57 protein-coding genes, 1 tRNA gene and 1 pseudogene (1 of these 59 cut by a window edge) are annotated in these 56,074 nt (G+C 60.5%); 26 read left to right on the plus strand and 33 right to left on the minus strand.

Annotation, left to right across the window (positions count from 1 at the left end; genetic code table 11):
* The 9 genes and pseudogenes from purU to GGD46_RS23745 all read left to right on the plus strand — a co-directional run.
* Positions 1–138 (plus strand): annotated as a pseudogene (purU, locus tag GGD46_RS23705) (formyltetrahydrofolate deformylase); the annotation flags it as partial.
* A gap of 85 nt (positions 139–223) precedes the next feature.
* A complete protein-coding gene (locus GGD46_RS23710) occupies positions 224–775 on the plus strand; it encodes a hypothetical protein (RefSeq protein WP_184708583.1) in 552 nt (183 codons plus the stop codon).
* A 243-nt stretch (positions 776–1,018) separates the two neighbouring features.
* Positions 1,019–3,946, plus strand: coding sequence for an aminotransferase (locus GGD46_RS23715; protein ID WP_184708585.1), 2,928 nt, complete (start codon positions 1,019–1,021; stop codon positions 3,944–3,946).
* 508 nt (positions 3,947–4,454) lie between these two features.
* Positions 4,455–4,649, plus strand: a complete 195-nt coding sequence (locus GGD46_RS23720) for a hypothetical protein (protein ID WP_184708588.1) — start codon at positions 4,455–4,457, stop codon at positions 4,647–4,649.
* A gap of 276 nt (positions 4,650–4,925) precedes the next feature.
* Positions 4,926–5,927, plus strand: a complete 1,002-nt coding sequence (locus GGD46_RS23725; protein ID WP_184708590.1) for a P1 family peptidase — start codon at positions 4,926–4,928, stop codon at positions 5,925–5,927.
* A gap of 101 nt (positions 5,928–6,028) precedes the next feature.
* Positions 6,029–7,558 carry an ABC transporter substrate-binding protein gene (locus tag GGD46_RS23730; protein ID WP_184708592.1) on the plus strand — a complete coding sequence of 510 codons (1,530 nt, stop codon included), beginning with the start codon at positions 6,029–6,031 and terminating at the stop codon, positions 7,556–7,558.
* 88 nt (positions 7,559–7,646) lie between these two features.
* Complete coding sequence (locus tag GGD46_RS23735; protein ID WP_184708594.1) at positions 7,647–8,600, plus strand: ABC transporter permease; 954 nt, start codon at positions 7,647–7,649, stop codon at positions 8,598–8,600.
* Positions 8,597–9,463, plus strand: coding sequence for an ABC transporter permease (locus tag GGD46_RS23740; protein WP_184708596.1), 867 nt, complete (start codon positions 8,597–8,599; stop codon positions 9,461–9,463). The genes GGD46_RS23735 and GGD46_RS23740 overlap by 4 nt, the downstream gene beginning before the upstream one ends.
* A gap of 19 nt (positions 9,464–9,482) precedes the next feature.
* Positions 9,483–10,874: an amidase gene (locus tag GGD46_RS23745; protein WP_184708598.1), complete on the plus strand. Its 1,392-nt coding sequence runs from the start codon at positions 9,483–9,485 to the stop codon at positions 10,872–10,874.
* Between the two features lie 22 nt (positions 10,875–10,896).
* Here the strand turns inward: GGD46_RS23745 and GGD46_RS23750 are convergent, their stop codons facing one another.
* On the minus strand, positions 10,897–11,376 hold the full coding sequence (locus tag GGD46_RS23750; protein ID WP_184708600.1) for an Lrp/AsnC family transcriptional regulator: 480 nt from the start codon (positions 11,374–11,376) through the stop codon (positions 10,897–10,899).
* A 124-nt stretch (positions 11,377–11,500) separates the two neighbouring features.
* On the opposite strand from GGD46_RS23750, the gene GGD46_RS23755 reads away from it, so the two are divergent.
* Positions 11,501–12,466 carry a DMT family transporter gene (locus GGD46_RS23755; RefSeq protein ID WP_210325696.1) on the plus strand — a complete coding sequence of 322 codons (966 nt, stop codon included), beginning with the start codon at positions 11,501–11,503 and terminating at the stop codon, positions 12,464–12,466.
* A gap of 38 nt (positions 12,467–12,504) precedes the next feature.
* Here GGD46_RS23755 and GGD46_RS23760 read toward each other — a convergent pair whose 3' ends face one another.
* The 4 genes from GGD46_RS23760 to GGD46_RS23775 all read right to left on the minus strand — a co-directional run bounded on the left by GGD46_RS23760 (position 12,505) and on the right by GGD46_RS23775 (position 15,539).
* On the minus strand, positions 12,505–12,744 hold the full coding sequence (locus tag GGD46_RS23760) for a hypothetical protein (RefSeq protein ID WP_184708602.1): 240 nt from the start codon (positions 12,742–12,744) through the stop codon (positions 12,505–12,507).
* A 75-nt stretch (positions 12,745–12,819) separates the two neighbouring features.
* Complete coding sequence (locus GGD46_RS23765) at positions 12,820–13,674, minus strand: NlpC/P60 family protein (protein WP_184708604.1); 855 nt, start codon at positions 13,672–13,674, stop codon at positions 12,820–12,822.
* Between the two features lie 16 nt (positions 13,675–13,690).
* Positions 13,691–14,035 carry a MarR family transcriptional regulator gene (locus tag GGD46_RS23770; protein WP_184708606.1) on the minus strand — a complete coding sequence of 115 codons (345 nt, stop codon included), beginning with the start codon at positions 14,033–14,035 and terminating at the stop codon, positions 13,691–13,693.
* A 112-nt stretch (positions 14,036–14,147) separates the two neighbouring features.
* Positions 14,148–15,539: a leucyl aminopeptidase family protein gene (locus GGD46_RS23775; protein ID WP_184708608.1), complete on the minus strand. Its 1,392-nt coding sequence runs from the start codon at positions 15,537–15,539 to the stop codon at positions 14,148–14,150.
* Between the two features lie 149 nt (positions 15,540–15,688).
* Between GGD46_RS23775 and GGD46_RS23780 the strand changes: the two genes are divergently transcribed.
* Entirely contained in the window at positions 15,689–16,519 is an 831-nt protein-coding gene (locus GGD46_RS23780; protein ID WP_184708610.1) for a tetratricopeptide repeat protein, read from the plus strand.
* A 60-nt stretch (positions 16,520–16,579) separates the two neighbouring features.
* On the opposite strand, the gene GGD46_RS23785 is transcribed toward GGD46_RS23780, so the two are convergent.
* From GGD46_RS23785 to GGD46_RS23830, 10 genes are all read right to left on the minus strand, one after another.
* A complete protein-coding gene (locus GGD46_RS23785) occupies positions 16,580–17,224 on the minus strand; it encodes a LysE family translocator (protein WP_184708612.1) in 645 nt (214 codons plus the stop codon).
* 142 nt (positions 17,225–17,366) lie between these two features.
* Positions 17,367–18,344, minus strand: coding sequence for a type II secretion system F family protein (locus GGD46_RS23790; protein WP_184708614.1), 978 nt, complete (start codon positions 18,342–18,344; stop codon positions 17,367–17,369).
* A gap of 21 nt (positions 18,345–18,365) precedes the next feature.
* A complete protein-coding gene (locus GGD46_RS23795; protein ID WP_184708616.1) occupies positions 18,366–19,373 on the minus strand; it encodes a type II secretion system F family protein in 1,008 nt (335 codons plus the stop codon).
* An 8-nt stretch (positions 19,374–19,381) separates the two neighbouring features.
* Positions 19,382–20,860, minus strand: coding sequence for a CpaF family protein (locus tag GGD46_RS23800; protein WP_184708618.1), 1,479 nt, complete (start codon positions 20,858–20,860; stop codon positions 19,382–19,384).
* A gap of 27 nt (positions 20,861–20,887) precedes the next feature.
* Positions 20,888–22,159: a CpaE family protein gene (locus tag GGD46_RS23805; protein ID WP_184708620.1), complete on the minus strand. Its 1,272-nt coding sequence runs from the start codon at positions 22,157–22,159 to the stop codon at positions 20,888–20,890.
* Between the two features lie 37 nt (positions 22,160–22,196).
* Positions 22,197–22,943 (minus strand): CpaD family pilus assembly protein, encoded by a 747-nt coding sequence (locus GGD46_RS23810; protein WP_184708622.1) that lies wholly within the window; start codon positions 22,941–22,943, stop codon positions 22,197–22,199.
* 55 nt (positions 22,944–22,998) lie between these two features.
* Positions 22,999–24,504, minus strand: coding sequence for a type II and III secretion system protein family protein (locus GGD46_RS23815; protein ID WP_184708834.1), 1,506 nt, complete (start codon positions 24,502–24,504; stop codon positions 22,999–23,001).
* Between the two features lie 14 nt (positions 24,505–24,518).
* A complete protein-coding gene (cpaB, locus tag GGD46_RS23820; protein ID WP_184708624.1) occupies positions 24,519–25,334 on the minus strand; it encodes a Flp pilus assembly protein CpaB in 816 nt (271 codons plus the stop codon).
* Positions 25,335–25,498: 164 nt separating this feature from the next.
* Positions 25,499–26,011, minus strand: coding sequence for a prepilin peptidase (locus GGD46_RS23825; RefSeq protein ID WP_184708626.1), 513 nt, complete (start codon positions 26,009–26,011; stop codon positions 25,499–25,501).
* A 96-nt stretch (positions 26,012–26,107) separates the two neighbouring features.
* Entirely contained in the window at positions 26,108–26,293 is a 186-nt protein-coding gene (locus GGD46_RS23830) for a Flp family type IVb pilin (protein WP_184708628.1), read from the minus strand.
* 405 nt (positions 26,294–26,698) lie between these two features.
* Between GGD46_RS23830 and GGD46_RS23835 the strand changes: the two genes are divergently transcribed.
* The 7 genes from GGD46_RS23835 (at position 26,699) to GGD46_RS23865 (ending at position 32,227) form a co-directional block, all read left to right on the plus strand.
* Complete coding sequence (locus GGD46_RS23835; RefSeq protein WP_184708629.1) at positions 26,699–27,124, plus strand: pilus assembly protein N-terminal domain-containing protein; 426 nt, start codon at positions 26,699–26,701, stop codon at positions 27,122–27,124.
* 154 nt (positions 27,125–27,278) lie between these two features.
* On the plus strand, positions 27,279–27,917 hold the full coding sequence (locus tag GGD46_RS23840) for a TadE/TadG family type IV pilus assembly protein (RefSeq protein ID WP_184708631.1): 639 nt from the start codon (positions 27,279–27,281) through the stop codon (positions 27,915–27,917).
* A gap of 14 nt (positions 27,918–27,931) precedes the next feature.
* A complete protein-coding gene (locus tag GGD46_RS23845) occupies positions 27,932–28,504 on the plus strand; it encodes a TadE/TadG family type IV pilus assembly protein (RefSeq protein WP_409527709.1) in 573 nt (190 codons plus the stop codon).
* Between the two features lie 132 nt (positions 28,505–28,636).
* The gene (locus tag GGD46_RS23850) at positions 28,637–29,857 is read left to right on the plus strand and encodes a phosphopentomutase (RefSeq protein ID WP_184708635.1); all 1,221 of its coding nucleotides are present in this window, start codon (positions 28,637–28,639) and stop codon (positions 29,855–29,857) included.
* On the plus strand, positions 29,854–30,822 hold the full coding sequence (locus GGD46_RS23855; RefSeq protein ID WP_184708637.1) for an adenosine deaminase: 969 nt from the start codon (positions 29,854–29,856) through the stop codon (positions 30,820–30,822). Before GGD46_RS23850 ends, GGD46_RS23855 begins: the two co-directional genes overlap by 4 nt.
* Positions 30,823–30,943: 121 nt before the next feature.
* Positions 30,944–31,573, plus strand: coding sequence for a uracil phosphoribosyltransferase (gene upp, locus GGD46_RS23860; RefSeq protein ID WP_184708639.1), 630 nt, complete (start codon positions 30,944–30,946; stop codon positions 31,571–31,573).
* A gap of 126 nt (positions 31,574–31,699) precedes the next feature.
* On the plus strand, positions 31,700–32,227 hold the full coding sequence (locus tag GGD46_RS23865) for a TIGR02281 family clan AA aspartic protease (protein ID WP_184708641.1): 528 nt from the start codon (positions 31,700–31,702) through the stop codon (positions 32,225–32,227).
* Positions 32,228–32,236: 9 nt separating this feature from the next.
* On the opposite strand, the gene deoA is transcribed toward GGD46_RS23865, so the two are convergent.
* From deoA to GGD46_RS23910, 9 genes are all read right to left on the minus strand, one after another.
* On the minus strand, positions 32,237–33,544 hold the full coding sequence (gene deoA / locus GGD46_RS23870; protein ID WP_184708643.1) for a thymidine phosphorylase: 1,308 nt from the start codon (positions 33,542–33,544) through the stop codon (positions 32,237–32,239).
* Between the two features lie 3 nt (positions 33,545–33,547).
* Positions 33,548–34,321: a deoxyribose-phosphate aldolase gene (deoC, locus tag GGD46_RS23875; RefSeq protein ID WP_184708645.1), complete on the minus strand. Its 774-nt coding sequence runs from the start codon at positions 34,319–34,321 to the stop codon at positions 33,548–33,550.
* Positions 34,318–35,124 carry a purine-nucleoside phosphorylase gene (locus GGD46_RS23880; RefSeq protein ID WP_184708647.1) on the minus strand — a complete coding sequence of 269 codons (807 nt, stop codon included), beginning with the start codon at positions 35,122–35,124 and terminating at the stop codon, positions 34,318–34,320. Before GGD46_RS23880 ends, deoC begins: the two co-directional genes overlap by 4 nt.
* Positions 35,121–35,513: a cytidine deaminase gene (locus GGD46_RS23885; protein WP_184708649.1), complete on the minus strand. Its 393-nt coding sequence runs from the start codon at positions 35,511–35,513 to the stop codon at positions 35,121–35,123. Before GGD46_RS23885 ends, GGD46_RS23880 begins: the two co-directional genes overlap by 4 nt.
* A gap of 3 nt (positions 35,514–35,516) precedes the next feature.
* Positions 35,517–36,488 (minus strand): ABC transporter permease, encoded by a 972-nt coding sequence (locus GGD46_RS23890; protein ID WP_184708651.1) that lies wholly within the window; start codon positions 36,486–36,488, stop codon positions 35,517–35,519.
* A gap of 10 nt (positions 36,489–36,498) precedes the next feature.
* Positions 36,499–37,602 (minus strand): ABC transporter permease, encoded by a 1,104-nt coding sequence (locus tag GGD46_RS23895; RefSeq protein ID WP_184708653.1) that lies wholly within the window; start codon positions 37,600–37,602, stop codon positions 36,499–36,501.
* Between the two features lie 7 nt (positions 37,603–37,609).
* Positions 37,610–39,121, minus strand: a complete 1,512-nt coding sequence (locus GGD46_RS23900; protein ID WP_184708655.1) for an ABC transporter ATP-binding protein — start codon at positions 39,119–39,121, stop codon at positions 37,610–37,612.
* Between the two features lie 80 nt (positions 39,122–39,201).
* Positions 39,202–40,197, minus strand: a complete 996-nt coding sequence (locus tag GGD46_RS23905; RefSeq protein ID WP_184708657.1) for a BMP family protein — start codon at positions 40,195–40,197, stop codon at positions 39,202–39,204.
* Positions 40,198–40,567: 370 nt separating this feature from the next.
* Positions 40,568–40,885: a hypothetical protein gene (locus tag GGD46_RS23910; protein WP_184708659.1), complete on the minus strand. Its 318-nt coding sequence runs from the start codon at positions 40,883–40,885 to the stop codon at positions 40,568–40,570.
* A gap of 236 nt (positions 40,886–41,121) precedes the next feature.
* On the opposite strand from GGD46_RS23910, the gene GGD46_RS23915 reads away from it, so the two are divergent.
* Positions 41,122–41,211, plus strand: a tRNA-Ser gene (locus GGD46_RS23915).
* A 307-nt stretch (positions 41,212–41,518) separates the two neighbouring features.
* On the opposite strand, the gene GGD46_RS23920 is transcribed toward GGD46_RS23915, so the two are convergent.
* Positions 41,519–42,508, minus strand: coding sequence for a nitrilase family protein (locus GGD46_RS23920; RefSeq protein WP_184708835.1), 990 nt, complete (start codon positions 42,506–42,508; stop codon positions 41,519–41,521).
* Positions 42,509–42,605: 97 nt separating this feature from the next.
* On the opposite strand from GGD46_RS23920, the gene GGD46_RS23925 reads away from it, so the two are divergent.
* Entirely contained in the window at positions 42,606–43,502 is an 897-nt protein-coding gene (locus GGD46_RS23925; protein WP_184708661.1) for a LysR family transcriptional regulator, read from the plus strand.
* A 101-nt stretch (positions 43,503–43,603) separates the two neighbouring features.
* Here the strand turns inward: GGD46_RS23925 and GGD46_RS23930 are convergent, their stop codons facing one another.
* The gene (locus GGD46_RS23930; RefSeq protein WP_184708663.1) at positions 43,604–44,500 is read right to left on the minus strand and encodes an SDR family oxidoreductase; all 897 of its coding nucleotides are present in this window, start codon (positions 44,498–44,500) and stop codon (positions 43,604–43,606) included.
* 91 nt (positions 44,501–44,591) lie between these two features.
* Here GGD46_RS23930 and GGD46_RS23935 point away from each other — a divergent pair, with 91 nt between their 5' ends.
* The 3 genes from GGD46_RS23935 (at position 44,592) to GGD46_RS23945 (ending at position 47,482) form a co-directional block, all read left to right on the plus strand.
* Positions 44,592–45,473, plus strand: a complete 882-nt coding sequence (locus GGD46_RS23935) for a helix-turn-helix transcriptional regulator (RefSeq protein ID WP_184708665.1) — start codon at positions 44,592–44,594, stop codon at positions 45,471–45,473.
* A gap of 65 nt (positions 45,474–45,538) precedes the next feature.
* Complete coding sequence (locus GGD46_RS23940; RefSeq protein WP_184708667.1) at positions 45,539–46,177, plus strand: class I SAM-dependent methyltransferase; 639 nt, start codon at positions 45,539–45,541, stop codon at positions 46,175–46,177.
* A 342-nt stretch (positions 46,178–46,519) separates the two neighbouring features.
* Complete coding sequence (locus tag GGD46_RS23945) at positions 46,520–47,482, plus strand: SDR family oxidoreductase (RefSeq protein WP_184708669.1); 963 nt, start codon at positions 46,520–46,522, stop codon at positions 47,480–47,482.
* Between the two features lie 65 nt (positions 47,483–47,547).
* On the opposite strand, the gene attM is transcribed toward GGD46_RS23945, so the two are convergent.
* The gene (attM, locus tag GGD46_RS23950; protein WP_184708671.1) at positions 47,548–48,339 is read right to left on the minus strand and encodes an N-acyl homoserine lactonase AttM; all 792 of its coding nucleotides are present in this window, start codon (positions 48,337–48,339) and stop codon (positions 47,548–47,550) included.
* Between the two features lie 138 nt (positions 48,340–48,477).
* Between attM and GGD46_RS23955 the strand changes: the two genes are divergently transcribed.
* A complete protein-coding gene (locus GGD46_RS23955; protein ID WP_246806458.1) occupies positions 48,478–49,353 on the plus strand; it encodes a LysR family transcriptional regulator in 876 nt (291 codons plus the stop codon).
* Here GGD46_RS23955 and GGD46_RS23960 read toward each other — a convergent pair.
* Both GGD46_RS23960 and GGD46_RS23965 read right to left on the minus strand, forming a co-directional pair.
* Positions 49,350–50,255 (minus strand): phosphotransferase family protein, encoded by a 906-nt coding sequence (locus GGD46_RS23960; protein WP_184708675.1) that lies wholly within the window; start codon positions 50,253–50,255, stop codon positions 49,350–49,352. The genes GGD46_RS23955 and GGD46_RS23960 overlap by 4 nt on opposite strands.
* Positions 50,256–50,325: 70 nt before the next feature.
* Entirely contained in the window at positions 50,326–51,648 is a 1,323-nt protein-coding gene (locus tag GGD46_RS23965; RefSeq protein ID WP_184708685.1) for an MFS transporter, read from the minus strand.
* A 108-nt stretch (positions 51,649–51,756) separates the two neighbouring features.
* Between GGD46_RS23965 and GGD46_RS23970 the strand changes: the two genes are divergently transcribed.
* Entirely contained in the window at positions 51,757–52,209 is a 453-nt protein-coding gene (locus GGD46_RS23970) for a helix-turn-helix domain-containing protein (protein WP_184708688.1), read from the plus strand.
* Between the two features lie 29 nt (positions 52,210–52,238).
* Here GGD46_RS23970 and GGD46_RS23975 read toward each other — a convergent pair whose 3' ends face one another.
* The 4 genes from GGD46_RS23975 to GGD46_RS23990 all read right to left on the minus strand — a co-directional run bounded on the left by GGD46_RS23975 (position 52,239) and on the right by GGD46_RS23990 (position 55,074).
* On the minus strand, positions 52,239–53,120 hold the full coding sequence (locus tag GGD46_RS23975) for an NAD(P)/FAD-dependent oxidoreductase (protein ID WP_184708690.1): 882 nt from the start codon (positions 53,118–53,120) through the stop codon (positions 52,239–52,241).
* On the minus strand, positions 53,117–53,566 hold the full coding sequence (locus GGD46_RS23980; protein WP_184708692.1) for an Rrf2 family transcriptional regulator: 450 nt from the start codon (positions 53,564–53,566) through the stop codon (positions 53,117–53,119). Before GGD46_RS23980 ends, GGD46_RS23975 begins: the two co-directional genes overlap by 4 nt.
* 95 nt (positions 53,567–53,661) lie before the next feature.
* On the minus strand, positions 53,662–54,246 hold the full coding sequence (locus GGD46_RS23985) for an isochorismatase family protein (RefSeq protein WP_184708694.1): 585 nt from the start codon (positions 54,244–54,246) through the stop codon (positions 53,662–53,664).
* A 78-nt stretch (positions 54,247–54,324) separates the two neighbouring features.
* Positions 54,325–55,074: a sulfite exporter TauE/SafE family protein gene (locus GGD46_RS23990; protein WP_184708696.1), complete on the minus strand. Its 750-nt coding sequence runs from the start codon at positions 55,072–55,074 to the stop codon at positions 54,325–54,327.
* A gap of 97 nt (positions 55,075–55,171) precedes the next feature.
* On the opposite strand from GGD46_RS23990, the gene GGD46_RS23995 reads away from it, so the two are divergent.
* Positions 55,172–56,074: the 5' portion of a LysR family transcriptional regulator gene (locus tag GGD46_RS23995; protein ID WP_184708837.1), read on the plus strand. 18 nt of this gene lie beyond the right edge of the window; the window shows 903 of its 921 coding nt (coding positions 1–903); it begins with the start codon at positions 55,172–55,174; its stop codon lies off the right edge, out of view.

A 56,074-nucleotide genomic window follows, 5' to 3' on the forward strand; every position in this document is an offset into this window, starting at 1 on the left:
ATCGGCCGCGATGTGGAAAGCCAGGTGCTGGCCCGCGCCATTCATGCGCATATCCATTTCCGCACCTTCCTCAACGGCAACCGCACCGTCGTCTTTCCGGCAAGCCCAGGCTCCTACGCTTCCGAGCGGATGGGGTAAGGCGCAGCCGCCATCCCTTTTCTTTTCGCTTCGAAGCCCGATTTGATATTGCTGATATCGAATCGGGCCAGGGCAAGGAAAAGACATGTCATTCTATCGTGACGGAACGCTGCTGCTGACGGCGCTTCTTTTGGGTGCTCCAGCGGTGCACGCCGCGACGGCCGAGCAGGATCCCAGGAAGATCGATCTTGCCAAGCTGATCGAATGCACGACCTACGACGTGCCCAGCTACAATGAATTCGGCATGTGGCTGACCGGGCCTGAAAGCGCCGCCGCCATGAAACAATTCGGCATCACCGAGCTGCCGTCGAACAATCCTCTTCTGAGGGAATTCCAGCTGGCCGCACCGGTCCGCGTCTTCGGGCGCGAAACGAGCCGGATCGCCTTTGCCTCCTCCGGCCCGCTGGCGGTACTCGACGAAGCCGATCCACATGCGCTTGCCAAGGCGCTCGGCGTGACGGCGACGGTCGACCAACCGAACAAGTTCCTCGGTGCCAAGGAAATCCTGTCGAACCGGGAGCAGCTCGAAAACTCCGATACCGTTCTCCACACGGTCATCTCCCTCAACGTCTCCACAGACGACAGCCATCCCGGCAAGACGCTAGCCGGCTGCAGTTATGCGATCGAAGTCGAATAGCTGCAGCCGGGAGCGGGACGGCGATGCTAACCAACGTTTTCGCTGGAGGCTCGGCTTTCATCCTCTGATTTAGATGCGGATTCGTACTTCAGGTGCACCGGACGTAAAATCATAGCGACCTAGCCGCGTGCGATCTGCGGCCTATCTTCTCCCAAATTGCGCAGCGACCCTATCTGTTTTGGGTAATTTTCTTTAGAGTGGAATGGTTTAGTGTCGACGCAAGTGAACCATCCGGGGGATGCAATGGCCGACGCCACGCTCGTAAATCGTATGCAACTGCCAAGACCGGACATAACGCCGGAGGACGCGGCCGAAATTCTGCAGACGCATTACGGCCTGAGCGGAACCTTGACCGAGCTCGGCAGCCAACAGGACCGCAATTATCGCATCGACGCAGGCGACAACGCCTATGTGTTGAAGATCTGCCGCGCCGAGTATGAGCTGATCGAGCTTGAGGCACAGAACGCCGCCATCCGCCACCTGCATGCAAAGCCGGATGCGCCGCGCATACCCGAGGTCGTGCCGTCCCTGAGCGGTCGTGATATCCTCACCATCACCATCCGCGAACAGGACTATCTCATTCGGCTGCTCGGCTTTCTTCCCGGCCGGACGCTGACGCAGCGCAAGCATCTGCCGCCGGCTGCGGCCGCCGGTCTTGGCGCGCTTTCTGCCCGGCTTGCCCGAGACCTTGCCGATTTCGACCATCCTGGCCTGCATCGCAACCTGCAATGGGATCTGCGCAGAGCCGGCCCGGTCGCCGTGCAGCTGCTGTCGACCATAACAGACCATGAGGCGCGCGACCGCATCGCCAAGGCGATGGTGGCCGCCGTCAAGCGCATCCAGCCGCTCGCAAGCACCTTGCGCGTGCAGCCCGTGCACCACGACGTCACCGACGATAACGTCGTCAGCCATCCCGATGCCCACGGGCAGCAGGTGCCTGATGGTGTGATCGATTTCGGCGATATCATCCAGGGCTGGCTGGTGGGCGACCTCGCCGTCACTTGCGCCTCGCTGCTGCATCACGCGGATGGCAACCCCTTCTACATCCTTCCGGCGATCAAGGCCTATCATGCCGTCTATCCGCTGGAAGAGGCCGAAGCCAAGGCATTGTGGCCGTTGATCGTCGCGCGAGCGGTCATCCTGGCCGCGAGCAGCGAGCAGCAGCTCGCCATCGACCCCGACAACGAATATGTGCGCGGCAATCTCGATTTCGAGCGACAGATCTTCGATGTCGCGACCGGCGCGCAGCCGGATGTGATGGAAGCGGCAATCCTGCGGACGATCGGCTTCGACGTCGCCCCAATCGTAACGGACGGTTGGGCGCCGCTTCTGCCCGACATCGATCAGCAACAGGTCGCCGCCGTCGATCTTTCCACGACGGGACCCGATTTCGTCGACGGCAACTGGCAGAAGCCCGACATGGATTGGCGGCTGCTCGCACAGGCAGCCATCGCCTCCGGTGCCGCGGCAACCCGCTACGGCGAATTCCGCTTGTCTCTCGCCACGCCGCTGAGCATGGCGGCGCCGCAGAATTTCGCCTTGCACAACGATGTGTGCCTGCCGTCCGGCTCGGCCGTCACTGCTCCTTTTGCCGGGCTTCTCCAGCAGCAGGGGCAGCATCTCGTCCTGGTGGGCGAGGAGATCAGCCTACATCTCGATGGTCTGGAAAGTGGGCTCGAAGATGGCGCGGCGGTAGAACAGGGCGCCACGATCGGCACGGTGGGCAGCGAGGGATCGGCAATCGGCGGCTTGCGCATTCAGCTCTGCCGCGTGCCGGGCCTCGTGCCGCCGCTCTTTGCGACGGCGGATCAGGCGGACGGATGGTCGGCCATCTGCCCTTCACCTGCGGCCCTTCTCAACGCCAACTGCGAGGCGCGGCGGACGGATGCCTCCACGCTGCTTTCCCTGCGCCATGCGCGCTTCGCCAAGCCGCAGAAGCACTATTACGAGATGCCGCCGCAGATCGAGCGCGGATGGCGCGAATTTCTGTTCGACATGCAGGGGCGATGCTACCTCGACATGGTCAACAACGTCACCATGCTGGGCCACGCCCATCCGCGGCTGACGGCGGCCGTCGCGCATCAATGGTCGTTGCTCAACACCAATTCCCGTTTCCATTATTCTGTGGTCGCGGAGTTTTCGGAACAGCTCGCCATGCTGGCGCCTGATGGACTCGACAGCGTCTTTCTCGTCAATAGCGGCTCGGAGGCCAACGATCTCGCCATCCGCCTTGCCTGGGCGCATACGGGCAAAAGGAACATGCTCTGCCTGCTGGAGGCATATCACGGCTGGACGGTCGCGAGCGACGCGGTTTCGACCTCGATTGCCGACAACCCGCAGGCACTGACGACGCGCCCCGACTGGGTCCATCCGGTCATTTCGCCCAATACCTACCGCGGCCCATTCCGTGGTCCCGATTCGGCAGCCGATTACCTGGTTGATGTCCAGGAGAAGTTGCAGGCGATCGATGGGAAAGGCGATGGCATCGCGGGTTTCATCGCAGAGCCGGTCTACGGCAATGCCGGCGGCATCACCCTGCCCCACGGCTATCTGGCCGGCGCATTCGATGCCGTGCGCCAGCGCGGCGGCCTCTGCATCGCCGACGAGGTGCAGGTGGGCTACGGCCGGCTCGGCGAACACTTCTGGGGTTTCGAGACGCAGGGTGTTGTGCCCGACATCATCACCGTCGCCAAAGGAATGGGCAACGGCCATCCGCTCGGCGCCGTCATCACCCGCCGCGAGATCGCCGAATCGCTCGAACGGGAAGGCTATTTCTTCTCGTCGGCCGGTGGCAGCCCGGTGAGCTGTGTGGTCGGCCTCACGGTTCTCGACGTCATCAAGGACGAGAATCTGCAGGACAATGCCCGCGTGGTCGGCGATCGGTTGAAGGCCGGATTGATTGCCCTGATGGATCGCTTCCCGCTGATCGGCGCGGTGCACGGCACGGGTCTCTATCTCGGCGTGGAATTCGTCCGCGACCGCGAGGCATTGACGCCGGCCACCGAGGAAACGGCCGCAATCTGCGAGCGCCTGCTCGATCTCGGGGTCATCATGCAGCCGACTGGCGATCACTTGAACGTGTTGAAAATAAAGCCGCCGCTCTGCCTTGCGCCCGAGAGCGCCGATTTCTTCGTGGAAGCCCTGGAAAAGGTGCTTGCGGACGGATTCTGATGCGCCCGCCGCACCATTAACCATTGAGGTTATTTAGCGGCGAGCGAATTTTAGTGCCGCCCGGGCATTGCCGAATCTACTCGCAGTTCCTATCTGTCTGTCGGTGTTCGGCAAGCCGTTGCGACACGGGAAATAGCAGGGAAGTGGACGACAACCTTCCTCGTATTTAACCAGGAACGGAATTTTATTTTACCGATCGCCGACATTTTGACATCTTTAGGAATATGTTTCTGGGGATGAAATTGTTATTGTCCACTAATATAATAGACAATAACACACTATCCGCCGAGCTCCTTTCCGGAGCCCCATCAAGTGCAACGCCAACTAGGGACACGACATGCTGAATACTAAAGTCATCGCTTCGATCCTTGGGCGGTCTGTGCTTGGCAATGACCGCTCGGGCACGCTCTCCCGCCCGTGCTGTCGAATGTGACGTTCGTCCTCTTACCGGATTCAAACAGTCAATTCGCCATGTCTGCACCGATAGCGGTGCGGAGGGAGTCTATTTATGAAGAAGCAAGTTATCGAATACGCCGGCATTCCCGTCGGCATCGTCGTTCCTGATCAGGATCGGCTCAAGTTTATCGCTGTGAAGTATCACGTCCATGATCTGGACGAGCAGCGTTTCAGAAACGCGGACGAAGTGAAGCTTGCGATCCGCGATCTTCTTTCACGGCAGCAGGCACAACCGATCCATGTTTGATGGATCGGTTCACCTACGTTCTTACCCAATCCAGTCGCCAGCCTTCACCCTTTGATAGAATCAGGGTGGGGGCTTTTTCTTTGGCAAAGCCCTCACGTAAATTCGTCGGTCTTCTACGCTCACGCCATTCCATCTCGGCGCCTGGCGCCGCAGTGTCAAACTATCGCGTTCTGCCATAACGGCACTCTCCTCGAACAAACCCGTCTTGTCTTTTGAATCTCTTTGCGGTCCTATCGCCATGACGACCTCGCGTTGCAAACGGCGAAGGATTTTTCATTGGCTGCCCATCTCAACCTCCTGACCGATGTCGAAGGCGTCGCCGTCGGTCACTCCACCGATCTTGCGCTCGGCTCGGGCGTTACCGTCATCGTCTTCGATGAGCCGGCGGTTGCATCCGGCACCGTTCTCGGCGGCGCGCCCGGTGGACGGGACACAGCATTGCTGGATCCCGCAATGACGGTCGGCACGGTGGATGCTCTCGTGCTTTCGGGCGGATCGGCCTTCGGGCTCGACGCCGCGGGCGGCGTGCAGGCAGGCTTACGGGAGATCGGTCGCGGCCTCAAGGTCGGCGATGCGCTGGTACCGATCGTGCCGCAGGCTATCCTCTTCGATCTCATCAACGGCGGCAACAAGGATTGGGGGCTGCACTCGCCCTATCGCGATCTCGGCTATGCCGCCTTCAAAGCGGCGAGCAAGGGCTCCTTCGCGCTCGGCACGACCGGAGCCGGCACAGGCGCGACGACTGCGACAGTGAAAGGCGGCCTCGGCTCGGCAAGTGCGGTCAGCAGCAAGGGATATAGGATCGCTGCCATCGTCGCCGTCAATGCCCTCGGCTCCGCCACCATCGGCGACGGGCCACATTTCTGGGCGGCTCCTTTCGAGGAGAGTGGCGAGTTTGGCGGCCTCGGCATGCCGCAAGCCATCGATTCGCGCCTGCGACTGAAGGGCACGAACATCACCGCCACAACCATCGGTGCCGTCGTCACCGACGCGCAGCTGACCAAGGCCGAAGCGCATCGGCTGTCCATCTGCGCTCACGATGGCCTAGCCCGGGCGCTTTTGCCGACGCACCTGCCGCTCGACGGCGACACCGTCTTTGCCGCCTCCACTGCCAAGCACCCCCGCGAGGACATGCCGAGCTTCATAGAACTCTGCCATCTGGCGACCATCGTCATGGCGCGCGCCATCGCCCGCGGCGTCTACGAAGCAACGGCGCTGCCGATCGAGGGGGCACAAGCCGCATGGCGGGATCGATTCAGCGGATTTTCAAGGCCCTGATCGCATATGCACAAATATTCAGAATTGTGTGCGACTGCGAGATGACACTATCGTGAAAAACACCGCGTGCCGGAGGTAAGCGGCAAAGCAAGGGAACAAGGATGACGAAATTTTCACGCCCGAACCTTGGCGATATCGCACGCAGGCTTGCCTTTGGTGCCGCGCTTTCGACCGTCCTGCTCATGATGGGCCTGACACAGGCGCAAGCCGCAAAGACGACGCTCAATCTCGGCATGAGCGTCGAACCCACAGGCCTAGATCCCACGATCGCCGCGCCGGTAGCAATCGGCCAAGTGACCTGGCAGAACATCTTCGAAGGACTGGTTGCCATCGACGAAAGCGGCAAGATCGTGCCGCAGCTTGCCAAGAGCTGGGAAATTTCGCCCGATGGCCTCACCTATACGTTCAAGCTGCAAAGCGGCGTGAAATTCCACGATGGCCAGGCCTTCGATTCCGCCGCCGCCAAGTTCACGCTCGATCGCGCCCGCGGCGCCGATTCCGTCAATCCGCAGAAGCGCTTCTTTGCGGCCATCGCCTCGATCGACACGCCAGATGCCGAAACGCTTGTCCTGCATCTTTCCTCACCGACCGGCAGCCTGCTCTATTGGCTCGGCTGGCCGAGCTCCGTCATGGTCGGGCCGAAATCCTCCGCCAACGACAAGACGACTCCCGTCGGCACCGGCCCGTTCAAGTTCTCCGTCTGGGCCAAGGGCGACCATGTCGACCTGTTGAAGAACCCGGATTATTGGAACAAGTCGGTCGACGTGAAGCTTGAGAAGGTAACCTTCCGCTTCATTTCCGATCCGCAGGCAGAGGCAGCGGCGCTCAAGGCCGGCGATGTCGACGCTTTTCCGGAGTTCGCGGCGCCTGAACTCATGAATTCCTTCGAGGGCGATGCAAGGCTCACGACCAAGATCGGCAATACCGAGCTCAAGGTCGTGGCCGGCATGAACAACACCCGCAAACCCTTCGACGACAAGCGCGTGCGTCAGGCCCTGATGATGGCGCTCGATCGCAAGACGATCATCGAGGGCGCGTGGTCCGGCCTCGGGACTGCCATCGGCAGCCACTACACGCCGAACGATCCCGGCTACAAAGATCTGACCGGCACGCTACCCTACGATGCCGCCAAGGCGAAGGCACTGCTTGCCGAAGCCGGCTATCCAAATGGTTTCACCTTCACCATCAAGACGCCGCAGATGGCATATGCGCCGCGCAGCGCCCAGGTGATGCAGGCGATGTTTGCCGATATCGGCGTGACGATGAATATCGAGCCGACGGAATTCCCGGCCAAGTGGGTGCAGGACGTGTTTACCGGCCGCAACTACGACATGACCATCGTCGCCCATGCCGAGCCGATGGATATAGATATCTATTCGCGCGACCCCTATTACTTCAACTACAAGAATTCTGCCTTCAACGAGCTGATCAAGAAGATCCAGCTCACCGCCGACGTATCCGAGCAGAACAAGCTCTATGGTGAGGCGCAGAGCATTCTTGCCGAGGATGTGCCCGCTCTCTTCCTCTTCGTCATGCCGAAGCTCGGTGTCTGGGACAAGAAGCTCAGGGGTCTTTGGGAGAACGAGCCTATCCCCTCGAACGTGCTGACCAACGTATCCTGGGAGGATTGATCGCTTCTGCGCGATAATGCCGGCGGGCGGCCCCAAGCCGCCCGCCGTCGAGGTTCACGAAGCCGGCACGACCGGCCATGGACATGCTATGATCGTATTGCTCACCCGCCGGATTTTCGGACTGATCCTGACGTTGCTCGCGGTCTCGCTGCTGGTCTTTGCCGTTATGGCGCTGCTACCGGGCGATCCGGCTGCGATCACGCTCGGCACCTCCGCGACACCGGAAACGCTGGCAGCCCTTCGGCATGATATGGGCCTCGATCAGCCGCTGATCATCCGCTACGGCCAGTGGCTTGCCGGCGCGCTGACAGGTGATCTCGGCAAATCCTATACTTACGGCGTGCCGGTTGCGGATCTCATCGTCGAGCGGCTTGCCGTCACCCTGCCGCTTGCCGCCCTTGCCATTCTGCTGTCTGTTCTTATCGCCGTGCCCCTCGGTGTCTCGGCGGCCGCCAGGCGCGGCGGCGTCTTCGATATCGCAGCGGCGCTGTTCTCGCAGATGGGCATTGCCGTGCCGGGCTTCTGGATCGGCCTCTTGCTGGTCCTTCTGTTTGCTACTTCCCTTGGCTGGATGCCGGCCGGCGGCTTTCCCGGTTGGGGCAATGGTGTGGGGCCGGCATTGAAATCGCTGGTGCTGCCCGCCGTCGCGCTTGCGCTGCCGCAGGCCGCAGTCCTGACCCGGGTCACACGCTCTGCGGTGCTCGACACGCTGCATGAAGATTTTACCCGTACGGCGACTGCCAAGGGCCTGTCGCGCAGCCGCGTGCTCTGGGGACATGTAGTGCCGAATGCGCTGGTACCCGTGCTCACCATCCTCGGGTTGCAATTCACCTTTCTGGTCGCCGGCGCGGTGTTGATCGAGAACGTCTTCACCCTGCCTGGCCTTGGCCGCCTCGCCTATCAGGCGCTCAGCCAGCGCGATGTCATCGTACTTCAGGATGTCGTGCTGTTCTTCGCCGGTCTTGTGATCATCGTGAACTTCCTGGTGGACCTTTCCTACTTCGCCGTTGATCCCCGATTGCGGGCGGGAGGCGCAAAATGAGCCTCGCCGAGAGCAAGATCGCCGCACGCCCTTATCGCTCGCGTTTTCGCTCAATGCGGCGCGCGAACCTTATGGTCGGCGCGCTGATCATCCTCGCTCTTGTCTGCATTGCCATTGTCTCGTTGTTCTGGACGCCGGTGCCACCGGCAAAAATGCAGATCACCCACAAGCTGCTGCCGCCCTTCAGCTTCGGGCTTCTCGGCACTGATCAGCTCGGCCATGACGTTCTGTCGATGCTGATGGCGGGCTGCTGGAATTCGCTGTCGATTTCCGTTTCGGCCGTCGCGATCGGCGGGACCATCGGGACGATCATCGGCGTTGCTGCAGCTGCAGAGCGCGGCCTGTTCGAAGCGCTGGTCATGCGGGCCTGCGACGTGATCTTCGCGCTGCCTCCGATCCTCTCCGCGATGATCCTCGGCGCGTTTCTCGGCACCGGGCGCATGACGGCGATTATCGCCATCGCCGTCTTCATGGTGCCGGTCTTTGCCCGCGTGGCACTCGGCTCGGCGCTGCAGGCCTGGAGCCGGGATTATGTGCTGGCGGCGCGCGCCATCGGCAACACACAGCTTGCCATCACAATGCGCCATGTCCTGCCGAACATCATGGGCAGCGTCATCGTTCAGGCAACCATCCAGCTCGGTCTCGCCATCCTGACCGAGGCCGGGCTTGCCTTCCTGGGTCTCAGCGTGCCGCCGCCGGCGCCGACCTGGGGCCGGATGCTGGCCGATGCGCAGACCTATTTCCACGTCGCGCCTTGGCTCGCTCTTCTGCCGGGCCTTGCCATTGCGCTTTCCGTGCTCGGCTTCAACCTGCTCGGCGACGGGCTGCGCGATCTCCTCGACCCCCGCGAGGCGACGCGCTAATACACTAAAGAGATAGATCATGAGCGAACCGACCGATCTTTCCATCCTAGACCTCAGGCGCAAGTTTGCCGACAAGAGCCTGTCTCCCAGCGAATATTGGCTGGCGCTGGAACGGCATATCGCGACGTGGGAGCCGACAATATCGGCGCTCTATGCCTATGACCCGGAGGATGCCCGCAGGCAGGCGGCTGCCTCCACCGCGCGCTGGGCAAAGGGCGCACCGCTTGGGGCGCTGGATGGCATTCCGGTGACGCTGAAGGAGCTGATCGCAACCAAGGGCCAGCCGGTGCCGCTCGGCACGGCGGCCGTCGAACTCATCCCCGCCGCAGAAGACGCACCGATCGCCGCCCGCCTGCGCGAGGATGGCGCGGTGATTTTCGCCAAGACCACCTGCCCCGATTACGGCATGCTGTCCTCCGGTCTCTCCAGTTTTCACAAGCTCAGCCGCAATCCCTGGGACCCGAGCCAGAATCCGGGCGGCTCCAGCGCCGGTGCATCGGCTGCGGCTGCCGCCGGCTATGGGCCGCTGCATATCGGCACCGACATCGGTGGTTCAGTACGGCTGCCGGCGGGCTGGACCGGCATTTTCGGCTTCAAGCCAAGCCATGGCCGCATCCCGGTCGATCCCTATTATGTCGGGCGATGCGCCGGACCCATGACCCGCACGGTCGAGGATGCCGCCTTCTCGATGGCGACGCTGTCGCGTCCCGACTGGCGTGATGGCACCAGCCTGCCGCCGAACGAGATCGACTGGATGGATCTCGACATCAATATTCGGGGCATGACGATCGGGTTGATGCTCGATGCCGGCTGTGGCCTGCCCGTCGACGACGAGGTGCGCGACGCGGTTCTTGCCGCTGCCAAGTGCTTCGAAGAGGCAGGCGCGACCGTCGTCGATGTCGCACCGGTGCTGACGCGGCAGATGCTAGACGGCCTCGATGCCTTCTGGCGCGCGCGCTTCTGGGGTGACATCATGGGTTTGAGCGAGGAACGCCGCAACGCGATCCTGCCCTATATCCATAGCTGGGCGAAGGGTGGCGCAGATGTCAGCGGCGTCGATGCCGTGCGCGGCTTCAACCAGACGATCGAGATGCGCAAGAGCTGCAGCAAGCTTTTCACCGAGGTCGACGCCGTGCTCTCGCCAACCAATCCGATCGTCTCCTACCCCGCCGAGTGGGCGTCTCCCACCAACGATCCTGACCGGCCTTTCGAACACATCTGCTTCACCGTTCCGTGGAACATGTCGGAGCAACCGGCAGCCTCGGTCAATTGCGGCTTCTCCCGCTCCGGCATGCCGATCGGCCTGCAGATCGTCGGCCCGCGCTTTGGAGACATGCTGGTGCTGCGTCTTTCCAAGGCTTTCGAGGACTGGAGCAGCGGCGTGACGAACTGGCCAAAGCCGCCGGTATGAGCGATGCCTTCCCCGGCGTAAGCTAGTCTCGGGTAAGAGGCAGGGAGAGACCGACCTTCACACGGTCCATGGCGACGAGCGACTTGAACTTCGTCACATTTGGATTGTCGTGGAAGAGGCGGCGGCTGAGTGCCTGATACTCCGTCATGCTCGCCACCACCACGACAAGGACGAAATCCGCCTCACCGGTCACCTGGTAGCATTGCTGAACCTCCGGTGCCTGGAGGAAACTGCGCTTTATCGCATTGATAAGCTCGTAGCGTTCGTCGGCGATCTGGACTTCGACGATGATGGTGATCGGCAAAGCAACGGCTGTCGGATCGATAACGGCAATATTCGCCTCGATGACGCCATTTTCCTGCATGCGCTTGATACGTCTCTGCACGGCCGGCGCCGAGAGATGGATCCGTTCGCCGATCTGGCGCTGCGGAACAGTGCTGTCCTTTTGGAGGATCTCGAGAATAGCCACATCGAATTCGTCGAGATCGGCCGATTTGCGCATTTCAAAATATCCTTACCGCAAAGAGGAAACAAAATTGCACGGAAGCCTGCAAAATGGAGCCAAATACTCGTTTCCCATGTATTAGGTTTGCGCCACAAACTACCTGACTTGCAAAGGCAAAAGAATGTCACGCCCCGGCATCGATTACGATACGCACTCTCATGACTTTCGCGAAGAAGCGGAGGCAAGCCTTCCAGCCGCAGGCAAGGCCGCATCCGACGACTCGAAGGGATTTGTCTTAGGGTTGGTCGCGATGGTGCTGGCGGCACTTGCGATGAGCATCTCGCCCAGCCTTGTGCGCCTCGCCGACGTCGGTCCTTTCGCCAGCGCCTTCTGGCGCGTCTTCCTGGCGCTGCCGATCCTTTGGGTCTGGATGCGCTATGCCGAGGCGGCGGAGCCCGCTGCACCTCGCGCCAGCTTCACCTTGGCGACGGTCCTTGCCGGGATGGCCTTCACCGGAGACCTGTTCTTCTGGCACATCTCCATCCTGCGGACCACGATTGCCAATGCGACCTTCTTCGCGACCATGGCGCCGCTATGGGTCGTCATCTTCGGCTGGCTGCTGCTGCGGCAGAGGGTGAGCCGTGCGACGCTCATCGGGCTTTTGGTGTGCCTCGCAGGCGGCACGGCACTCGTGGTGCAGAGCCTCGCATTCAACCCGAGCCGCGCGGTCGGGGATGGCCTCGCAGTTGTCACAGGCGCCTTCTTCGGCCTCTATTTCCTGGCCGTCGGCGCAGCGCGCGGCAGAACGAACGCCGCCCGTGTCACCTTCGAACTCAGCGTCATTACCTCGGCGCTGCTGTTCCTGGTCGCGATTTTCTTCGAGCCGCGAATCTTGCCGCAGTCGATCTCCGGATGGGGGGTGCTGCTGGCGCTTGGCCTTATCAGCCATGCGGGCGGTCAGGGGCTGGTCTCGGTGGCGCTCGGAAGGCTGCCAACGGTTTTCTCGTCCCTGGTCATTTTCCTGGAAACGATCGCGGCAGCACTGTTTGCCTGGATCCTGTTCGGCGAAAACGTCACGCTGATCCAGGCACTGGGCGGCGTCGTCATCATCGCCGGCATCTGGATTTCCCGGCCGCGCAGCGAGTGAAGGCGATTTCGCCGAAGAGGTATCGGCGCCAAGCCGCTTTATAGCGTGGCGGCGCCCTTCTGCTCGATATCGGCATGCAGGTCGTGCAGCGCCTTTTCGATAACGCGCAGATCGTCCTGAAGGCCATCATCGGCACTCATCGAGCTCTCGCTGCCGGCGCGTTGAACACCCCGCGCTTCGCTCTGCAGCTCCAGCAGCTTGTCGATCTTGCCGCGCCTGCGCAAATGACCGTCACGCAGAATGTCTCGAACCGTCTTTTCCATAGCGGTGATGGGCATGTGTCTTCCTCCTCTCGACAGGACATATCGATCAAGGGGATAACGGCTCAGACAGGGGACGGTTCCGAGCGATGATCAGCCGGCAAGACGACGGTAGCCGGTGGGATATTCGTAGAGCCAGCCGATACGCTCCACGGCGGCGGCGAAATTTTCACGAGCGACGGTCATCGTATGGCCGTTGGCATGAACCATGGTCTCCGGGTCTTCCATGATCGCGACATGGCCCTTCCAGAAGACGAAATCGCCGCGCTTCAGCTCTTCGCGGTCAATGGGCTCACCCAGGCCGGCCGCCTGCATGTCGGTATCGCGGGGAGCGGCACGCCCCGTCATCAATAGCGCCAGCTGCACCAGCCCGGAGCAATCGATGCCGAGGCCGGAACGACCACCCCAGAGATAGGGTGTCCCGAGAAAACGCAGGGCGACATCGACATAGTCACCACCGGCGCTCTCACCGATCGGCTGGACATGTTTGGCGAAGATGGCGGTGCCGTCGTCGAGGACGGCGTAGTGATTGCCCCGCGCCTCGGCGGTGCCGGCAATCCGCACGCGGCTCCCCATCGACAGCACGGCAGCATGCGGCTTGCGCAACTCCGGCTCGGGATAGATGAAGGTGCGCTGCGGCACGACGATATGGGTCGCAGCGGCAGCCCCTTCCATGAGTGCCGTTTCGGGCAGATAGCCGACATAACCGTCCGCGATCGCCTTGACCCAGCACCAGCCGCCGCTGCGCTCGAAAACCAGCACTTCCTCGCCCATCAGCAGCTCTGTATCGATACCTGTGGCGAGATTCGGCTTCGGACGAAGTGCGACGACGGGAATCGAGACCGCTGCCATGCTGCCTTCGACGAAACGTTCGGCTTCAACCTTCCCTCTCAGAGAGGCTTCGGCAAGATCAGGTCTGAAAGCGTTTAGGCGACGGTCGAGCATCATGAAGCTATTCCCGAATTCACAGTTTGCGGCCATGCTCGATGACGAGATCGCCGAGTTTTTCCAGATAGAGCGCACCGGTGACCGTGCGCTTGATGATGACATTGCGGCGATCACGCTCGTCGCGGACGCGGTCGACCAATCCCATCTCACCCATGGTGTCAAGCGCCCGGGTGATGACCGGCTTGGTGACGCCGAGCGTCGCGGCCAGTCCGCGCACGGTATGCGGCGGCGGCACGAGATAGATCTGCAGCAGGATCGCCGTCTGCCGCAGCGTCAAATCATGATCCTCGCGGCGCACCTGAGCGAGCGTCACGCCATGCCAGAGGCCAAGGGCCTGTGAGGCGGAGAGATCTAGCGGCACGGACAACCCCGAAAATCGTTACGCTGCCGTTCCAGTTTCGGCCAAGATCATGGCGGATTCAAGGGGAATTCACCCCCTCTCCTGCAATGCGGGTGGAGGGGGTGGCTGTGTTTTAACGCACGCTCTGTCTGATGTGGTGATACAGCGCACGGATCGCCTGTGCCTCGCCGCCGCCTGGCGAATGCGGACGCTCGCTCGGAGCCCATCCGAAAATATCGAAGTGCACCCAGCTCGGCGTTTTGGTGACGAAGCGCTTGAGGAACAGGGCTGCCGTGATAGACCCTGCCATGCCGCCGGCAGGCGCATTGGTGATATCGGCGAATTTCGTGCGGATATCCTTGTCGTAGCCCATGTGGAGCGGCATGCGCCACAGCGGGTCGTCCGTTTCAAGGCTCGCTTCGGTCAGATCGCTGGCGAGTTCGCTGTCGTCGGTGAAGAAAGGCGGCAGGTCGGGGCCGAGCGCGACGCGGGCCGCGCCCGTCAGCGTCGCCATGTCGATCATCAGATCCGGCGCATCCTCATCGGCATAGGCAAGCGCATCGGCGAGGATCAGCCGACCCTCTGCATCGGTATTGTCGATCTGAACCGTCAGGCCCTTGCGGCTCTTGTAGATGTCGCCGGGGCGGAAAGCGTTGGCCGAAATCGAGTTCTCGACGACGGGAATGATGACGCGCAGATCGACCTTGAGCTTGGCGTCCATGATCATCAGAGCCAGACCCATGACGTTCGCAGCACCACCCATGTCCTTCTTCATCAGCAGCATCGAGGATGCGGGCTTGATGTCGAGACCGCCGGTGTCGAAGCACACGCCCTTGCCGACCAGCGTGATGCGGCGATGGCCCTTCTTGCCCCAGCGCATTTCCAGCAGGCGCGGCGCATCGGCGCTGGCGCGCCCCACCGTATGCACGAGCGGGAAGTTTTCTTTCAGCAGGTCATCGCCGATGATGACGGACATTTCCGCCTTGTAATGTTGGGCGAGCGCCCGGAAGGCAGCCTCCAGCTGCTCCGGCCCCATGTCGTTGGTAGGGGTGTTGATGAGGTCGCGCGCAAGAAAGACGCCGGCAAGCTGGCGCTTGATATCGGCAGCATCGGCATCGCGCGGTATCATCAAGGTCGGCGCTGGCGCCTTTTCCGACTTGTAGCGATCAAACCGATAGCTGCCGAGACCGAAGCCGAGCGAAAGGCGGTTCGCTGTCAGCGGCGCAGTCTCGATGTGCCAGTCACCGGCAGGCAGGCTGCGCGCGAGCTTGCCCGTGAGGAACGGCTGTTCGGAGGGATTGGAACCAAGGCCAAACAACGCGCCGCCGAGATGGCCTTCCGCCGTCGGGATCAGCAGCAGCGAGCCGCTGTCGGCCTTATATCCGGCCTTGTGGGCCCAATCGAGCGCGATGGGATCGATGGTGCCGGTTTCTATATGCGCCGGCGTGACGGCAAAGATCGGCAATGTTGCGCCACCCTTCGAATTGAAGGGCGTCGCGCGCTCGATGAATTGATAGGGGGCCATAACCATCCTTTGACAATGACTTCGGGGAATCGAGAGTTAACCGTCTGTTAGGGTTAACAGATTATTGCTGGAGCGAACATTGCGTCGAACCTTTCCCTGTTTCGATTCTAGGCCGGACGCAAGACTTTTGGATTCAGGGAAATAGCGTTATGTCCGCCGGTTCAACCTCGTCTTTGCTTAGAACCCTCCTTTTTCGAGGCGCTTCGGCCGCGCTTTTGACACTCGCCCTGGCAAGCTGCTCGACGACGGCGAGCAAGGACAACATCACCACCGGCTCGATCCCGAAGTCTTCGAGGCCGATGGACACGATGAATAGCACCGACCTGGCGCAGACGACCGCGACGTTCGGCAAGGCGTACGATGCCAACCCCAAGGATCGCGACGCGGGCGTCAACTATGCCAATGCGCTGCGCATGAGCGGCCGCAACGATCAGGCGCTTGCCGTCATGCAGCAGGTTGCAATCAACAATCCGAGCGATCGCGGCGTGCTGGCGGCCTATGGCAAGGCACAGGCGGCGGCGGGTCAGCTGGAACAGGCGCTCTCCACCATCGACCGCGCTCAGACCCCCGACCGTCCCGACTGGCGTTTGGTTTCCGCAGAAGGTGCCATTCTCGATCAGCTTGGCCGCTCCACCGATGCACGCGGCAAATATCGGGACGCGCTGGTGCTTGCACCAAACGAGCCGACGATCCTTTCGAACCTCGGCATGTCCTATGTGCTGACCGGCGATCTCAAGAATGCCGAGAGCTACCTTCGCTCGGCGATTGCGCAACCCGGCACAGACAGCCGCGTTCGCCAGAACCTGGCGCTCGTTGTCGGTTTGCAGGGTCGCTTCGCTGAAGCCGAGAAGATCGCCCGGGAGGAGTTGACGCCGCAGCAGGCGAACGCCAATGTCACCTATCTGCGCTCCATGCTGGCACAGCGCAACTCCTGGCAGAAGCTTGCTGCAAGCGGTGACGGCAAGAAGGCCATCCAGTAAACAATATCAGGCGAAAGCCAGCGGCGCCTTCTTTCGCAGCAGCGCCGCTGCGTCAGGTCGTCAGCGCCATATATGCCGCGGCAGGCCATCCATCACGAGCCTTGCTCCCAGCGCACCGATAATCGCGCCGGCCACCCTGTCGATCCACAGTTTCGATCCGACATAGAAGGCGCGCGGACGATTGGACGAGAAAGCCAGGGTGACCACGGTGTACCAGCCGACCTCGACCAGAAAAACTGCCGGCGGAACCGTCATCAGCAGCCACGGAGCTGGCGAGGACGGAAGAAGTGCCGCGAAGATACTGCCATAGAAGATGGCGGTCTTCGGATTGCTGAGCTGCGTTCCAAGCGCAAAGCCGAAGTTGCGCAGTATCCCTCCGGCCGCGGGGGTGGCTGGCGCATCGAGGGGAAGATCATGCGCGGCGTTGCGCCAGATGCGGATGCCGACATAGATCAGATAGAGGCCGCCGGCGACCTTCAGCGCCAGATAGAGCCATTCGACCTTCATCAGCAGCGCGCTCAAGCCGAACAGAGCGAGCGTCGCGAAGATGACGCTCCCTGTTCCCATGCCGAAAGCCGCCGCCAGACCCGCCTTGCGGGAACGGGAGACGGCAATGCGCGAAACCAGTACAAAACTCGGCCCCGGGCTGACGGCACCGATGAAAACTGCAGCAATGACACTGAAAAATACTGCTATGGATGACATGCGACCCCTCCCGATATGGCTGGATATCCGCTCGGTCGTCGGCGCTGCATTCTTTGCGCATTCCTGAAGAGACTCGATAGCGCCGCCGGCGACATCGGTGGTAGCTTAATCATTCTCCCGCGCTGCGGGCAAGCCGGAACGTTCAGAACTTGTCCAGAGCACGGATGATCGCCGGTCCGAGAATGACCGCCATCAGCACGGGCAGGAAGAAGACGATCATCGGCACCGTCAGCTTTGGCGGCAGCGCCGCTGCCTTCTTTTCCGCCTCGTTCATGCGCTCGTCGCGGCCTTCCTGAGCCATGACGCGCAGGGCTTGCGAGAGCGGCGTTCCGTAACGCTCGGCCTGAATGAGCGCCTGCGTCACCGATTTGACCAGCTCGATCTGCGTGCGGGCAGCGAGGTTGTCGAAGGCGGTACGCCGATCCTGCAGGAAGGAAAGCTCGGCCGTGGTCAGGATCATTTCTTCCGCGAGCGCCGGCGACTGCTCCCCCATCTCTTCGGCGACACGACGCATGCCGGCTTCGATCGATATGCCCGACTCCACGCAGATCAGCATCAGGTCCAGTGCATCAGGCCAGGCGCGCTTGATCGACTTCTGACGTTTGGTAACCAGGTTGGAGATATAGATGTTCGGTGCGTAAAAGCCGAGATAGGCCATGACGATGACGCCGAGGAGACGGATCGGCAGCGGCCTGCTGGCGAAATAGCCGAGGCCGAAGACCAAGAGCAGAGCAACGGCAAGAAACAGGAACGGCAGCAGAAACCGTGCCACCAGAAACATGTTCAACGCATTTTCCGAGCGCAGGCCGGCGGCGCGCAGACGGTTGACGGTGTTGGCGTCGACAAGCGCGTTGCGCAGATTGAAGCGCTCGACGATCTGCCTGACATTGTGGTTGTTCTGGCTGCGCAGCGTTGCCTTGCTGCCATCGGCTCCTAGCCGCGCCCGCTCGCGCGCCCGAATCTGCTCGCGCTCCGTCGAGACGGCTTTCATGCGCTTGTTGAGGTCGCCGCGCTCCAACATGGGCAAGGCGATCGTATAGAAGGTGGCAAACACCACGACGGCCACGACAATGGCCAGTATGGTGCCGGGATCGGTCAAGTTGGCAGCAAGATCGGACATGGGCTTGGCGGCTCCCCCCGCTCAGATCTCGAAATTGATCATGTTGCGCATGATGAAAATACCGATGGACATCCAAACGCCTGCGCACATCAGGATCAGGTGGCCGCGCGGATCGGTAAAGAGGACCGTCATATATTGTGGCGACGTCAGAGAGACGAGCGTCATGACGATGAAGGGCAACGCGCCGATGATGACGGCGGAGGCCTTTGCCTCCATCGACAACGCCTGGACTTTCGCCTTCATCTTCTTGCGATCGCGCAGCACGCGCGACAGATTGCCCAATGCTTCCGAGAGGTTGCCGCCGGCCTGCGCCTGAACGGTGATGACAATCGAGAAGAAATTCACTTCCTGAAGCGGCATATGGTTCAGCATGCGCGCGCAAGCATCCGGCATGCTGAGGCCTACCTGCTGTGCCTCGACCACGCGACGGAATTCCGTCTTGACCGGCTCGCGCGCTTCAGTTGCGACAAGCCGAACGGAATCGTTCAGCGGCAAACCGGAGCGAAGCGAACGGGTGATAACATCGAGCGCATTGGGGAATTCGTTGAGAAACTTGTTCTGGCGCCGCTTGATAAGGAAGCTGACGATCCATCGAGGCAAGCCGAACATGGCCGCGAAGGGCAATCCGAGGATGACCAGAAGCGGCGCGCCTACAATGAAGAGGATGAACATCATGAACAGGCCGAACAGCACGCTGATGAGATAGAAGCGCGACGGCGTCAGCGACAACCCGGCTTGTCCAAGTCGAGCCTTCAACGATTGCTTCTGCTTCGTGTTTTCCGACTGCCGCTTTTCCAGATCCTTGAGCGAATCCTGAACCGATTTGCGCCGCTTGGACATTTCCTGAACGCGATCGCGCGCCGCCTTGACCTTCACGCGGTCGGTCTCGGCCTGTTTCACCCGGTTGACGCGGCTATCCGCCTTCTTCTGCGTTTCGATCCGCGAATAGAGAATGCCATAGCAAATCGCAGCCGCGGAAATAGCCGAGAGCAGGACAATCAGTAATACGACGGGATCGAAACCGAACATGGAAAATCCTATTGGCCCTTCTGCTCCATCTCGTCGAGGGCGGCTGCCAGGCGTCGTTCCTCGTTGTAGTAGCGGGCGCGATCCCAGAAATGCGGCTTGCCGATGCCCGTGGAGAGATGCCGGCCGACGATGCGGCCGGTTGCGTCCTCTCCCTCGATCTCGTAGCGCATGAGGTCCTGCGTGATGATCACATCGCCTTCCATGCCGATCACCTCGGTGACCTGTGTAATGCGGCGGGAACCGTCACGCAGACGCGCAGCCTGGATGATGACGTCGACCGATGTAGAGATGATCTCGCGCACAGTCTTTGCCGGCAGGCTGAAACCGCCCATGGCGATCATCGATTCGATACGGCTCAGGCACTCGCGCGGCGTATTGGCGTGAATAGTGCCCATGGATCCGTCGTGACCGGTGTTCATCGCCTGCAGCAGGTCGAAGACCTCAGGTCCGCGCACTTCACCGACGATGATGCGTTCAGGGCGCATACGAAGGCAGTTCTTCACGAGATCGCGCATCGTGATCTCGCCCTCGCCCTCGATGTTCGGCGGGCGGGTTTCAAGGCGCACCACATGCGGCTGCTGCAGCTGCAGTTCGGCCGTGTCCTCGCAGGTGATGACGCGCTCGTCGCGGTCGATATAGTTGGTCAGGCAGTTCAGAAGAGTCGTCTTGCCCGAACCGGTGCCGCCTGAAATGACGACATTGCAGCGCACGCGGCCAATGATCTGCAGCAGCGTCGCGCCCTCGGGCGTGATGGCGCCGAAGCGGACGAGCTGGTCGAGAGTGAGCTTGTCCTTCTTGAATTTACGAATGGTCAGTGCCGGTCCGTCGATCGCCAACGGCGGCGCGATGACGTTGACACGCGAACCGTCGGGCAGACGCGCGTCGCAGATGGGGCTGGATTCGTCGACGCGGCGGCCGACCTGACTGACGATGCGCTGGCAGATGGAAAGAAGCTGCGAATTGTCACGGAAGCGGATTTCCGACTCGACCGTCTTGCCGCCGACTTCGATGAAGGTTTGACCTGCACCGTTGACCATGATGTCGGCGATATCGTCGCGAGCGAGCAGAGGCTCCAGCGGACCGTAACCCAGCACGTCGTTGCAGATGTCCTCGAGCAGTTCCTCCTGCTCGGAGATCGACATCACGATATTTTTGATCGTGATGATATCGTTGACGATGTCGCGGATTTCCTCGCGCGCGGCCTCGTTGCCAAGCTTGGACAGCTGCGACAGGTCGATGGTGTCGATGAGCGCGGAAAAAACCTGCGACTTGGTGTCGTAATATTCTTCGGTACGCGCGGTCCGGCGCCGGCTGGGCGTCTGCATCGGCGGCGGCGCGACCTGCTGACGCGACTGCGACTGTTCCCGAGACGGTTCGATCAAGACTGCCGGTGCGGCAGATGCGCTTGCAACGGCAGGTGCGCGTGCCGGCTGAGGCACCGTGCCGCCGCTCTTTGCAGAACCGTCATTTCCGCGCTTGCCAAACATGCTTTCTTTCCAATTCAGCTACTATAGTTACTTCCGCTTCAGGAGGCCGAGCAGACCGCCCTTTCTCGCCTTCTTCAAAGCAACACGCCCCGTGACGATATGCGATATCTGCGAGAAGACTTCGGCAACCGCAGACTTCGGATCCGTTTCCGAGATCATCTGGCCGCTGTTGGCGGCATTGCCGAAAAGATTGATGTCGAATGGAATGATTGCGATCGGATCGATCTCCAGCGGTGCGCAGAATTCCGACGGATTGATCTCGGGACGCTTCGGCATGCCCACCTGGTTGAGAACGAGATGAGGCGCCTTGTCATTGGGCCGCAGCTTGCCAAGCGCGTCGATCAGGTTCTTGGCGTTGCGCAAGTTGGCGAGATCGGGTGCTGCGCAAATGACCACTTCGTCGACGGCGCCAAGCACCGAACGTGTCCATTCCGTCCAGACATGCGGCACGTCCAGCACCGCTACCGGCGCGCTGCGCTGCAGTACATCGAGCACCGGCAGGAAAGCGTGTGCATCGAAATCATAGGCGCGGTCCAGCATGGAGGGCGCCGCCAGCAGGGAAAGGTGCTGCGAACATTTGGTCAGCAGGCGATCCAGGAAGACCTCGTCCAAACGTTCCGGCGCATAGACAGCTTCGGCGATGCCCTGCGCGGGATCCTGATCGAAGTCGATATTCGCCGTGCCATAAGGGAGATCGAGATCCGCGAGGATAGTCTCGGTGGAAAACAGACTCGATATGCCGAAAGCGCAATTATGGGCGATGGTGGAAGCGCCCACGCCGCCCTTGGCGCCGATGAAGGCGATGCTGCGCCCAAGCGGCTCGGCATCTGGATCGATAAAAATCCCTGCCATCGCATTCATCAGATCGGCCATCTCGGTGGGCTGAACGATATATTCGGATATGCCGTTGCGGATGAGTTCGCGATAGAGCCCGATATCATTGTGATAGCCGACAATGATCACCTTGGTGCTCGGATCGCAGACGGCGGCCAGCGGCGCAAGCTCCGCCAGCAGATTGCGCGGATTGGCGCGCGTCTCCAGAATGATCAGATTGGGCGTCGGTGTCGAAGCGAACATGTTCGCCGCCGCAGCCGTGCTGCCGCTGGTAATGCGCAGGCTTACCTTCGACATGCGGCGATCGTTGGCGCATTGGTCCATCACGCGCTGTAACTGTTCGCTCTCGCAGAAGGCATGCACCGAAATGCGCGGCAGCGGCCGCACATTCTCGAGATTGCCCGTGCGCGGAGCTTCCTCAGCCTCCTCGGCAGTCGATCCGATATCGTAATCTATGGCGTTCATGACTTCATCCTGTTCCGCCGACGGGCAATTCCTATGGTCATTGGCCGGAGCTGCCTGACCCGCCGAAGCCACCGATCGTAGCCGTGCTCGTCGGGACCGAGCCCTTGCGGTAGTTGTCGATGACCTTGCCGCGCTGATCGGTATCGATCGGCGATGCGGCACGGGGCGAAATCAAGTCTGTCGGATTGGCGACCTGTGCCGCCAGATTGTGCTGGGTTGCGCAGCCAAAATTATAGTAGTTCTGATTGTCGAAGGCATTGTCGGAGAGATCGTCCGGCCATTGGCCGCAAGTGTTGGTGAGCGCCGTGGTGGCGGTGAAGCGCAGACGGATCGGAGCGGCGTCGCCGGGATTGCCGGCAGGGTAATAGCTTTCGACGACGCGCGCCGACGGTATGCCATTCCCCACCAGTTCCTTTCGGATTTGCTGACGCAGGACCGATGCCGCCTGCGAGTTCACCGATCCCCGCGGCAGCAGGATTTCGACGGTGCCGCTCGCGTGGCCGCGATATTCCTGCACAAAGCCACGGATTGTATCACGCATTCCCGTGGTCAGCCGGCGATCGCTGGCGGCGACCGGTATATCGAGGCTGCGTTCCTTCTCGGTTAATACGATCGGATGGCGCTGACGATAATCGTCATTGATGGCGCTGGTGGTCATGCGGTCGCGCGAATCGGCGCAGCCGCTGATAGCGGCCGCAGTGAGAAGCAGGACCGGTGCGATCAGGGCCAGCCTGCGGAAACGGGCGCTGCCGGCACGAGGCGTATTACGATCGAGGCTGGCCATTTCTTTATTCCTCGTCAGTCCGGTTGAAGGGGTGCGCGTCATGGTCGGTGTCCCCTCACTTGTAGATGAAGCCGACTGTGCCGTGGAAATCGGCGTCGGCGACCGGCGGCCCGTCCTTGCGGCCGTAGATTTTGTTGACACGATTCATGAAGAAGCCGCTGATATCGTTGCTCGGCGAGAAATTGTCGTCGGGGCGGGCGAGCTGGCTGCGGGCGACCGGACGCACCAGATAGGGCGTCGCGATGATGACCAGTTCAGTTTCGTCGCGCTGGAAGCTCTTCTGGCGGAACAGCGCGCCGAGGATCGGGATCTTCGAGGCGCCCGGCGTGCCGTTGGTGGTCTGCTGAACGGTATCGCTCAAGAGGCCAGCCAAGGCGATCGAACCGCCGGACGGCAATTCAACCGACGTATCGGCTGCGCGCTGGTTATAGGTTGCCGTGCCGGCGTTAGCCGTGCCAACCGGATTGGAAACCTGCGTCTGTACGTGCAGGGCGATTCGCCCGGCAGACAGCACGACAGGCGTGAAGGCCAAACTGATACCATAAGTGAAGGGAGTGACCGTTACGGTCCCGTCCTTGTTCGTGACGGCGTACAGCGTCTGACCGCCCGAATTGAAGGTCGCGGCCTGGCCGGAGATCGCCGTCAAGGTCGGCTCAGCCAGCGTACGGACAGCTCCAGCCTGCTCAAGAGCATTGAGATACGTACTGATATTGTACTTGCCGATGGCGGTTTTGAACAAGCTGGCAAGGCCGCCTCCGCCGATTGCCGCAGTCCCATCCGAGGCAGGACTGCCGAGTTGAGCGACCGACAGGCCGGAAGAGTTGCGGACGAGGTTGTCGAAGCCGATCTGCTTCAGCACGCTGCGCTTGATTTCGGCAACGGTCACCTTGAGCGTCACCTGATCTTCACCTTCGATCTGCAGCATGTTGACGATCTGCGAGGTCTGTCGATCTTCGGCAAAGAGGGCAACGCCATTGTTGGCGCTGGAGCCTGATGCCGTTGCCATGCGGGTCGTTGCCTCGCCGCCCTTGAGAAAGGCCTCTGCAAGCTGCGTGGCCCGCGTCGCATCCTGCGGCGTGCGCACAGTGCCGGTCATGACAATGTTGTCGGAGACAATCTCGACATTGATGTCCGAGTCCGGAATGAACCGCTTCAGATTGGCCTGCAGGCCGGCAATATCGCGCTCGATCTGCAGGTCGAGGCTCACGATCTCCTTGCCGTCCGCGCCGAAGATGAAGATATTGGTCTGACCAACCGTCTTGCCAAAGAGGTAGATGCGGCGCGAGGTACGCGTCACGGCATCCGCCATTTTCGGGTCGGACACAAGAATATCGTGAGCATCGGCCGGCAGATCGACCACAAGCGCCTTGTTGAGACCGAGTTTCAAAGTCCGTTTCGTACCAAGACCCGCTATCGTGACGATGCTGTCGGAACCGCCTGCGAGCGCCATTGGCGTGCGCAGGAAAGCCGGGACGTCCGTCAACGGCAGTCCCGCAAAAGCGGTGGAGAAGGAGAGCATTGCAGCGAGAGAATGGCTGACCGTCTTGCTAGGTTTGAACATCATTCGGCCCCTTCTCATTGTGCTTTCGGCCCTGTCGGGCCACCGGTCACGATCGTTCCCGACTTGATGACTTGAACAAGACCGCCGCCATTATCGCCGGCGAGCAGATAGTCGGCAGCCGTCGTATCGGATTGCTGAGCGTCGGCGACGGAGCGCAATGCCAGGGTCAATCGGTCGGCCATCTGATGCGCAACAGCCAGCACCTTCGTCTGGTCCGGCGTCAGCTCCAGCGTTGCGGTCGCTCCGACCACGGCCTTGCTTCCATCCTGCTTTTCCTCGATCTGCTGATCGACCGCCAGGACACGCACATTGCTCAAAACCGTTTCGGTGACGAGTTGCTGCTGCGATCCCTTGCGAACCATGATCACATCGACTCTATCGTTCGGGAGGATGAAGCCGCCAGCGCCTGTGGCGACGGAAATCTCGGTCGCGACGGCGCGCTTACCCGATGGCAATAGGGACGACAGGATGCGGCTGCTGGAATCGGCGACCTTTTCCTCGCGGATCGGCTCGCCCTCGAAAATCGGCAGGCGGACGACCGCGCCCGTCAGATCCTTCAGAGCGTCGGGTCGGTCACTTTGAGTGATGAGGCCCTTGACGATGCCGCTTTCCGGCCAGGCCAGCCAGCGGATCGATTTCTCATCCAAACGCGAGCCGACGGGCAAATTGCCGCTTGCAACGAGCACATTGATCGTCGCTTCCTTTTCCACCACCGCTGCAATCTGCTGGGGCACGACATCGTGCCTGCCTGCAAGACGCATCGCCAGCAGGCCGGCCATACCGGCTGCGACGGCTGCCACTGCGAGGATCATTATGCGAGCGGGTTTCATGGACATTCCTTGGCGAACAGGATTCTTCGCCCCGCAGAATGACCGGCAATTGGTGTAATTATGGTTAATGGTAGGTTACATTTATTGTTACTTAACCATGATTACTTGATGTAAATTAGCTACCATTTATATGAAAGCTGAGCCTATACTGGCTAATATCCAGCTCAAAGTGCTCCGCCAGTCGCCGCGATCAGGAGCGGCGAGGAAGGAAAGGCGAGGATACCGCCGATAGCGATCGCAATGCCGTAAGGGATTTTCTTGGCGACCGACAAAGAGCTTGGGACCGGAATACCAATGGCCATGAGGATGCTGGATTGCGACCGGAGCAATATGACCAAGATCGTGACCGCACCGCCGATGAACGCGACATAGATCAGGAACTCTATAAGGGATGAATCGAAGCCGAACCAAAGTGCCGCAGCTGCGAGTAACTTTGCATCGCCGCCTCCCATGACATTCAGCGCGAATAATGCGAAGCAGGCAAAAAAAACAATGCCTGCACCGGCAAAATGCATGCCGACTTCTGAAAGTGACAATCCGAAAACGGGTGACAATACCAAGAACGAGACAGCGAGTGCGAGAGATACGCGATTCGGGATCGTCATGGTCAGCAGATCGGAGATCGCCGCGATCGACATGCAAAGCGGAAATATTAGCAATGTCGAGGCTTCAAGCATCGGAGATCGACCATCTACAGCGAAAGTAAGAATATTGAAAACCGCTCTTTATTCAGAGCGGTTTTCGCTGAGAAGCTCACCTAGATCTATGCAGGCTTACTTATTGGCTATAGCAGCGGCATTCATCTTGGTCGAGATATTCTGGAATGTGGTATTCAGCGTGCTGCCCAAAGTAGTAGCACCGGTGATGATGGCGACCGAGATCAGAGCTGCGATCAGGCCGTATTCGATAGCGGTCGCACCCGACTCATCCTTCAGGAAGCGCGAAAAAAGCTTGGACATGAATTTACTCCACTCAATTTGTTGACAGCACGTCCGCCAACTGTTGCCGTTGATCGGATGAGTTGCACGGTAGCTGGGCGCCGTTTCCATCGCTTTAAAGAAAGTGGTTAATCAGGAATGAATATCTGAGTTAAAAAAGAATAGTTAACATCCAACTGACGTCTTCTTTTACTTTTTTAAAGAAAATCTTCAGAGAAATAGAAATTATTAGATGTATGAATATTAGCGCTAGACGGGACTTGTTTTGAAGTAACACATAATCAGCTAGCGTCCGCCAGCATAGAAGCTGCATATGGGACATTTGCACCATAATCGGCCCACCGGTACCCGCCTTAATCGTTCATTCACCATTCTTTCTCATTCTATCCGACAATTCCCTTCGCCCTATGCTTATGAGGCCAACCCATGCCAATCGGCGGCAAAACCACATTCCTTGCCGGCATCGTCGCCATGGCCGGCCTGATACCGCAGCTTTCCCATGCAGCCGGAGAGAGCCTGCTGCGCGTCTATATGGATCACGCGCGCGTGTTGAAGCTCGATCGCCCCGTCAGCAAAGTCATCGTCGGCAACGCCCAGGTCGCAGACGCAACGGTGGCGGACCCAAAGACCATTGTGTTGACCGGTCGCGCTTTTGGAACGACGAACATCATCCTGCTTGACGCCGACGGCAACGCCATCGTCGACGAGCAGATCCTCGTCTCGATCGACGAAGGCAATACGGTTCGCGTCTTTCGCCAGACGGATCGTGCAGTATTGTCCTGCACACCAAACTGCGAGCAGCATGCACAGCAGAACAACAGCACCCCGGCCGCAGCACCGGCTAATCAGTAGTATTATCTATTATCGCAAATATTCTAAAGTACTGCATAAGAAGTACACTCCCCCTGATAATCACGCCTTCCTCTAAATATGAAGAGAGAAGAGAAACGGATTATCAAGAAAGCAACTCTATTTTCATCCGCATTTAAATTGCTGCGGATGTTCAATGACGCCGGACGACAATCTTGTAACAGATGGAGGCCAAGTGCGGCAGCGCGCCCGCAGGGGCCTGCGCAGTCTCGTCGATTCACGGGACGGCGCCGCGGCGATCGAATTTGCCCTGCTGGCCATTCCCTATTTCCTGATCGTCTTCGCAATCATCGAAACGTTCGTCGCCTTCACGGCCGAACAAGTCATATCGAACGCTGTCGACACGCTGTCCCGCCAGATAAGAACGGGGCAGATTACCGCCGATCCGACCAAGTCTTCCTACACGACACAACAGCAATTCCGCACGGCATTCTGCAATGAAATCGCCGTGCTGATTACGTGTTCGCCTTCAGAGTTGACGACGCCGTCCAGCCTCTATCTCGATGTCGAAAGCTATACGAGCTTCGCCTCCATGCCGACGACAATCCCTCGCCTGTCGTCGACTGACCCATATTCCGACATCAATACCAAGGGCTTTGCCTTCGCACCCGGGGGTGCAAAGACCCTGAACATGGTGCGGGCATACTATCGCTGGCAGATCATCATCGATCTGATGCGTCCTTACCTTTCCAATATCCGCCCGTCCGACGGCTCCATGCCGACGACCTATCTCATCGTTTCAACCGCCGCCTTTCAGAATGAGAATTATCCATGAGCGGCCAGTCGAACATGATCGATAAGGAAGGCTCGCCCCGCGGCGTCCTGCGGCGTTTTGCTCGCGATAACAGCGGTGTCGGGGCAATCGAATTCGCCATTCTCTTCCCCGTATTGCTGCTGCTCTATCTCGGTGCGGTCCAGCTTACCGTCGGCCTCAACGTTTCCAAGCGTGCCAGCCGCTCGGCCGGATCGGTTGCGGATATCGTCTCGCAGCAGTCAAGCGTCAGTAAGTCCGTGCTGGCAGGCATGCCTTCGGTGGCGGCAGCAATTTTTGCACCCTATGGCACGACGGGCCTGACCCTAAAACTTACTGGCATTGCGATCGATGCCAGTGGCAAGGCGACCGTGGCATGGTCTTGGGCGCAAGATGGGACAGCCCCCTATGTCGCGGGCAACCCCGTTACCGTGCCCAACAATATGAACCAGGCAGGCACCTTTCTTGTGCGCAGCGAACTCGCCATCCCGTATCAGCTGATCAATTTTGACACGAACTTCCTGCCGAACGGCAGCACCCAGATCACCATCAGCCGCCAATACTACTATCGCCAGCGCGTCGGCACGGGGATCAGCTGCAGCGACTGCTGACATGCCGCGCTTGATCGGCACTCGATAAGGCCTCCAACCGGAAAATTGCCAAGTCGATGTCTCCGTTATATGGGTGACGTCCAGAGTACCCGAGAGGAACTGCCGGGTGCGACGATCTCTATCGGGTGGCCCATGGCGCGCGCTTTTCTTTTCGTTCTGGACTCTTTTGGCGTCGGCGGCGCTCCGGATGCTGCAAGTTATGGCGACGAAGGTGCCGATACGCTCGGCCATATCGCCGAATTCTGCGCCGCGGGTGCTGCAGATCGTGACGGACTGCGCCAGGGACCGCTCGTTCTGCCGAACATGTCCGGGCTCGGGCTGCTGGAGATCGCCAAGTCAGCGAGCGGCAGCTATCCGGCCGGCATGTCGCAGCCGGAGCGACTTTACGGCCTTTACGGCTGCGCCAGCGAGGTTTCGCATGGCAAGGATACGCCGTCGGGCCATTGGGAAATCGCCGGGACCCCCGTGATGTTCGACTGGGGTTACTTTCCAACCGAAGGCGACGCATTCCCACCGGAGTTGGTGACGGCAATCTGCGAGGCGGCGGACCTGCCGGGCATTCTCGGCAATTGCCATGCCTCGGGAACCGATATCATTACCAGGTTCGGGGAAGAACATATCCGCAGCGGCAAGCCGATCTGCTATACGTCCTCCGATTCCGTCTTCCAGATCGCCGCTCATGAAAAGCATTTCGGCCTCGACCGGCTGATCGCCCTCTGCAAGATCGTCCGCACCTTGCTCGACCCCTACAATATCGGCCGCGTCATCGCCCGCCCCTTTGTCGGCGAGACCGTGGCGACCTTCGAGCGAACCGGCAACCGCCGCGACTTCTCCGTCCTGCCGCCGGAGCCGACCTTGCTCGACAGGCTGGTCAAGGCCGAGCGCACCGTACATGCCGTCGGCAAGATCGGCGATATCTTTGCGCATCAGGGCGTTTCCAAGGTCATCAAGGCCAATGGCAACATGGCGCTGATGGATGCGACGCTGAAGGCCATGGACGAGGCGGCCGATGGCGATCTGGTCTTCACCAATTTCGTCGATTTCGACATGGTTTACGGCCATCGCCGCGATGTGCCGGGCTATGCCGCAGCGCTCGAAGCCTTCGACGCGCGGCTGCCCGAAGTCCACAAGAAGCTGAAGGCAGGCGATCTCGTCATACTGACGGCCGATCACGGTTGCGACCCGACCTGGCGCGGCACCGATCATACACGCGAGCGCGTGCCTGTTATGGCTTACGGGCCGGGCATACGTTCCCGCTCCATTGGCATCCGCCAGACCTATGCAGACATAGGCGAGACGATAGCACGACATCTGGGAATTGCGGCGGGACCGCATGGGAGGAGTTTCCTTTGACATCGCATTTGAAGAAAGTGGAGCTGCATTGCCATCTGGAAGGCGCGGCCCCGCCAGCATTGACGCTCGCACAGGCACAGAAGTATGGCGTCGATACCAGCGCTTTCCTGAAGGACGGCACCTACCTCTGGAAGGATTTTGCCGAATTCCTCGTCTGCTACGACCAGGTCTCCGAGGCTTACCGCACCGAGGAAGATTACGCGCTCTTGACGGAAACCTATCTGGAAGAGCTTGCCAGCATCGGCACGATCTATAGCGAGCTCATCGTTTCACCCGATCATGGAGACCGCATCGGTCTTGGCGCCGACGCCTATATGGCAGGTGTTTCCGCCGGCATCCATGCCGCCAAGGCAAAGACCGGCATCGAGGCGCGGCTGATCGTGACCGGCGAACGCCATTTTGGCCCGGATCGCGTGGTGAAGGCGGCGGAATATGCGGCCAAAAGCGACAATCCGCTGATAACAGGCTTCAACATGGCCGGCGAAGAGCGGATGGGCCGCGTGGCTGATTATGCCCGCGCCTTCGATATCGTCCGCGAGGCCGGTCTCGGTCTTACCATCCATGCCGGAGAGGTATGCGGCGCCTTTTCCGTCGCCGATTCCCTCGAGCTGGTGCGGCCGCAACGCATCGGCCATGGTGTGCGCGCGATCGAGGATATGGATCTCGTCAAGCGCCTTGCCGATGTCGGCACCGTGCTTGAGGTCTGCCCCGGCTCAAACATTGCGCTCAAGGTCTTCCCGGATTTCCAGTCGCACCCGCTGCGCAAGCTGCGCGACGCCGGCGTAAAGGTCACGATCAATTCCGACGATCCGCCGTTCTTCCACACGTCGCTGAAGCGCGAATACGAACTGGCATCATCAGCCTTCGGCTTTAGCGACGACGAGATCAACGCGATGACCCGCACGGCGATCGAAGCGGCATTCGTGGACGAAGCGACGCGCGCTGCATTGCTCGCGAAGCTGTAAAGTGAGAGTTTTGGCCGCTGATTGGGGATGAAATCTCGAAAAGCAGGCTATTTTCTTGCACCGGAGGCGATTTCCGTGAAAGAAACATCTTATATCACGGAATTATTGGAAGGCTGAAACCATGGACGGCGTCACTGTCATCGATCATCCGCTTGTGCAACACAAGCTCACAATCATGCGCAAGAAGGACACGTCGACAGGAAGCTTCCGCCGGTTGCTGCGCGAGATCTCGACGCTGCTCTGCTACGAAGTCACGCGCGACCTGGAACTGACGATCCAGACCATCGAGACGCCGCTGCAGCCGATGGACGCTCCGATCCTAGAAGGCAAGAAGCTGGTCTTCGCCTCGATCCTTCGCGCCGGCAACGGCCTGCTCGAAGGCATGCTCGACCTGGTGCCGTCGGCCCGCGTCTCGCATATCGGCGTCTATCGCGATCACGAAACGCTGCAGCCGGTCGAATATTACTTCAAGGCACCCGAGGACGTCTCCGAGCGCCTGATCATCGTCGTCGATCCGATGCTGGCGACCGGCAATTCCTCGATTGCCGCCATCGACAAGCTGAAGGAGCGCGGCGCGCACAACATCCGCTTCCTCTGCCTGCTCGCAGCTCCGGAAGGTATCGCCAACTTCCGCAAGGCGCATCCGGACGTGCCGGTCTTCACCGCCGCGATCGACAGCCACCTGAACGAGCTCGGCTATATCGTACCCGGCCTCGGCGATGCCGGCGACCGCATGTACGGCACGAAGTAAGTTTTGCCACTATACTCACGTTAAAGCCCGGTAGTATTCAACTGCCGGGCTTTTTATTGATTGCCTTAGCAGCATTTCAGCAAACTTGGCTTAGATATGGCATGGCCCACAGGAGGGGTTTTGCCGATGCTCGTTCGCGTTCTTGTCTTTGCCGGGATTATCGCAGTTGCCGCCACGCAGGTGCCAATGCTTGTCAACGGCCTTGGCAACAACAGCGAAAAGCCAGCTTCGGTAGAAGCTGTTTCGCTTGCTCCCCAAAAGGTCGAGCTTCCGGCATCCTATGGCAGCGTCTTGCTGCGCGCCGATGCGAACGGACATTACCAAGGCGATTTCACGATCAACGGCCGATCCGTCCACGGGATGATCGATACCGGGGCGACCTATGTGGCAATCAACGAAAGCACCGCCCGCAGCCTCGGCTTCAGCAGCCTTGACCTCGATTACCGCTACACGGCTCAAACGGCGAATGGCCCGTCCAAGGTGGCTCTGGTCAAGCTCAGCCGCCTGGAGATCGGCAACATAAGAGTTCGCGATATCGATGCCGTCGTATCGAAAGACGGCGCTCTGTCGACATCGACCTTGATCGGCATGAGCTTCCTGAAAAAGCTGAACTCCTATGGCGTCCAGAACGGCACGATGCAGCTGAAGCAGTAAGCTGCCCGATCAAATCCGGTTGACGATCACGGCGGGCCGATCCGGCACCGCATCAACGATGCGATAGTTGGCAGACAGATCAACCACCGCCTTCTCAGCACTTGCCTCATCGGCGGCATGTACCGTCGCGATGCGGTCGCCCTTGCTGATCCTTGTGCCAAGCGGCAGAATATCGCTGAAGCCGACACGATGATCGATGCTGTCCTGCGGACGTCGGCGGCCGCCGCCGAGATCGATCACGCTCATGCCAATCCCGCGCGCAGCGCAAGCACCGAGCCAGCCGTCAGAAGCCGCAACGATCGGCGTTTGTACGGGTGCATTCACCAGATAGCGGTCGGGGTTCTCAAGCAGATCAACCGGTCCGCCAAGGCCGTGCACCATGCGGCCAAAGATATCGGCCGCCTTGCCTGATGCCAGCGCTCCGCGCGCCCTGCCCTCGGCCTCCGCAGCACTTGCGGCAATGCCGGCCTGAACCAGCATCTCGGATGCAAAGGCCATTACGACCGTTTCAAGCCGCGTGCCTGCCTTTTTGCCCTTCAGGAAATCCAGGCAGTTGCGAAGCTCGACCACGTTGCCGGCCGCGTCGGCCAGGGGCTGGTTCATGTCGGTGATCAAGGCCGAGGTCTTGACCCCCGCGCCGTTTGCCACCTCGACCAGCGAACGCGCCAGTGTCTCTGCCTCTTCCTGAGAGGTCATGAAAGCGCCGCTGCCGATCTTGACGTCGAGCACCAGCGTTTCCAGTCCCGCCGCCAGCTTCTTCGACAGGATGGAGGCCGTGATCAGCGGCACGGAATCGACCGTCGCAGTCACGTCACGCACGGCATAGAGCTTGCCGTCGGCAGGCGCCAAGGCGCCGGTCTGGCCGATAATGGCACAGCCCACCTCGTCGACCACCTTGCGGAAGCGAGCCGCATCCGGCGTGATGCCATAGCCGGGAATGGATTCCAGCTTGTCGAGCGTGCCGCCGGTGTGGCCAAGGCCGCGACCGGAGATCATCGGCACCGCAAGGCCGCAGGCGGCGGCGATTGGGGCGAGCATCAGCGAGACGTTGTCGCCGACGCCACCCGTCGAATGCTTGTCGGCGATCGGCCTGCCGATCCCTTCCCAGGACAGCGTATCGCCTGAGCGGGCCATGGCAAGCGTCAAAGCCACGGTCTCGTCGCGTGTCATGCCACGAAACCAGATGGCCATGGCGAAGGCGCCGATCTGGCTTTCGGCCAGTTCGCCCCGCGCTAGCGCGCCTATGAAACCATCGATGTCGGCGACCGAAAGCTCGGCGCCGTTACGCTTCAGCCGGATGATTTCCTGCGGGATCATGGATCAATAGCCCGAAGACGCCGTCTTGGACTCTCCGCCCGCCAGCACGTTCGAGATATCGTCGAGCAGGCTCGACGCGCCGAAACGGAAGGTCGAAGGCATGGCCCAATCGGGTGCCATGATGGTTTCGGCCAAGCTGAGATAGAGAGCCGCGTCGGCAACGGAGCCGATGCCGCCAGCCGGCTTGAAACCAACCTTGCGACCGCTGGCGCGGATTGCCCGCAGCATGATGTCGGCAGCTTCGAGCGTCGCGTTGACGGCGACCTTGCCCGTGGAGGTCTTGATGAAATCGGAGCCGGCATCGATCGTAAGTTCCGAGGCACGTCGAATCAGCGCGGTGTCCTTGATTTCGCCGGTTTCGAGAATGGTCTTCAGAAGAACCGGTCCCGTGCACTCGGCGCGCACAGCGGCGACCATGTCGGTGACGGCCTGTTCATTGCCGGCCAGAAATGCACGGTAGGGGATGACCAGATCAATCTCGTCGGCGCCATCGGCAATGGCTTCGCGAGCTTCGGCTGATACGTCGGCCACTTCCATGTCGCCGGCAGGAAAATTCACCACGGTCGCGATCTTCACGGCATGATCGGTGCCGAGAATGCCGCGTGCCTGGGCAACAAAGCGCGGCCAGATGCAAATGGCAGCAGTATTGCCATAGGGAGACTGCGCGCGGGCGCACAGCGTCTCGATCTGCGCAGGCGTGCAATCGTCCTTGAGATTGGTCAGGTCGAGAAGGGAGAGCGCAACGGCCGCCGTTTCTCTCAGGGAATGGCTCGTCATTGTGGATCTCCTTCGTCCGCAATCATCTCTTTCAGAACGGCGGCAAGACGTGCACCGCCGACCGGGGCCATGTCTTTGGTCTCGTCGTGCGAGAGTTCGCCACCAGTCATGCCAGCACCATAGTTAGTGATGACGGAGGCAGCGGCAACCCTCAGACCGAAAAGACGTGCCAGAATGACTTCCGGCACCGTCGACATGCCGACCGCGTCGGCGCCCAGAATGCGTGCCATACGGATCTCGGCCGGCGTTTCGAAGCTCGGCCCCGAAAACCACATATAGACGCCGTGTGACAGCTTGATCTCGGCCTTTTCCGCCGCCTTGCGCATACGCATGATCAGGTCGATGTCATAGGCGCTAGTCATGCCGACGAAGCGCTTGTCGCTCTCTTCGCCGATCAGCGGGTTCATGCCGGAATAATTGATGTGGTCGGTGATCTGCATCACCGATCCGGGCGGCATTTCCTCGCGCAGCGATCCCGCAGAGTTGGTCAGGATCAGCGTATCGACCCCAAGCGCCTTCAATGTCTCGATCGGCGTGCGCATGGCATTGGCGTCGCCCTGCTCGTAATAATGCACTCGGCCGGATAGCATGATGACAGGCACATTACCGAGCTTGCCAGCAACCAGCGCGCCGGCATGGCCGGACACGGCACTTACAGGGAAGCCGGGTAGATCGGCATAGGGAATACGCACGGCGTCCGCGACCTGATCGACCAGCGAACCCAGTCCAGAGCCGAGAATGATGCCGTAGCGCGGCTTCAGGTCACCGAGCTTCTCCGTGAGGATGTCTATGGCCGCGCTCATCCGAGTATCTCGGTTTCAAAGCTGAAGGGCAGCATCTCTTCCATGGTCATGGTCTTCTTCACGCCGGTTTCGTCGCAAAGATAGATGCGTGTCTCCTTGCTGGCAAATTCGGCGATCTTCTGCCGGCAGCCGCCGCAGGGCGGGCAGAGCGGTAGCTTTTCGGCGATGACGGCCATCTCGACGATCTTCTTGGCGCCGCCCATGATCATGTGGCTGATCGCTGTCGGCTCGGCACACCATCCCTGCGGAAAGGACAGGTTTTCGATATTGGCGCCGGCATAGATCTTGCCGTCCTCGGCGCGGATGGCCGCGCCGACGGGGAATTTCGAATAGGGGGCGTGCGCGAAAGCCATCGCCCCGCGGGCGGCTTCGAACAGATCGTGCGACATGGTTTAGCGCTCCTTGGTATAGGGTACGCCACCAGCCTTCGGGGGTTTGGCGACGCCGATAAAGCCTGCGAGCAGGATGCAGGTAAGGATATAGGGCAACGCCTGGAAAATCTGTACCGGCACCTCGCCGATGCCCGGAACCGCCTTGCCCTGCATGAAATTGGCGAAGGCATCGAGGAAGCCGAACAGGAGGCAGGTGAACATGACCGGCACCGGCTTCCACTTGGCGAAGATCAACGCGGCCAGTGCAATGTAGCCCTTGCCCGCCGACATGTTGTTGATGAAGGCGGCCGACTGGGCGATGGCAAGATAGGTGCCGGAGAAGCCGCAGAGGATGCCGGCGACGATCAGCGAGCGATAGCGCAGCCACTCGACCGAGATGCCAGCAGTATCGACGGCGCCCGGATTTTCACCGACGGCGCGCAGTCGCAGGCCGAAACGGGTGCGGTAGAGGATCCACCAGGAGATCGGCACCGCCAGGAAGGCGAGATAGGTCAGGATATTGTTGCCGGAGATGACATTTGCGTAGAGCGGCCCGATGATCGGCACGCCGCGGATCGCATCGGCACCCGGCAGAGTGATGGCGGAGAAGCGTGCGGTACCCGGCAATGTCGGCGTGCGGCCGCCCTGCCCGAACCAGGCATTGCCAAGAACGATAGTCAAGCCGGCCGTCAGGAAGTTGATGGCAACGCCCGAGACGATCTGGTTGCCGCGATTGGTGATCGATGTGAAGCCGTGCAGCAGACCGAGAAGAACCGAAACGACGATTCCGGCGCCGAGACCGGCCCAGGGCGAGCCGCTGATTGCGGCGACGCAGGCTGCCGCAAACGCCGAGGCCAGCATCTTGCCTTCGAGGCCGATATCGAAGATGCCGGCGCGCTCGGAAAACAGGCCTGCCAACGCCGTAAAGATCAGCGGAATCGACAGGCGGATAGTCGAGCCAAATATGGCGATCAGAAGATCATAATAGTCCATCGTCCGATCCTCACGTCCTGGCGAATTGCTGGTAAATGCGCACGAGCGCGGGGCGGAACATATATTCGAGGGCACCGGCGAACAGGATGACGAGACCCTGGATTACCACGATCATATCGCGTGTGATCTGCGGTATGTCGAAGGGCAACGTGTCGCCACCCCTATAAAGAATGCCGAACAGAAGCGCCGCCGGGATAATGCCCAACGGATGATTGCGGCCCATCAGCGACACGGCGATACCGACAAAGCCCGCGCCGAGCACAAACTCGATTTGCAACCGGCCGGAAGCGCCCATGACCGGATTGAGCGACATCATGCCGGCGAGGCCACCCGAGATCAGCATGGCGATGATGACGGTGCGGGCATAGGGAATGCCGGCGTAGACCGCAGCCGTCGGGCTCAAGCCCAGCGTGCGCATCTCATAGCCGAGCTTGGTGCGCCAGACGAGCACCCAAACGAGAAAGCACATGACCAGCGCAATCAAGAATGACACGTTGAGCGGGGCCGCGCCGATGGTCGAGCCGAAAAGATCCATCAACCAGTCGAGCTTCGGCAACTGGCCACCCTCCAGAAAGGTGCGGGTTTCGGGTGCCATCTTGCCCGGCACAATCAATATATGCACCAGCAGGAAGTTCATCATCGCCGATGCGATGAAGTTGAACATAATCGTGGTGATGACGACGTGGCTACCGCGCTTGGCCTGCAGCCAGGCGGGAATGAAGGCCCAGAGCGCGCCGAAGATCGCAGCACCGATGACCGCGAAGGGCATCGTGACGTACCAGGGCACGTAATGGTCGAGCGTCAGCGCGACGAGCGCGCAGCCGAGACCGCCGACATAGGCCTGACCTTCCGAGCCGATGTTGAACAGGCCGGCATGGATAGCGACGGCGACCGAAAGGCCAGTGAAGATGAAGCTGGTGGCATAATACAGAGTGAAGCCGATACCTTCGCCGCTGCCGAGCGCGCCATCCAGCAGAGATGACAGCGCGTCGAGCGGGCTAGCGCCGATAAACCAGACGACCAAGCCCGAGATCAGGAAGGCGACGATCAGATTGAGAAGAGGGATCAGACCGTAGTTGATCCAATTGGGGAGCGGAACGGAAGCCGTGCTCATATACGCCTCACGCGGCAATGCCGGCCATCATCAGGCCGAGTGTTTGTTCACCGGCCTCAGCCGACTTTTCACCGACGATATGGCCGGCGAACATGACGAGGATACGGTCCGAAAGCGCACGGATCTCATCCAGCTCCACCGAAACCAGCAGGATCGCCTTGCCGGCGTCGCGCATTTCGATGATGCGGCGATGGATGAACTCGATGGCGCCGATATCGACGCCGCGCGTCGGCTGGCCGATCAGCAGAGCCTTCGGATCGCGCTCGATTTCGCGGGCGACGACGATCTTCTGCTGGTTGCCGCCGGAGAAGTTGGCTGTTTTCAGCCGCGCATTCGGTGGGCGGATATCGTATTTCTCGATCTTCTCGATGGCATCCTTGCGCATGGCGTCGAGATCGAGCATTCCGGCGCGCCCGTATTTACGGTCGCGGTGATAACCGAGCATGGAGTTCTCATATTCCTCGAACTTGAGGACGAGGCCCATGTGGTGGCGATCTTCCGGAATATGGGCAAGACCGAGTTCGCGGAGCGCTGCGGGATCGGCATTGCCGATCGGCTTGCCATGCAGAAGGATTTCACCCGACGCCGGTTTGCGGATGCCGGCGATGGCCTCCAGCAACTCGGACTGACCATTACCCGCAACGCCGGCAATGCCGACGATCTCGCCGGCGCGGACATCGAAGGAGACGTTGTCGACCATGGTGACACCACGGCCGTCTTTGACGGTAAGGTTGCGCACCGACAGCAGGACTTCGCCCGGATTGGGAGCTCCCTTTTCGACGCGCAAAAGTACGCGACGGCCAACCATCAGTTCGGCCAGTTCCTCGACGGTGGTTTCCGCCGTCTTGCGGGTCGCGACCATCTCGCCGCGGCGCATGACCGACACCGTATCGGTGATCGCCATGATTTCGCGCAGCTTGTGGGTGATGAGGATGATCGTCTTGCCCTGGTCGCGCAGCACGCGGAGGATGCGGAAGAGATTATCGGCTTCAGCGGGCGTCAGAACGCCGGTGGGCTCGTCGAGAATAAGGATCTCGGCGCCGCGATACATCGCCTTCAGGATTTCGACGCGCTGCTGCTGGCCGACGGGAAGCTCTTCGATCACGGCGTCCGGATCGACTTCCAGGCCGTAGTCCTTCTCGAGCCGGTTAAGCTCGGTGCGGGTGGCAGCGACGCCTTTGGCGAGAAGCGCGCCGCCTTCGGCGCCCAGCATCACGTTTTCAAGGACGGTGAAATTGTCGACAAGCATGAAGTGCTGGTGCACCATGCCGATGCCGGCCGATATCGCCGTCTGGCTGTCGCGGATGGCAATGGGATTGCCGTTGATGCGGATCTCGCCGCTGTCGGCCTGATAGAATCCGTAGATGATCGACATGAGTGTCGATTTCCCGGCACCGTTTTCGCCGATGATCCCGTGGATCGAGCCTTTGGCGACGGTCAGGTTGATATCTTTATTGGCGTGGACAGCACCGAACTTCTTGTCGATGCCCACGAGCTCGATGGCAGGTGATTGGCTCACTATAGCAGGCTCCAGAAACCAGATTCCGGATAAGAAAAGGGCGTATGACGGTTTGCTTCGTCATACGCCCTCGTTTCATATCAGTTCTTCGGGCAGGCGTTGTCGGTCAGATAGTCGTGGACCTTGATGGTACCAGCGATGATATCGGCCCGCGCCTTGTCGACGGCAGCCTGCATGTCCGCGGTGACGAGCGGCTTGTTGTTGTCGTCCATGGCGACGGTAACGCCATCTTCCTTCAGGCCGAGGTTCTGGACACCAGCCGTGAACTTACCGTTCTTGGCGTCGCTGAAGGCATTGTAAACGGCGAGATCGACGCGCTTGACAACGGAGGTCAGAACCGAACCCGGATGCAGGTAGTTCTGGTTGCTATCGACGCCGATCGAGAGCTTCTTGTTGTCGGCGGCGGTTTGCAGCACGCCGAGGCCGGTCGCGCCGGCAGCTGCGTAAACAACGTCGGCACCCTGGTCGATCTGGTTCTTGGTGAGTTCGCCGCCGCGAACCGGGTCGTTCCAGGCAGCGCCGGTCGTGCCGGTCATGTTCTGGAAGACTTCGATCTTCGGATTGGCGGCGCGTGCACCCAGCTCATAGCCGCACTCGAACTTGCGGATCAGCGGAATGTCCATGCCGCCGACGAAGCCGACCTTGCCGGACTTCGAGGCGATAGCAGCCATAACGCCGGCGAGGTAGGAGCCTTCGTTTTCCTTGAACTTGACCGAGCGAACGTTCGGCAGGTCGAGGCTGTCGTCGATCAGTACGAATTCAGTCTTCGGATATTCTGCGGCAACCTTCTGGAGAGCCGAGGTCCAAGCGAAAGAAACGGCGATGACCGGATTGAAACCCTTGCTGGCAAAGTTACGGAGCGCCTGCTCACCCTGGGTGTCGCCCGTCGGCTCGAAGTCGCGATAGGCGATGCCGGTTTCCTTCTTGAACTTTTCGGCGCCGTTATAGGCTGCTTCGTTGAAGGACTTATCGAACTTGCCGCCTGTACCGTAGACGATCGCCGGCTTGATGTCGGCCGCAAGCGCCGTCGCCGACATGGCAGCCAAGGCGAAAAGGGTCAGAAGGGATTTTTTCATGAGTCGCAGCCCTGTTGTTGCTATCTTGTTGGGTCCTCCCGCAAGCCCATTGTTCGGGCATGTCTGCGGAACCGCCAGCCTCCCCCGAGGCCAAGCTGGCGCATCCTTGCATGGCTGCACGAAAAATTCACGAGAAATTTTTCAGTTGGTAAAGATTTGTGGGAATTGCTGAAAACCTGCTCAAGGTAGCCGTTTTTTAAACAATTTCGCCCTCAAACTGCAATTTAATCGATCAAAAAGGTAGCTGCCCGATAGCCTGCAACCTTCGCTCAAATCCTTTTTCAACCCTCTTTCGGCTCCTCCAAGGCATGCGTTCGCGCTCGCCCGAATTCCTCGAATGGGACAGAATTAAAAGTGCCCGAGAGAGCGCTCAGGCACCCAGCCGACCAGCCGCCGCAGGTCTCTTATAGGCGACTATCCACAGCAGCAGGGAGAGGATCAGGAAGACTGCGAAAGCCGGCTGAAACAGCAGCCACTGCATCGCCATGTCATAGAAGCGCGGATGAACATAATAGGAGATCGCCGAGCGAACCGTCGCCAGCGAAGATGGGCTGACATCATTCCAGGCATCGCCCATCGGGGTCAGCACGACGGCCGAGGAGGCGACCGACTGAATGGAATCGATGGTTCCAGCTATGACCGCAACCACCAGCGCGACGAGGCTGGCAAAACGCAATAGGAAACGCATCATTCCCTCCGGACACTCATTACTTCCGGCCCAAAAAGGGCCAATCCGTCTATCGCCGCCGCATCTATCTTCATAGATAAGTTGGCTGAGAAATAAGCGCAATGGGGATGAGATGCAGAGTTTTGCGACGATAAGTCAAAAATCTGTCAGATTCAGGTTGATTGCTTGGAATTCATCGGTATATATCGCGCCGTTCCGACGATTTGCGCCCCGAGCGGGTGCGAAACGCCTAAGAAGGACAGGTGGCCGAGTGGTTTAAGGCGCACGCCTGGAACGCGTGTGTGCGTGAAAGCGTACCGTGGGTTCGAATCCCACCTTGTCCGCCATATGGCGTTGATTTCAATTCAAAAACTGAAGCTTCTGCGAGATCGCCGTTGCGGCATCAACGCCTTTGTTGTGTGGAAGAGCAGAACCCGGCAAGCGTTTTGAAAAACGAAGAGACCGCTACCGGCTTTACGGAAATCCGATAGCAGTCCCTATGAGCCAGCGTTTCGCGATGCGCCCGACAGACAGACGCCATCATTAGGCGCTGAGCCGCAGGCGAGCGGTAGGTCAGAACAATTCCGCCTTGCCGCCCGCATCTTCCATCAATGTGCCTGGCACGCCCGGAGGCAGGTTTGCCTCACGACACCCTCACTTCGTCTCTGCAATGCGCGCGGTCTTTCGCGTCGGGGCGTCCGAATAGCGGGCATCCATGGGCGAGAGGCCACCGGGATTGGGTTGCGTGAAGATGCCATAGAGCTCGGGGCGGCGCCCGCGGATCCAGCGTTGGCCCGTGCATTTGTCGAGCAGCGCCAGATCGAGTTCGGTGCTGACGATCGCGTCCGCAGCTTCCCAGGTTTCCGCCAGGATCCGCCCATAGGGATCGAGGATCATGGCATTCCCCGTACGAACCTCGTCTTCGTCCTGGCCGATGCCATTGCTGAATATGAGGAACATCCCGTTGTCGTGCGCACGTGACGGCAGCCAGCGCATGAACCATTCGCGGCCGTTCGGCCCGCGAATTTCGTCCTCGATGGCCTGCGGATCTTCATGGCGACGGATCCATTTTTCGACCGGGATACGCTTCATACCGTGCGGGCTGACCGACTGGCCGCCGCCGGCCTGATGCGGCGCGATCAGAAGCTCCGCACCGAGCAAGGCCGTTGCACGGGCGTTTTCGATGAGATTGTTGTCCCAGCAGATGAGGATGCCGACGCGGATGTCCCACGGAGTGTCAAAGACAGTGTAGCGATCGCCGCTCGATATGGCGCGATGTTCCCAGGCATGCAGTTTGCGATGGCAGTGGATCTGCCCGTCGGGCAGGCACATTGCGTAGGAATTGTAGACCGCGCCATCGTCGCCAAGCTCCAGGAAGCCGGCGCCGATCCCGATGCCGAGTTCTCGCGCCAGCCCGGCGACGTAAGAGATGGACGGACCGGAGAGCGGCTCGGCGAGCGCACGGATAGCCTCGGCGTCGAGCTTGGGAACGTGCCAGTAGCCGCAGACGCACATTTCCGGAAACACCACCAGCTTGCTGCCGTCGCCAGCCGCCTGCCGCGCAAGCGTGTTCACGCGATCGAGATTATAGGCCTTGTCGCTCGCCCGGTGCTGAAACTGGACGGAAGATACTTTCAACATGATCGTCTTTGCTCCTGATGTCTTATGTCTGGGAGCAATTTGACCATAGAGCTTTCATTCCGTAAAATGAGATCTTTGATGCATTTAAGTCGTAAATCGAATGGATCTTAAGTTACTCCGCTCCTTCGTCCTGCTCGCCGACGCCGGTCATTACGGCAAGGCGGCAGACAAGCTGTTTGTTACGCAATCGACCTTGTCGAAACAGATCCAGGCCCTGGAGGCGACGGTTGGTGGAGAGCTGTTCGAGCGCGGGCGACATGGCGCAAAACTGACCGTGCTCGGCAAGCTGCTCAGGAGAGAAGCGCACAAGCTGCTGCGATTGAGCGATGAGGTCGACGCCCGGATGCGCCGCGCCAATGCTGGTCTGGCCGGCCTCCTCGATATTGCGTTCGGTATTTCGACACTTATTCTCGCCCCTCGGCTGATTGCCGACTTCCGGGCGGCGACGCCCGACTGCCAGATCATGCTTGACGACCTACCCTCGAGCGAGCAGCACCAGCGCCTGCTCGACGGGAGGCTCGATGCCGGCTTTTGCCGTGCTCCCGCGGATGCGGAAGGGCTATCCTTCATGCCGTTGCTTGAGGAGCGGCTGGCGCTTGTGCTGCCGCTTGCCATGGATGAACCACCCCTGAGCCGGCTATCGGTACTCAACGATCTTGGCTTCGTTGCGCTATCGCCGGGTCGTGGATCGGGGCTGGATGCGCAGATCGTAAGATGGTGCGCGGGGTCACATTTCGAGCCGCGCATCATTCAATATGCCGAGGATATCTTGACCGTTCATGCCGTCGTCGCAGCCGGGCTTGGGGCGGCGTTCCTTCCTTTGCAGGGTGTGGAAGCCTTGGGCGGGCGGACGCGCCAATGGCAGTTGTCCGGCCCGGAGTCTCGCTGGCCGGTTGGCCTGTGCTGGCGCAGCGACGACAGAAACCCGCTGCTGTTGCGATTCATCGATCATATTACGCGCCAAGCCTCGCTGATTGCGAGGCCTGGCAAATCTTAGCGGCGTCCGCTTCTAGGCCAGTCTGGAATGGCCAAGCCATATGATTGGCTCTTGATCTTCTCCGTCAAGTTGTCCCTAGCCGGGCTCGGAGATGAACAATGTCACGCGCCGGCCAGCCGCAATTCGGCGAGATCGGCCAGCAGCTTCGGGCCGGTCGGCTCCCAGCCCAGCTTTTGCCGCGTCTTGGCGCTGGAGGCCGGCATGTCGTGACCGGCAAACAGCGCGAGCCAGCCGAAATAATTCCCGGCTTCTTCCTTTTCGACGGATTCGACCGGCAGGTTCAGGCGCCGACCGATGGTCTCGGCGATATCGCGCATTGGAATGCCCTCTTCCGCGACCGCATGATATCTGGCGCCCGGTTCTGCGCGTTCGACAACGAGGCGATAGAGGCGAGCGACGTCAGAAAAATGCGCGGCAGGCCAACGGCTTTGCCCGTCTCCAACATAGGCGCAGACGCCCTTTTGCCTGTAGATCTCGATCAAAGGCGTTATGAGTCCTTGGCTGACGGGATCATGCACCTGCGGCAGGCGCACGACCGAAACGTTGACGCCGATCTCGCTGGCGAGGATTGCCGCTTCCTCGGAAGCTGCCCGGGGATGCTTGTCCGAGCCGACGATCGCGTTGTCTTCCCTGGCGGGTTCGCCCGGCACGGTATTGGCAATCGGCGTTCCCGAGGTGATCACAAGCGGCCGGGCGGAACCCGCAAGCGCCATGGCAAGCGTCGCGATGACGCGGCGGTCATCCTCGCAATTCGCGGCAAATCTCGAGAAATCGTGATTGAAGGCGAGATGGATGACACCATCGGACTGCGAGGCGCCGCTCTTGAGAACGTCGATATCCTCAAGCGTTCCATGAAGAACTTCGGCGCCGGCAGCAGCAAGTGCTGCCGCTTTCTCCTGGGAGCGGCAAAGACCGAGCACCTGATGGCCGGCCGCAATCAACTCTCTGACGACGTTCGAACCGATATTTCCGGTAGCGCCAGTCACGAATACACGCATGAACAAGTCTCCTTTTTCGTTGGAGACAAATCTGAGCTTATCGCTTATTCTGGTAAAGTAGTGACCTTATCATAGTAAAAGCACTAACAGGATGACCGACCTGCTCGACACTGAGAACCCGCTCGGAACCTATCTCAGGGACCGACGCGCCAAACTCGATCCATCCGTCCTCGGCTTTGCTTCGGAACGGCGGCGGACGCCCGGGCTGCGGCGCGAGGAAGTGGCGCAGCGCGCCAATATCAGCCCGACATGGTATACATGGCTGGAACAGGGGCGCGGCGGCGCGCCCTCGGCCGACGTGCTCGACCGGATCGCTCGCGCGCTGATGCTGACGGAAGTGGAGCGGGAGCATCTGTTCCTGCTCGGCCTCGGCCGGCCACCCGAAGCGCATTATCGCAGGAACGACAGCGTGACGCCGCGGCTGCAGCGTGTGCTCGATGCCCTCGAGCCGTGCCCGGCCCTTATCCGAACCGCCACCTGGGACGTCATCGCCTGGAACCAGGCGTCGCGCGTGATGCTGGTCGATTACGAATCTCTGCCGCCGGACGAGCGCAATATTCTGCGTTTCATCTTCCTCGATCCGCGCGCCCGCGCCGCGCAATATGACTGGGAAAGCGTGGCACGCTTCACGCTGGGCGCATTCCGTATCGATGCGGCGCGGGCGGGCGCTGCAACCCAGATCGAACCTTTCGTCGCCGAAATGTGCCGCCTCAGCCCCGAATTCAGGGCCATGTGGCGGGATAACGATGTTCCCGGCACGCACACCGAAGCCGTCAAGCATATACGTCATCCGGTTCTCGGCCCGCTCGCATTCGAATACTCGGCCTTCTCGGTCGACGGGCGAACGGATCTGAGCATGGTCGTCTACAATCCGGCAACGCCCGAGGACGCTGAGCGGATCAAATCGCTGCTGTCTGCCCCCGCCTCGGACCTCGCCACCTCCGAAGGACCTTGGCACGCCTTGAGATCCTGACGGCCTTTATCGCGATGGGAGCGGGCTGGAATGCCGAAGAGCGATAATCGGGAAAGACGACCTTCATGAGCACAGCGAGCGACGCACGTTTCTGGGATCGGGCCTCACGCAATTACGCCAGGGGCGCTATCGCGGATCAGGCAGCATACGAGCGGACGCTCGGCCGCACTCGAGCCTTGCTTACGGCGGGCGATAGAGTGCTGGAGCTTGGCTGCGGCACCGGAACGACCGCGCTCCAACTCGCGAGTAGTGTTCGAGAGTATCTTGCGACGGATATCTCCCCAGAGATGATCGCAATCGCCAATGAGCGATACATCGCTGAGCCGATACCAAGCCTTGCCTTCAAGGTCGCGACCGCCGAAACCATTGCGCCCGACCCGGCGCAATTCAATGCCGTTCTCGGATTCAACTATTTGCATCTCGTCCGCGATCTCTCAGGCACGCTTCGTCAGATTCACAGCTTGCTTGCTACGGAAGGCTTGTTGATCTCCAAGACTCCCTGCGTCGGCGAGATGAATCCGCTCATTCGGCTGGCGCTGCTGCCCGCGATGCGCGCGCTCGGCAAGGCACCCTATGCCGGCGTTTTCCGGGCATCAGAACTCGCGGCGCAAATATCTGCCGCAGCCTTCGACATTCTTGCCATGGAAAACCATGCGACAAAGGGAGATGACTTCAGCCCTTACATCGTGGCCCGCAAGAGATAAGTGGGCAGGTTGGCCTCGCATCTTTCGATTGACGCCGACGCCGCGTCTGCCGTAAACCTCACCTGTCGAAAATGGCTGGCTTGGTCTCGGTAGGCCCAGGCCCTTCTCCCTGGGAGAAGCTCTGTTCCACGCCTACAGCGCCGCGCGTCACTTGTGACGCGCAAAGGTCGCTGTAGGACTTTAGGTCTGCTGCATAATTTGTTCCTAGATCGATCCCGATCTAGGGAATTATGCAGTGCGTGAGATACCCCGACGGTCCCCGCGCCCCGTGCGCGTTCCGGGTCTGTTGGGCAGCCATATGACAAAGCTCCTTCAGCAGACCTTTTTCGAAGGAGTTGTTTCATGTCTGCTATCGATAAATCCCAACCCATCCTCATCTATCTCGCCGGTGGCGTGCAGGGTGGCGCCGTCGTTCGCGCCGCGCTTCGCCGGGGCTTTAAGGTGAGAGCGCTCGTTCGGGATCGCAAACGCGTCCCGGCGCTCTCGGCCATTGGCGTCGAACTTGTCGAAGGGGATCTTCGCGATCCCGCCTCGCTTCGCGCCGCTGGCGCCGGCATCGCCCATGCCGTGATGCAAATTCCCATCGGATCGCAGGACGACATGCGCATCCAGGCCGAGAATGCGGTATCGGCGTCGATCGCATGCGGCCTGAAATCAGTTGTCCTGAAGCTCGCAAGCGCCAGCCGTTCGGCGCCTTGCGAGGAACCGAGCTTTGTCGCCAATGCGATGATCGAGGATATTGTCCGCCGATCAGGCTTGCCCTTCTGCATCGTGCGTCCCACCATGTATCTCGACAATCTGCTGAAACCATCCGCCCGGAAAGATATCGTCGAGGAGGGTGTTTTCGCGCCACCGATGGCGGAATCCCAGCGCATTGCCTGGACTTCGGTCGACGATTGCGCCCGCGCGGCCATGACCCTGCTCGCACACGGCATCCATTCCGGCGATTATCGCATCGCCGGACCAGACAGCGTGACAGGCAAGGAGCTGGCATCGCGGATGAGCCTATGGTTGGGGCGCCAGATCACCTATCGCGCCCAGCCGCTCGATGAATTCGAGAGAGATGTGGATGCCGCAATGGGACCCGGAACGGGGCGTCGCGTCGCGTCCAAGTTCCGCTTCTTCGCATCTAATCCGGAGGAAGCGAATGCCATACTATCGCGGCCGTTCGAAGCGGGATCCGAGCTCAAGGATTTCCGGCCGACCGGCATAGAGGAATGGGTTCGCCAACATCGAAAAGCCTTCTTTGAAGGCAGTGCATCGAGCGCTGGCGATCATGGAGCAATTCCGAGGAAAACTGCCTAGCGTCTTTTCCTCCGAACTGGCGGGAGAAACAAAAAGCCTTCGCCGCCGCCCTAATGGCACATGCGTCAGTCATAATAGGCTGGCGCATGCCTGAATTGCGGCCAGGCTTCGGGATCATGACCCGTAACGATCATGGCGCCTGACTGCTCGGCCAGCACGCGAAGCTTTTGAACCGAGCGTACCGTCTCCACGGTGGACGTAAGGAAACCGGGAAGGGCCCTCTCGTTCCAATGATCCAGCGTGTAGGCGGCATCGACGGTCAACAGAATTGCCCCCGATTTCGGCAGGCGCAGCAGGAAGGACTGGTGGCCAACGCTATGGCCCGGCGTGAAAATCATCCTGAGCGTGCCATCGTCATAGAGGTCGTAGCCATCCGTGACGCTGCCCTCCAGGAATTGCCATTTCAGACCCGGACGGTCGAAATCGCGGCGGACATAGGCGCCGGCGGCAAACCAATCGGGCGCAAAGGCATATTCATACTCCCGACGCTGAACGATGTGGGTCGCATTGGGGAAACGGCCGATGGCTCCGGTGTGGTCCGAATGCAGATGAGACAGAACGACGAAGCGAACATCGTCAGGCGAAAGGCCGAGCCTCGCCAGTTGCACAACGCATCCCTGTTCCTCGGTCATAAAAGGCTGGTAGCTATCGACGCCATCGCCCCAATAGACACGCGGATCGGCCAAGCCTTCAACAGCGAGGCCGCCGTCGATGATGACGTTACCCTTGGGATGGGTGAGCAGAAACCAGGGCACCGGTATTTCATAATCGGCGCCAACACCCTCGCCCATCCTGATGTCATGGACTTTGCATTTCTGAGTGCCGGACTGAAACATATATAGCCTGATCTCGCTCATCACCCTGCCTGCCGTTCGAAGATGCCGTTGGTGTCGCCCCCTTGTTTCGACGATCGGCATGCCGGCCACTAGGCGGCATCGTCCACTTACATTTATCGGCTGAGCCGATATATTGTCGGCATGGATCTATTGGTGGCAATGCGCGTCTATGTCAGGGTGGTGGAACGCGGTAGCATGTCGGCCGCCGCCCGCGACCTCGGCATGGGGCAACCCGCCGTCAGCGAGCGCATTGATCGGCTGGAGCAATATCTGGGCGCACGGCTGCTGCTGCGAAACACACGCAAGCTCTCCGTTACCGATACCGGCTTCGCCTTCTACGAACGGAGCAAACAGGTTCTCGACGCCGCGAGCGATGCTCTGGCCGTTACGAATGGCGACCAGCCGTTGCGCGGTACGCTCAGGATCGCCGCGCCGCACGGCGTCGGCGAGGTCATGTTGCCGTCAATCCTGCTGCGGATGCGCGAACGCCACCCTGAGCTCAAGATCGATCTGGTGCTCAACGACAGGATCGTCGATCCCGTGACCGAGGGCGTCGACATCTCGCTGCGTCTCGGCGATCTTGGAGAAGGCAATTTCATTGCTCGTAAGCTTGGCCATGTCGGTCGCGTGCTGGTGGCGTCGCCGGGCTATCTCGAGCGGCGTGGTGCGCCCGCAAGCCCTGGCGAACTCGTCGACCATCCCTTTCTTCGAGTTTCCGTCCTCTTCAACGGCGCGCGACTTCCTCTGATTTCCGCGGATCGGCAAGAAGAACTCGCCGCCATCAACATCGTCCTCAGCACAAGCCACTGGCGGCCGCTGCATGGCTTGCTGCTGGATGGCGCTGGCATCGGCGTCTTGCAGCAGCCCGTTTGCACTGAGGATCTTGCGAGCGGCAAACTGATACCGCTGCTGCCTGGATTTGCCGTGCCGGGGTTCGATCTGCATGCGCTCTACCCGGCGGCGAGGCCGGTGGCGCCGCGAATCCGAACGATCCTGTCTCTGCTGGAAGAAGAGCTGCCTGCGCTCCTGACTTAAACCGGAAGATCGGCGGCCAGAGCCTCACATCTCGCCATCGCCCAGCGAAGATCCTCTTCGCTTCCGGCTTTAGCCGCTTCATGGATCTGTTGCAGGCCAATCCGCAGCTGATAGCAACGCAACACCACCGGATCGCCCATCGCTTGCGGTTCGCACTCCAAGAAATAACGCGCCTGCGCCTCCATGCAGGCGAGCCAGGGACGCCAGAAGAAGATGTTGGCGACATCATAGAGCGGATCACCAAAGAGCGCTTCGCTCCAGTCGATGACGCCGGTGATGCTCACACCGTCGGTCAACACGTTGTTCGATCCGAAGTCTCCATGCACGAGGCAACGGAATTCGGGACATTGCGGTACGAAATCCATGAAGAGAGACAGATGCCGCTCCAGCCAAGGTCCGCCTACTGATGTTTCGACGCTTTTCCAGTCGTAGTGCTGCCCAAGCGAAATCGACGCCAGAAAGTCACGCCAACTCGAATGCTCTGCATTCCCTCGCGCATCGAAACGGCCGTATCCCCGCGTTTCATGAAGCGGCGATTGCGCGATTGTCCGCAAGACGCCTGCGACCGAGCCGATGACGTCAGGCAAAGCAGCCGTCGGCAGATCCTGTAAGGTAACGCCCGCCGCACGTCTGGACACGCAATAGGAAAATGGCCCGACCGCGCCGATGGACAGGACTTCAGGAATAGGCAGTTCCGAGGTTGCAAAATGCTTTTGGCAGAAGGCATCCTTCTGAAAGTCGTCAGCCACATTATTGATCCGAAGAATAAGGTCCTCATCGCCGAGGCGAATGCCGAAGACCTGTGACTCCTCGCCCTCGGAGACGGTGCTCCACTGCGAGACCGGGCCAAGATCGCGCTCTACGGCCTCTGCAATGGTCTTGCGCAGCAGTGTCGGCTTCATCGGCTCTCCTCATCGTGCCCAGGGGAATGCAGCAACCGCGAGAGCATCGGGATCGCCGCATCGCCGACCGCTATATATCATTTCCGCCGATCTTTTGCGTCGCGATGGCCGGCGTCGCCCGCAGGGTCAGCGCCCAGAAAAGAAGGGTTGCCAGGCTGATGGCGGCGCCAGAGAGGCAGACACCAGTCCATCCCGCATGGGCGTAGATGATGGTCGACGTCGAGGAGCCGATGGCGCTGCCGATCGAATAGAACACCATATAGGCTGCGGTGAGACGGTTTTGCGCTTCCGGCCTGACGCGATAGATCATACCCTGATTGGCGACATGCGTTGCCTGCAGGCCGAAATCGATGACGAGGACGCCAATAACAAGCCAGAGGATCGAATGGTCCAGCATCGAGATCGGTAGCCAGGCAAATAACATCAATGCAAGCGCGATGCCGGTGACGCGTTGACCATGACCGCGATCGGTCCAGCGCCCTGCCCGGACGGCTCCGAGCGCGCCCGCCGCGCCCGCAAGGCCGAACAGGCCGACTTCCGTATGCGACATGGAGTGAGGCGGTGCGGTCAGCGGCAAGACAAGCGGCGCCAGCAGCGTGGTAATATTGGCGAAGATCAGCATGGCGATAACGGCGCGGATGCGTAAAACGGGTTCTTCGACCAGCAGCGTCGCCAGAGAGCGGATGAGGCCAAGATAGGAAAGGCTCGATTTCGGCTTCTCCTGCCGCGGCAAGGCACGCCACAACAGGAATGCGATCACCAGCGTCAGCAATGCCGAGACAATATAGACCGTCCGCCAGCCGGAGAGGTCGGTGAGCGTTCCGGCAACGCTTCGCGCCAGAAGAATGCCAAGCACGATGCCACTGGTGACCATGCCAACGATGTGACCACGCTCGGAGGGATGCGCAAGGCTCGCGGCATACGCGATCAGCGCCTGCGTTACCACGGCCAGGAAGCCGACAGCCGCCATGGAAACCAGCAGCATCGTCGCATTGCTGGAAACGCTGACGCAGACGAGGGCAACCACGGTCAGCATCGACTGCACGACGATCAGCTTGCGCCGATCGACGAGGTCGCCGAGCGGCACAAGCAGGATCAGGCCCAGCCCGTAACCAAGCTGCGTTGCGCCGACGATGAGACCGGCGACGGTACGCGAGAGCTGGAGATCGTCTGCCATGACATCGAGAAGCGGGTGGGCGAAATAGGCATTGGCAACCGCCAGGCCGCTGGCAACAGCGAATAAGAGGATGGTCAGGCGCGTCAGCGGCGCGATGCCTGCAATGTCCGCAAAAGACGCCTCGGTTTGGCCTTTGGAGGCGGTCGCCTGAGCGGAATCGAGACGCACAATATCGTTCGCGCCGCCCGCAGGCGGCACGTCTTGCCTGATTGTCATTGCAAACTCCCGTATTTTTGGTTTAATAACGAAACCAAACATCGAATAACAGCGTTGGTTTAATAATGCAACCAATCTTGCGTGCGAAACGCGTAGAAGGCTAAGGGAATGGTGGCGCGAAAAAGCCTCAAAGGCGATTACTGCCCGAGCGCGCGCTCACTGGATGTAATCGGCGACTGGTGGTCGCTGCTGATCGTGCGCGATGCCTTCGACGGGCTGACGCGCTTCGGCGAATTTCAAAAAAGCCTCGGCATTGCCAAGAACATCCTCACCGAGCGCCTGAAGACTCTGGTGGCGAGCGGTATCCTGGAGCTTGTTCCGACAAGCGAAGGTGGCGCGCGCATGGAATATCGGCTGACAGCGATGGGAAAGGATCTCTTCCCGGTCATGGTGGCGCTGCGCCAGTTCGGCGAGCGCCATCTTTTTGAACCGGCGGAAGACCATTCGCTGCTGGTGGATCGTGCAAGCAGACAGCCCGTGCACCTCGACATCAGGGCACAGGACGGCCGGCTGATTGGCCCCGACGAAACGGTTATCGTGAGAATACCGGACGAAAAATAAGAGGGCGCGAGCGCCCTCCGAAGCCAGTCTTAAAACACGAGCGAGCGGTGCAATTGCGCGCCCGCCCAGGCGCCATCGCCAACCGCCAGCGTTACCGAATGCGGGATGCGCGCGGCATCGCCACAGGCAAAAGCGCCAGGAATGGTGCTTTCCTTCGTGGCATCGGTCTGGATCTGCGTTCCGAATAGCGTGGCCTCGATGCTGCAGCCAAGATGTTCGGCAATCGGGCTGGCCGGCGCAACCTTCGACGCGGTAAAGAGCCCGGCAAATTGCAGCAGGCGACCATCGGTCAACCGCACATCCGCCTTTCCTTCCAACCTCATGACCGGGGTTTCCTCGATCGTTACGCCACGAGCGGCGAGATCGGCGCGCTGCGCCTCATCCGGCAGGAAAGCGCCGTTTAGGAACAACGTCACCTCTCCCCATTCCGGCAATAGCTGCGCCTGATGCAGCGACATGGGGCCGGTGGCAATGCAGCCGATGCGGCCCTGATCAAGCTCGTAGCCATGGCAATAGGGGCAGTGGAAGACGCTCTTGCCCCAGCGTTCGCCGAGACCTTCGATGGCAGGAAGAGTATCGGACACGCCGGTCGCAAAGAGAAGCCGGCGGCCATCATGGCGCGCACCATCGGCGGTCGTGACAACAAAGGCATCCTTCTCGCCCTCAGCCCGCTCGGCATTGCCCTCGACCCAGGTCAGCGTCGGATAGGCCAGGAGCTGCTCGCGCGCCTTGCCGGCGATCTCTGCCGGATCGACCCCATCCTGGCCGAGAAAGCCGTGGGACTCTTCAGCGAAGCGATTGCGGCGCTTGCCGGCATCGATGACCAGCACCTTGCGGCGGGCACGGAGAAGCTGGAGGGCGGCCGCCATTCCGGCGTAGCTGCCCCCAATGACGATGACGTCGTGTCTCATGATATGGTCCTTCTTTCGCGCCACTCCGCATGGCGCCGCGCGAAGTCAGCGGCGAGATCGGCGAGAGTGACGGTTTCAAAACGCTTGAGCAGCAGCGCCTCAGCCTCGGCAAAGGCGTCGTCGAGCACGGAGTTAACGGCCTGCTCCACAAGACATTCGGGCGTTTCGTTGCGATTACCTATCGCAAAGACGGCAGGTTCGCCGAGCGCCTCGTGCAGCTGCCGCAGCGTTACCGAGCCGAGATCGGCGGCGATCGTCCAGCCGCCCGTATGCCCCTTGGCGGAGCGGACGATGCCGACCTCACGCAGAAGCCCCATGGTGCGGCGCACGACGACCGGATTGGTGTTCATGCATTGCGCCAGGGTCTCTGAGGTGACGGGACCGCCCTGCTCGGCCATATGGAGAAGAGCGTGCAGGACGGAGGAAAGGCGACTGTCTCTTTTCATGCAACTTCAATTATTACGATTCGACGCGGCAATCAAGTGCCGAACCGCGAGAGAGATCGCCAGGCTGGGACGTCTCCACTTTTCCCGGAAATGCTCTAGATGCGCCCTTTGAAACGGACATCCCGCGCCGACGCGCAGATGCACACCTCATCGCCAAGCGACCATTCCGCTGCTCTCGCCGCCATTGCGGCCGGAACACCATCCGAGCCCGGCCCGGCGGGGACGTCATAAGTCGCATGCGCATCATGCGGCAGCAGCACGCCATAGCCGAGCTCCAGCGCGGCGCGCGTCGTCGCAGCGACGCACATTTCCGAAAGCACGCCGCAGATGGCGAGATCGTGTACGCCCGAGGCCTCGAGAATGTCGTCGAGATCAGTGTCCTCAAACCCGTCATCCCCGGCCTTTCTGAGCACTCTCTCGCCGGAAAGGGGCGGAAAGTGCAGCTGCCATCCAGGCTGAGACGGTTCGTCCACGGCGCCGGGCTCGCCGTCATTCTGCAGGAATATCACCGGCGCACCGGCGCTGCGGGCCTCAGTCAGCAGAACTGATATCATCGATAGCAGTACCTCGTGACCGGGCACGGCTTCGGCCCCTTGCACGAAGGCGCTCTGCACATCGACGACGACAAGCGCATCGACCGGAGAAAGATGATCGCCAATCTCGTGCAGCTCTTCTTTCATCGATCAATCGCTCCGATGCCTGAGGAAAACTCCCCAGCATATGTGGCGGCATCGAACCTCTCACAATATGCGAGTGTCTTAGAGAAGCGCTTTGATGACCATTTCGACACCAAGCAACAAAAGGCAGACCAGAAACCAGCGGCGGAAGCTTGCCGGGCTGACGCGATTGCGGATGATCTGCCCCGCCCACATGCCCGCCAACGCCGGAATGATCGCAAGGGCCGACATTGCCAGATTGTCGATACGAAAGGCGCCGTGCCATGCAAGCGCACCAGCTAACGCTATCGTCGAAACCGTGAAAGAGAGGCCGAGCGCCTGAACCAGATCATCCTTCTCGAGGCCCAACGCCTGGAGATAGGGAACCGCCGGCACGACAAAGACGCCCGTGGCGCCTGTCAGCAGGCCGGTCGCCAGGCCAATGACCGGCGACATCAACGGCTCCAGCTTGGCCGGTACACGAAGCTGACGGGCGAAAAGCGCATGGGCGGCATAGAGGACGAGAGCCACGCCCAAAGCGCCCGTCGTTAGCTGCGAATTGCCGCTGGCAAGCAAGGATGAGCCGGCGAAAGTGCCAGCCATCACTAAGGCTATCAGTAGCCAGAGCCGCAGCACAAGCTTGCCAAAACTCGGCCCTGCCAAGAGCTGCCAGACATTGGTCACGAAGGACGGCACGATCAGCAGGCCTGCAGCAGCGAGCGGCGAGATCAATGCGCCGAGCACGCCCATCGCCACGGTCGGCAACCCCATGCCGGTAACGCCTTTGACGATGCCGGCGGCAAAGAAGGTGGCGAAGATCGCGGCAACAAGCCATGTCGAATGATCCATCATGCCCCTTCCCTAGCAAATCCGGAGGGTCGGACAATGCGGATGATGTGAAGGCAGACTTCGGCTATGCCGAAGGCTGGGTATGCGGTACTATTCGCTTATGCGTTTCGACCTGACCGACCTTCGCCTCTTCCTCGCCGTCGTCGATGCCGGCAGCATCACCCATGGCGCTGCCGATGTCGGACTTTCGCTGCCGGCTGCCAGCGAGCGACTGCGCGACATGGAGGCCAATGGCAGCATACAGCTGCTGGAACGCGAACGACGCGGCGTTCGTCCGACCCCAGCCGGCGAAGCGCTGGCGCATCATGCCCGCCTGATCCAGCGGCAACTGGCGCAGATGCGCGGCGAACTCGGCGAACATGCCAGCGGCATGCGGGCAACCATCCGGCTTCTTGCCAACACCGCCTCCATGACGGAATTCCTGCCCAAGCGCCTTGCCGCCTGGATGGCCGGGCATCCGCGCGTCGATATCGAACTCAAGGAGCGGCAGAGCATCGAAATCGCCAGGGCCGTTTCGGCGGGGCTGGCCGATATCGGCATCCTCTCGGACGCCGTCGATACGTCAGGCCTGATATTGCAACCCTTCGCGACCGACAGGCTCGCGGTGGTCATGCCGCGCGATCACGCGCAGGCCGCGGCGAAACGGATTGCTTTCGCCGATATCCTGCATGAGCATTTCATCGGGCTCGCCGGCGGGGCCTTGCAGGAACACATCGACGCCCAGGCTGCCAGGTTCGGTACGAGGCTGAAGATACGTGTACGAATGCGGACCTTCGAGGCCATCTGCGAGATGGCCGCTTGCGGCATCGGTCTTGGCATCGTGCCGGAAACAGCCGCGCGGCGTTGCAGCCGCTCGATGGGCATAGCCGCACTCCGCCTCACCGACGACTGGGCGACGCGCAGGCTCTCGGTCTGCGCCCGTTCGCTGGAAGATCTACCGCAACCGGCGCGCGATCTTTTCCAGCAACTGGCAACGACGAAACTACGACCTACATTGGTAAAA

The sequence above is a fragment of the Martinezella lusitana genome (assembly GCF_014207095.1).
Taxonomy (GTDB): Bacteria; Pseudomonadota; Alphaproteobacteria; order Rhizobiales; family Rhizobiaceae; genus Rhizobium; species Rhizobium lusitanum_B.

Excerpts from the sequence above, each read along its gene's own strand:
- GGD46_RS23710 (WP_184708583.1), top strand. The coding sequence starts at position 224 with ATGTCATTCTATCGTGACGGAACGCTGCTGCTGACGGCGCTTCTTTTG.
- GGD46_RS23715 (WP_184708585.1), top strand. The coding sequence starts at position 1,019 with ATGGCCGACGCCACGCTCGTAAATCGTATGCAACTGCCAAGACCGGAC.
- GGD46_RS23720 (WP_184708588.1), top strand. The coding sequence starts at position 4,455 with ATGAAGAAGCAAGTTATCGAATACGCCGGCATTCCCGTCGGCATCGTC.
- GGD46_RS23730 (WP_184708592.1), top strand. The coding sequence starts at position 6,029 with ATGACGAAATTTTCACGCCCGAACCTTGGCGATATCGCACGCAGGCTT.
- GGD46_RS23735 (WP_184708594.1), top strand. The coding sequence starts at position 7,647 with ATGATCGTATTGCTCACCCGCCGGATTTTCGGACTGATCCTGACGTTG.
- GGD46_RS23740 (WP_184708596.1), top strand. The coding sequence starts at position 8,597 with ATGAGCCTCGCCGAGAGCAAGATCGCCGCACGCCCTTATCGCTCGCGT.
- GGD46_RS23745 (WP_184708598.1), top strand. The coding sequence starts at position 9,483 with ATGAGCGAACCGACCGATCTTTCCATCCTAGACCTCAGGCGCAAGTTT.
- GGD46_RS23750 (WP_184708600.1), bottom strand. The coding sequence starts at position 11,376 with ATGCGCAAATCGGCCGATCTCGACGAATTCGATGTGGCTATTCTCGAG.
- GGD46_RS23755 (WP_210325696.1), top strand. The coding sequence starts at position 11,501 with ATGTCACGCCCCGGCATCGATTACGATACGCACTCTCATGACTTTCGC.
- GGD46_RS23760 (WP_184708602.1), bottom strand. The coding sequence starts at position 12,744 with ATGCCCATCACCGCTATGGAAAAGACGGTTCGAGACATTCTGCGTGAC.
- GGD46_RS23765 (WP_184708604.1), bottom strand. The coding sequence starts at position 13,674 with ATGATGCTCGACCGTCGCCTAAACGCTTTCAGACCTGATCTTGCCGAA.
- GGD46_RS23775 (WP_184708608.1), bottom strand. The coding sequence starts at position 15,539 with ATGGCCCCCTATCAATTCATCGAGCGCGCGACGCCCTTCAATTCGAAG.
- GGD46_RS23780 (WP_184708610.1), top strand. The coding sequence starts at position 15,689 with ATGTCCGCCGGTTCAACCTCGTCTTTGCTTAGAACCCTCCTTTTTCGA.
- GGD46_RS23785 (WP_184708612.1), bottom strand. The coding sequence starts at position 17,224 with ATGTCATCCATAGCAGTATTTTTCAGTGTCATTGCTGCAGTTTTCATC.
- GGD46_RS23790 (WP_184708614.1), bottom strand. The coding sequence starts at position 18,344 with ATGTCCGATCTTGCTGCCAACTTGACCGATCCCGGCACCATACTGGCC.
- GGD46_RS23795 (WP_184708616.1), bottom strand. The coding sequence starts at position 19,373 with ATGTTCGGTTTCGATCCCGTCGTATTACTGATTGTCCTGCTCTCGGCT.
- GGD46_RS23800 (WP_184708618.1), bottom strand. The coding sequence starts at position 20,860 with ATGTTTGGCAAGCGCGGAAATGACGGTTCTGCAAAGAGCGGCGGCACG.
- GGD46_RS23805 (WP_184708620.1), bottom strand. The coding sequence starts at position 22,159 with ATGAACGCCATAGATTACGATATCGGATCGACTGCCGAGGAGGCTGAG.
- GGD46_RS23810 (WP_184708622.1), bottom strand. The coding sequence starts at position 22,943 with ATGGCCAGCCTCGATCGTAATACGCCTCGTGCCGGCAGCGCCCGTTTC.
- GGD46_RS23815 (WP_184708834.1), bottom strand. The coding sequence starts at position 24,504 with ATGTTCAAACCTAGCAAGACGGTCAGCCATTCTCTCGCTGCAATGCTC.
- cpaB (WP_184708624.1), bottom strand. The coding sequence starts at position 25,334 with ATGAAACCCGCTCGCATAATGATCCTCGCAGTGGCAGCCGTCGCAGCC.
- GGD46_RS23825 (WP_184708626.1), bottom strand. The coding sequence starts at position 26,011 with ATGCTTGAAGCCTCGACATTGCTAATATTTCCGCTTTGCATGTCGATC.
- GGD46_RS23830 (WP_184708628.1), bottom strand. The coding sequence starts at position 26,293 with ATGTCCAAGCTTTTTTCGCGCTTCCTGAAGGATGAGTCGGGTGCGACC.
- GGD46_RS23835 (WP_184708629.1), top strand. The coding sequence starts at position 26,699 with ATGCCAATCGGCGGCAAAACCACATTCCTTGCCGGCATCGTCGCCATG.
- GGD46_RS23840 (WP_184708631.1), top strand. The coding sequence starts at position 27,279 with ATGACGCCGGACGACAATCTTGTAACAGATGGAGGCCAAGTGCGGCAG.
- GGD46_RS23845 (WP_409527709.1), top strand. The coding sequence starts at position 27,932 with ATGATCGATAAGGAAGGCTCGCCCCGCGGCGTCCTGCGGCGTTTTGCT.
- GGD46_RS23850 (WP_184708635.1), top strand. The coding sequence starts at position 28,637 with ATGGCGCGCGCTTTTCTTTTCGTTCTGGACTCTTTTGGCGTCGGCGGC.
- upp (WP_184708639.1), top strand. The coding sequence starts at position 30,944 with ATGGACGGCGTCACTGTCATCGATCATCCGCTTGTGCAACACAAGCTC.
- GGD46_RS23865 (WP_184708641.1), top strand. The coding sequence starts at position 31,700 with ATGCTCGTTCGCGTTCTTGTCTTTGCCGGGATTATCGCAGTTGCCGCC.
- deoA (WP_184708643.1), bottom strand. The coding sequence starts at position 33,544 with ATGATCCCGCAGGAAATCATCCGGCTGAAGCGTAACGGCGCCGAGCTT.
- deoC (WP_184708645.1), bottom strand. The coding sequence starts at position 34,321 with ATGACGAGCCATTCCCTGAGAGAAACGGCGGCCGTTGCGCTCTCCCTT.
- GGD46_RS23880 (WP_184708647.1), bottom strand. The coding sequence starts at position 35,124 with ATGAGCGCGGCCATAGACATCCTCACGGAGAAGCTCGGTGACCTGAAG.
- GGD46_RS23885 (WP_184708649.1), bottom strand. The coding sequence starts at position 35,513 with ATGTCGCACGATCTGTTCGAAGCCGCCCGCGGGGCGATGGCTTTCGCG.
- GGD46_RS23890 (WP_184708651.1), bottom strand. The coding sequence starts at position 36,488 with ATGGACTATTATGATCTTCTGATCGCCATATTTGGCTCGACTATCCGC.
- GGD46_RS23895 (WP_184708653.1), bottom strand. The coding sequence starts at position 37,602 with ATGAGCACGGCTTCCGTTCCGCTCCCCAATTGGATCAACTACGGTCTG.
- GGD46_RS23905 (WP_184708657.1), bottom strand. The coding sequence starts at position 40,197 with ATGAAAAAATCCCTTCTGACCCTTTTCGCCTTGGCTGCCATGTCGGCG.
- GGD46_RS23910 (WP_184708659.1), bottom strand. The coding sequence starts at position 40,885 with ATGCGTTTCCTATTGCGTTTTGCCAGCCTCGTCGCGCTGGTGGTTGCG.
- GGD46_RS23925 (WP_184708661.1), top strand. The coding sequence starts at position 42,606 with ATGGATCTTAAGTTACTCCGCTCCTTCGTCCTGCTCGCCGACGCCGGT.
- GGD46_RS23930 (WP_184708663.1), bottom strand. The coding sequence starts at position 44,500 with ATGCGTGTATTCGTGACTGGCGCTACCGGAAATATCGGTTCGAACGTC.
- GGD46_RS23935 (WP_184708665.1), top strand. The coding sequence starts at position 44,592 with ATGACCGACCTGCTCGACACTGAGAACCCGCTCGGAACCTATCTCAGG.
- GGD46_RS23940 (WP_184708667.1), top strand. The coding sequence starts at position 45,539 with ATGAGCACAGCGAGCGACGCACGTTTCTGGGATCGGGCCTCACGCAAT.
- GGD46_RS23945 (WP_184708669.1), top strand. The coding sequence starts at position 46,520 with ATGTCTGCTATCGATAAATCCCAACCCATCCTCATCTATCTCGCCGGT.
- attM (WP_184708671.1), bottom strand. The coding sequence starts at position 48,339 with ATGAGCGAGATCAGGCTATATATGTTTCAGTCCGGCACTCAGAAATGC.
- GGD46_RS23955 (WP_246806458.1), top strand. The coding sequence starts at position 48,478 with ATGCGCGTCTATGTCAGGGTGGTGGAACGCGGTAGCATGTCGGCCGCC.
- GGD46_RS23960 (WP_184708675.1), bottom strand. The coding sequence starts at position 50,255 with ATGAAGCCGACACTGCTGCGCAAGACCATTGCAGAGGCCGTAGAGCGC.
- GGD46_RS23965 (WP_184708685.1), bottom strand. The coding sequence starts at position 51,648 with ATGACAATCAGGCAAGACGTGCCGCCTGCGGGCGGCGCGAACGATATT.
- GGD46_RS23970 (WP_184708688.1), top strand. The coding sequence starts at position 51,757 with ATGGTGGCGCGAAAAAGCCTCAAAGGCGATTACTGCCCGAGCGCGCGC.
- GGD46_RS23975 (WP_184708690.1), bottom strand. The coding sequence starts at position 53,120 with ATGAGACACGACGTCATCGTCATTGGGGGCAGCTACGCCGGAATGGCG.
- GGD46_RS23980 (WP_184708692.1), bottom strand. The coding sequence starts at position 53,566 with ATGAAAAGAGACAGTCGCCTTTCCTCCGTCCTGCACGCTCTTCTCCAT.
- GGD46_RS23985 (WP_184708694.1), bottom strand. The coding sequence starts at position 54,246 with ATGAAAGAAGAGCTGCACGAGATTGGCGATCATCTTTCTCCGGTCGAT.
- GGD46_RS23990 (WP_184708696.1), bottom strand. The coding sequence starts at position 55,074 with ATGATGGATCATTCGACATGGCTTGTTGCCGCGATCTTCGCCACCTTC.